At 66.6% G+C, this 57,671-nt stretch carries 50 protein-coding genes, 2 tRNA genes and 1 pseudogene (1 of these 53 running past the window's edge); 34 read left to right on the top strand and 19 right to left on the bottom strand.

The window, feature by feature from the left end; translation table 11 throughout:
- The 8 genes and pseudogenes from RMCN_RS31115 to RMCN_RS22050 all read left to right on the top strand — a co-directional run.
- Positions 1–541: pseudogene (locus RMCN_RS31115) on the top strand (prolipoprotein diacylglyceryl transferase); its annotated part reaches 213 nt to the left of the window's first position; the annotation flags it as partial.
- Between the two features lie 75 nt (positions 542–616).
- Positions 617–2,050 (top strand): HNH endonuclease signature motif containing protein, encoded by a 1,434-nt coding sequence (locus RMCN_RS22080; RefSeq protein WP_067393720.1) that lies wholly within the window; start codon positions 617–619, stop codon positions 2,048–2,050.
- Between the two features lie 195 nt (positions 2,051–2,245).
- The gene (locus RMCN_RS22075; protein WP_067393738.1) at positions 2,246–2,659 is read left to right on the top strand and encodes an NINE protein; all 414 of its coding nucleotides are present in this window, start codon (positions 2,246–2,248) and stop codon (positions 2,657–2,659) included.
- Positions 2,649–3,059, top strand: coding sequence for a DUF2752 domain-containing protein (locus tag RMCN_RS22070; RefSeq protein WP_064346208.1), 411 nt, complete (start codon positions 2,649–2,651; stop codon positions 3,057–3,059). The genes RMCN_RS22075 and RMCN_RS22070 overlap by 11 nt, the downstream gene beginning before the upstream one ends.
- 83 nt (positions 3,060–3,142) lie before the next feature.
- Positions 3,143–7,684, top strand: a complete 4,542-nt coding sequence (gene gltB / locus RMCN_RS22065) for a glutamate synthase large subunit (protein WP_067393719.1) — start codon at positions 3,143–3,145, stop codon at positions 7,682–7,684.
- On the top strand, positions 7,677–9,185 hold the full coding sequence (locus RMCN_RS22060) for a glutamate synthase subunit beta (RefSeq protein WP_067393718.1): 1,509 nt from the start codon (positions 7,677–7,679) through the stop codon (positions 9,183–9,185). The genes gltB and RMCN_RS22060 overlap by 8 nt, the downstream gene beginning before the upstream one ends.
- A 26-nt stretch (positions 9,186–9,211) precedes the next feature.
- Entirely contained in the window at positions 9,212–10,630 is a 1,419-nt protein-coding gene (gene pyk, locus RMCN_RS22055; protein WP_067393717.1) for a pyruvate kinase, read from the top strand.
- Positions 10,627–11,487: an acyl-CoA thioesterase II gene (locus RMCN_RS22050; protein WP_067393716.1), complete on the top strand. Its 861-nt coding sequence runs from the start codon at positions 10,627–10,629 to the stop codon at positions 11,485–11,487. Before pyk ends, RMCN_RS22050 begins: the two co-directional genes overlap by 4 nt.
- Here RMCN_RS22050 and RMCN_RS22045 read toward each other — a convergent pair whose 3' ends face one another.
- The 6 genes from RMCN_RS22045 to RMCN_RS22020 form a co-directional block, all read right to left on the bottom strand.
- Positions 11,488–12,033, bottom strand: coding sequence for a DUF4190 domain-containing protein (locus RMCN_RS22045; protein WP_067393713.1), 546 nt, complete (start codon positions 12,031–12,033; stop codon positions 11,488–11,490).
- Positions 12,030–13,520 (bottom strand): ATP-binding cassette domain-containing protein, encoded by a 1,491-nt coding sequence (locus tag RMCN_RS22040; protein ID WP_067393711.1) that lies wholly within the window; start codon positions 13,518–13,520, stop codon positions 12,030–12,032. The genes RMCN_RS22045 and RMCN_RS22040 overlap by 4 nt, the downstream gene beginning before the upstream one ends.
- Positions 13,513–15,063, bottom strand: coding sequence for a thiol reductant ABC exporter subunit CydD (gene cydD, locus RMCN_RS22035; protein WP_067393735.1), 1,551 nt, complete (start codon positions 15,061–15,063; stop codon positions 13,513–13,515). The genes RMCN_RS22040 and cydD overlap by 8 nt, the downstream gene beginning before the upstream one ends.
- 23 nt (positions 15,064–15,086) lie before the next feature.
- The gene (gene cydB, locus RMCN_RS22030; protein ID WP_067393709.1) at positions 15,087–16,127 is read right to left on the bottom strand and encodes a cytochrome d ubiquinol oxidase subunit II; all 1,041 of its coding nucleotides are present in this window, start codon (positions 16,125–16,127) and stop codon (positions 15,087–15,089) included.
- 29 nt (positions 16,128–16,156) lie between these two features.
- Positions 16,157–17,611 carry a cytochrome ubiquinol oxidase subunit I gene (locus RMCN_RS22025; protein ID WP_067393708.1) on the bottom strand — a complete coding sequence of 485 codons (1,455 nt, stop codon included), beginning with the start codon at positions 17,609–17,611 and terminating at the stop codon, positions 16,157–16,159.
- A gap of 62 nt (positions 17,612–17,673) precedes the next feature.
- Positions 17,674–18,276 (bottom strand): HdeD family acid-resistance protein, encoded by a 603-nt coding sequence (locus tag RMCN_RS22020; RefSeq protein WP_067393706.1) that lies wholly within the window; start codon positions 18,274–18,276, stop codon positions 17,674–17,676.
- 255 nt (positions 18,277–18,531) lie between these two features.
- Between RMCN_RS22020 and RMCN_RS22015 the strand changes: the two genes are divergently transcribed.
- The 8 genes from RMCN_RS22015 (at position 18,532) to RMCN_RS21980 (ending at position 25,730) form a co-directional block, all read left to right on the top strand.
- On the top strand, positions 18,532–19,380 hold the full coding sequence (locus RMCN_RS22015) for an ABC transporter substrate-binding protein (protein WP_082681015.1): 849 nt from the start codon (positions 18,532–18,534) through the stop codon (positions 19,378–19,380).
- A gap of 11 nt (positions 19,381–19,391) precedes the next feature.
- Entirely contained in the window at positions 19,392–20,324 is a 933-nt protein-coding gene (locus RMCN_RS22010) for an amino acid ABC transporter permease (protein WP_064416189.1), read from the top strand.
- 5 nt (positions 20,325–20,329) lie between these two features.
- Entirely contained in the window at positions 20,330–21,082 is a 753-nt protein-coding gene (locus RMCN_RS22005; protein WP_064416311.1) for an amino acid ABC transporter ATP-binding protein, read from the top strand.
- A 4-nt stretch (positions 21,083–21,086) separates the two neighbouring features.
- Positions 21,087–22,214 (top strand): MacS family sensor histidine kinase, encoded by a 1,128-nt coding sequence (gene macS, locus RMCN_RS22000; RefSeq protein WP_201028909.1) that lies wholly within the window; start codon positions 21,087–21,089, stop codon positions 22,212–22,214.
- Positions 22,187–22,840, top strand: coding sequence for a response regulator (locus RMCN_RS21995; RefSeq protein ID WP_064346222.1), 654 nt, complete (start codon positions 22,187–22,189; stop codon positions 22,838–22,840). The genes macS and RMCN_RS21995 overlap by 28 nt, the downstream gene beginning before the upstream one ends.
- A 43-nt stretch (positions 22,841–22,883) precedes the next feature.
- Positions 22,884–24,614 (top strand): DUF2339 domain-containing protein, encoded by a 1,731-nt coding sequence (locus tag RMCN_RS21990; RefSeq protein ID WP_067393729.1) that lies wholly within the window; start codon positions 22,884–22,886, stop codon positions 24,612–24,614.
- A 55-nt stretch (positions 24,615–24,669) separates the two neighbouring features.
- Entirely contained in the window at positions 24,670–25,161 is a 492-nt protein-coding gene (locus RMCN_RS21985) for a Dps family protein (RefSeq protein WP_067393704.1), read from the top strand.
- A gap of 119 nt (positions 25,162–25,280) precedes the next feature.
- Positions 25,281–25,730, top strand: a complete 450-nt coding sequence (locus RMCN_RS21980) for an SRPBCC family protein (RefSeq protein WP_064416186.1) — start codon at positions 25,281–25,283, stop codon at positions 25,728–25,730.
- On the opposite strand, the gene RMCN_RS21975 is transcribed toward RMCN_RS21980, so the two are convergent.
- Together RMCN_RS21975 and RMCN_RS21970 are read right to left on the bottom strand one after the other, a co-directional pair.
- Positions 25,705–27,006 (bottom strand): adenylate/guanylate cyclase domain-containing protein, encoded by a 1,302-nt coding sequence (locus tag RMCN_RS21975; protein WP_084377658.1) that lies wholly within the window; start codon positions 27,004–27,006, stop codon positions 25,705–25,707. The genes RMCN_RS21980 and RMCN_RS21975 overlap by 26 nt on opposite strands.
- 47 nt (positions 27,007–27,053) lie before the next feature.
- A tRNA-Leu gene (locus RMCN_RS21970) sits at positions 27,054–27,130 on the bottom strand.
- Positions 27,131–27,222: 92 nt separating this feature from the next.
- On the opposite strand from RMCN_RS21970, the gene RMCN_RS21965 reads away from it, so the two are divergent.
- The 6 genes from RMCN_RS21965 to RMCN_RS21940 all read left to right on the top strand — a co-directional run bounded on the left by RMCN_RS21965 (position 27,223) and on the right by RMCN_RS21940 (position 33,112).
- Positions 27,223–27,855: a two-component system response regulator PdtaR gene (locus tag RMCN_RS21965; protein WP_067393701.1), complete on the top strand. Its 633-nt coding sequence runs from the start codon at positions 27,223–27,225 to the stop codon at positions 27,853–27,855.
- A gap of 187 nt (positions 27,856–28,042) precedes the next feature.
- Positions 28,043–29,257, top strand: a complete 1,215-nt coding sequence (locus RMCN_RS21960) for a branched-chain amino acid ABC transporter substrate-binding protein (protein ID WP_067393698.1) — start codon at positions 28,043–28,045, stop codon at positions 29,255–29,257.
- An 82-nt stretch (positions 29,258–29,339) separates the two neighbouring features.
- Positions 29,340–30,386 (top strand): branched-chain amino acid ABC transporter permease, encoded by a 1,047-nt coding sequence (locus tag RMCN_RS21955; RefSeq protein ID WP_064416183.1) that lies wholly within the window; start codon positions 29,340–29,342, stop codon positions 30,384–30,386.
- Positions 30,383–31,552, top strand: coding sequence for a branched-chain amino acid ABC transporter permease (locus RMCN_RS21950; protein ID WP_067393696.1), 1,170 nt, complete (start codon positions 30,383–30,385; stop codon positions 31,550–31,552). The genes RMCN_RS21955 and RMCN_RS21950 overlap by 4 nt, the downstream gene beginning before the upstream one ends.
- A complete protein-coding gene (locus tag RMCN_RS21945) occupies positions 31,549–32,376 on the top strand; it encodes an ABC transporter ATP-binding protein (RefSeq protein ID WP_064416181.1) in 828 nt (275 codons plus the stop codon). The genes RMCN_RS21950 and RMCN_RS21945 overlap by 4 nt, the downstream gene beginning before the upstream one ends.
- A complete protein-coding gene (locus tag RMCN_RS21940) occupies positions 32,360–33,112 on the top strand; it encodes an ABC transporter ATP-binding protein (RefSeq protein WP_067393693.1) in 753 nt (250 codons plus the stop codon). Before RMCN_RS21945 ends, RMCN_RS21940 begins: the two co-directional genes overlap by 17 nt.
- A gap of 13 nt (positions 33,113–33,125) precedes the next feature.
- Here RMCN_RS21940 and RMCN_RS21935 read toward each other — a convergent pair whose 3' ends face one another.
- Genes RMCN_RS21935 through RMCN_RS21920 form a run of 4 tightly spaced genes read right to left on the bottom strand, consistent with a single transcriptional unit; the run spans position 33,126 to position 35,644 of the window.
- Positions 33,126–33,350: a DUF167 domain-containing protein gene (locus RMCN_RS21935; RefSeq protein WP_064416307.1), complete on the bottom strand. Its 225-nt coding sequence runs from the start codon at positions 33,348–33,350 to the stop codon at positions 33,126–33,128.
- Positions 33,347–34,021 (bottom strand): YwaF family protein, encoded by a 675-nt coding sequence (locus RMCN_RS21930; RefSeq protein WP_064416306.1) that lies wholly within the window; start codon positions 34,019–34,021, stop codon positions 33,347–33,349. The genes RMCN_RS21935 and RMCN_RS21930 overlap by 4 nt, the downstream gene beginning before the upstream one ends.
- Entirely contained in the window at positions 34,011–35,225 is a 1,215-nt protein-coding gene (locus RMCN_RS21925; RefSeq protein ID WP_201028907.1) for a lipid-transfer protein, read from the bottom strand. Before RMCN_RS21925 ends, RMCN_RS21930 begins: the two co-directional genes overlap by 11 nt.
- On the bottom strand, positions 35,207–35,644 hold the full coding sequence (locus RMCN_RS21920; RefSeq protein WP_067393691.1) for a Zn-ribbon domain-containing OB-fold protein: 438 nt from the start codon (positions 35,642–35,644) through the stop codon (positions 35,207–35,209). Before RMCN_RS21920 ends, RMCN_RS21925 begins: the two co-directional genes overlap by 19 nt.
- A gap of 195 nt (positions 35,645–35,839) precedes the next feature.
- Here RMCN_RS21920 and polA point away from each other — a divergent pair, with 195 nt between their 5' ends.
- Entirely contained in the window at positions 35,840–38,569 is a 2,730-nt protein-coding gene (polA, locus tag RMCN_RS21915) for a DNA polymerase I (protein WP_067393689.1), read from the top strand.
- Here polA and RMCN_RS21910 read toward each other — a convergent pair.
- Complete coding sequence (locus tag RMCN_RS21910) at positions 38,566–39,729, bottom strand: PrsW family intramembrane metalloprotease (protein WP_067393686.1); 1,164 nt, start codon at positions 39,727–39,729, stop codon at positions 38,566–38,568. The two genes, polA and RMCN_RS21910, sit on opposite strands and share 4 nt — an antisense overlap.
- A gap of 168 nt (positions 39,730–39,897) precedes the next feature.
- Between RMCN_RS21910 and rpsA the strand changes: the two genes are divergently transcribed.
- Both rpsA and coaE read left to right on the top strand, forming a co-directional pair.
- Entirely contained in the window at positions 39,898–41,340 is a 1,443-nt protein-coding gene (rpsA, locus tag RMCN_RS21905; protein WP_064346235.1) for a 30S ribosomal protein S1, read from the top strand.
- Between the two features lie 73 nt (positions 41,341–41,413).
- Positions 41,414–42,625: a dephospho-CoA kinase gene (coaE, locus tag RMCN_RS21900; RefSeq protein ID WP_067393683.1), complete on the top strand. Its 1,212-nt coding sequence runs from the start codon at positions 41,414–41,416 to the stop codon at positions 42,623–42,625.
- Positions 42,626–42,650: 25 nt separating this feature from the next.
- Here the strand turns inward: coaE and RMCN_RS21895 are convergent, their stop codons facing one another.
- Positions 42,651–43,160, bottom strand: a complete 510-nt coding sequence (locus RMCN_RS21895; protein WP_067393680.1) for an Rv2576c family protein — start codon at positions 43,158–43,160, stop codon at positions 42,651–42,653.
- 136 nt (positions 43,161–43,296) lie between these two features.
- Complete coding sequence (locus RMCN_RS21890; RefSeq protein ID WP_084377654.1) at positions 43,297–43,803, bottom strand: ribonuclease FAU-1 family protein; 507 nt, start codon at positions 43,801–43,803, stop codon at positions 43,297–43,299.
- 62 nt (positions 43,804–43,865) lie between these two features.
- Between RMCN_RS21890 and uvrB the strand changes: the two genes are divergently transcribed.
- The 7 genes from uvrB to RMCN_RS21850 all read left to right on the top strand — a co-directional run bounded on the left by uvrB (position 43,866) and on the right by RMCN_RS21850 (position 51,616).
- Positions 43,866–46,016, top strand: coding sequence for an excinuclease ABC subunit UvrB (gene uvrB / locus RMCN_RS21885; RefSeq protein WP_067393674.1), 2,151 nt, complete (start codon positions 43,866–43,868; stop codon positions 46,014–46,016).
- 62 nt (positions 46,017–46,078) lie between these two features.
- Positions 46,079–46,876 carry an HPF/RaiA family ribosome-associated protein gene (locus RMCN_RS21880; RefSeq protein ID WP_067393673.1) on the top strand — a complete coding sequence of 266 codons (798 nt, stop codon included), beginning with the start codon at positions 46,079–46,081 and terminating at the stop codon, positions 46,874–46,876.
- A 47-nt stretch (positions 46,877–46,923) separates the two neighbouring features.
- Positions 46,924–48,336, top strand: coding sequence for an MFS transporter (locus tag RMCN_RS21875; RefSeq protein ID WP_067393724.1), 1,413 nt, complete (start codon positions 46,924–46,926; stop codon positions 48,334–48,336).
- A 60-nt stretch (positions 48,337–48,396) separates the two neighbouring features.
- A tRNA-Cys gene (locus tag RMCN_RS21870) sits at positions 48,397–48,467 on the top strand.
- 225 nt (positions 48,468–48,692) lie between these two features.
- On the top strand, positions 48,693–48,965 hold the full coding sequence (locus RMCN_RS21865) for a hypothetical protein (RefSeq protein WP_067393671.1): 273 nt from the start codon (positions 48,693–48,695) through the stop codon (positions 48,963–48,965).
- A gap of 175 nt (positions 48,966–49,140) precedes the next feature.
- Positions 49,141–49,641, top strand: coding sequence for a sensor histidine kinase (locus RMCN_RS21855; protein WP_409366065.1), 501 nt, complete (start codon positions 49,141–49,143; stop codon positions 49,639–49,641).
- Positions 49,642–50,191: 550 nt separating this feature from the next.
- Complete coding sequence (locus RMCN_RS21850) at positions 50,192–51,616, top strand: multicopper oxidase family protein (RefSeq protein ID WP_067393669.1); 1,425 nt, start codon at positions 50,192–50,194, stop codon at positions 51,614–51,616.
- A 430-nt stretch (positions 51,617–52,046) separates the two neighbouring features.
- Here the strand turns inward: RMCN_RS21850 and RMCN_RS21845 are convergent, their stop codons facing one another.
- The 4 genes from RMCN_RS21845 to RMCN_RS21830 form a co-directional block, all read right to left on the bottom strand.
- Positions 52,047–52,340: a hypothetical protein gene (locus tag RMCN_RS21845; RefSeq protein WP_067393667.1), complete on the bottom strand. Its 294-nt coding sequence runs from the start codon at positions 52,338–52,340 to the stop codon at positions 52,047–52,049.
- A 459-nt stretch (positions 52,341–52,799) separates the two neighbouring features.
- Entirely contained in the window at positions 52,800–53,495 is a 696-nt protein-coding gene (locus RMCN_RS21840) for a hypothetical protein (protein ID WP_084377652.1), read from the bottom strand.
- A 46-nt stretch (positions 53,496–53,541) separates the two neighbouring features.
- On the bottom strand, positions 53,542–54,189 hold the full coding sequence (locus tag RMCN_RS21835) for an MspA family porin (RefSeq protein ID WP_067393666.1): 648 nt from the start codon (positions 54,187–54,189) through the stop codon (positions 53,542–53,544).
- A 464-nt stretch (positions 54,190–54,653) separates the two neighbouring features.
- Positions 54,654–55,133, bottom strand: coding sequence for an MspA family porin (locus RMCN_RS21830; protein WP_324609722.1), 480 nt, complete (start codon positions 55,131–55,133; stop codon positions 54,654–54,656).
- A gap of 384 nt (positions 55,134–55,517) precedes the next feature.
- Here RMCN_RS21830 and istA point away from each other — a divergent pair, with 384 nt between their 5' ends.
- Entirely contained in the window at positions 55,518–56,759 is a 1,242-nt protein-coding gene (gene istA, locus RMCN_RS21825) for an IS21 family transposase (protein ID WP_067393662.1), read from the top strand.
- Positions 56,759–57,565 carry an IS21-like element helper ATPase IstB gene (istB, locus tag RMCN_RS21820; protein WP_067393661.1) on the top strand — a complete coding sequence of 269 codons (807 nt, stop codon included), beginning with the start codon at positions 56,759–56,761 and terminating at the stop codon, positions 57,563–57,565. The genes istA and istB overlap by 1 nt, the downstream gene beginning before the upstream one ends.
- Positions 57,566–57,671: the final 106 nt, after the last annotated feature.

The raw sequence follows: 57,671 nt of genomic DNA, 5'->3' as shown, positions 1-57,671 counted from the left end.
GGCAGCAGCCGAGGAGTTGGCCGACGAGGCCGAGGCTCAAGCCGACGAAGCCGGTGAGCCACCCGCCGAAGGTGAGGCGGTAGCCGAAGAGCTGGCGCGAGCGGCCGAGGCGCAAGCCGAGGAGTCGATCGACCAGGCATCGGCAGGTGCCGAGGCAGAGGGCGATGGCACGGCGGAAGGCCAGGAGGAGACTGACTCCGGTGAGCCTGCCGAGGTCGGTGGTGTGGGCACGGTCGAGAGCGAGGAGGCCAGCGACGCACTCGCCGACGCCGCTGAGGCGCACGAGTCCGCCGTCGAGGGTGAGGCGACTGCCGCGGAGCTAGCCGACGAAGCGGAGGCCGAAGCCACGGAGCCGACCGACGCGCAAGCGACGGAAGATGCCGCGACAGCCCAGGAATCGCCCGAAGAAGCCGACACTGCCGAGGTCAGCGGTGTGGGTGCCGTCGAGGGTGAAGCCGCATCCGAAGAGCCCGCAGACAATGCCGAGAACTCGGACGGCGGGCGAGTGCGCAAGTGGCTGCGCCGCCGCCGGAGGGGCTAGACAATTTTCCGGGTTTCCCCCAGCTCATCGCTCGAATGTGTCGTCGTGTCATAGGGTCCGAGTAGTATCGAACACATGTTCGAAGATGCTTCCAGCGGCGATCTCCTCACCCTCATGGGTGAAGAGGCTCGCGAGGAGGCTGCGGCGATGGGGCGCAGGCTGGCACTCGTGGCCGAACTCTATGCGCGGCGGGAGAGGGAACATGAGGAAGCGAGGATGTTCTTCACCGACGTTGCGGTCGTCGTAGCGGCAGAGATATCGCCGGTGCAGAACATCAGTCATGCCAGGGCACTCGGTCAAGTCCATGCCGCGAAGGCTCTGCGCGAGCGGCTCCCCCGGGTGGCTGAGATCTTTCGGCGGGGGTGGATCGACTACCGGGTAGTGGCCACCATCATGTCGCGTACTCAGAACGTGGAACCAGACATCATGCCCGCGCTCGACGAGGCTCTGGCTGCCAAGGCCGAGAAGTGGATGAAGCTCTCGGGTCCCAAACTGATTGACCGCGTGGACATGTTCGTGACGCGCTTCGACCCAGAGGCTGTGCGGGTGCCGCGCCGATCCGAGAACAATCGCCACGTCGAGATCGAGCCGGGGGACGCCGGAATGGTCTGGCTTACAGGCAATCTGCGCGCCGAGGACGGTGCGGCGCTGAACGCCAGGCTCGACGCTTTGGCCGCCACCGTGTGTGACAACGACCCTCGAACCAAGGATCAGCGCCGCGCTGACGCCTGTGGTCCGCTTTCTCGCATGGAGGCCACACTGCCCTGCGAATGCGGGCTTGACGACTGCCCGGCGGCCGCCGAGCGCGCGGCCGTTGAGACGGCGGTCATCCACTTGCTGGCCGAACAAGGCACTCTCGATGGAACCAGTGACAAACCCGGTTATCTGAAAGGGTTCGGAGTGCTGCCCGCTGAGTCGGTTCGCAGGGTGGCCAAGACCGCGCAATCGAAGCCGTTGGCCGTGCCCACCCCGGAAGCCAAGGGCGGCAATAGCTACCGGCCCAACGTCGCGCTGCGGGAGTTCCTCCAGTGGCGGGACCTGACGTGCCGATGGCCGGGCTGCGACAAGCCGGTGCAACACTGCGACGTTGACCACACCACGCCTTGGCCCCAGGGACCGACGCATCCGTCGAATACCAAGCACTACTGCCGGACTCACCATCTGCTCAAGACGTTCTTCCGTGGGCCACGTGGCTGGACCGAGCGACAACTTCCCGACGGCACAATCGAGTTGATCGCGCCCACGGGTCACCTGTGGCGCACCGAACCTCATGGCGCAAGCATGTTTCCAGCGCTCGGACAGTCGACGGGCGAGCTCGACGTTCCCGCGGATATCTCCGACGACACCGCCAATCGAACCTTGATGATGCCCCGGCGCAAACAGACGCGCGAGGACGACCTTCGCGACCGGATCAAGGCCGAACGCCGTGAGCGCGCCGAATTGATCGCCGAAGAAGAGCGGCAGCGGCAAGCCTGGCTGGCCGCCAACTACCAGCCCCCGCCGTTCTGACACGCCCGGCCGTGAAGAGCCGCGGAACCGTTCCGTCGAAGCTCCAGCGAATCTCCCTGAGCGCCAATCCGTTGACCGATGTCGCCACGACCGCGGGTTGGGCACGCACCCGCGCATGCCTGGGCTACACCCTGGGGCCGATGCGCCACAGAATTCTTACTGACTGGCCCACCCGTGTCTGGCATGCTGGGAGCCATGACGGAGCCGCAGTTCGGTGGTAGTGAGCATGGCAGCACGCCCCCTCAGGAGCCGAATTACCAGCCGCAATACCCGCCCCCGCCCGGCAGCGAGTACGGGCCGCCTCCCGGGGGCTACCCGTCGGCATACGGCGATCCATTGGCCCCCTACGGCCGTCACCCCATCACGGGCGAGCCGTATTCCGACAAGTCCAAACTCATCGCCGGTCTGCTGCAGCTGCTCGGCCTCTTCGGTCTGGTCGGTATCGGCCGCATCTATCTCGGCTACACCGGGTTGGGCGTCGCGCAGTTAGTCGTCGGCCTGGTCACGTGCGGTATCGGCGCCATCATTTGGGGCATCATCGACGCCGTCATGCTGCTCACCGACAAAGTCCGCGATCCACAGGGGCGCCCTCTGCGCGATGGCACCTAGCGCCGGCACGAGCCGCAGACAGCTATACGGCGCGCTCGGCACCGGCGCCGTACTGGCCGGCGCCCTGACGTACGTCGGCATCGCCGACCCGCATCGCCCGGGATTTGTCTTCCCCGCCTGTCCGTTCAAGGCGATCACCGGTTTGGACTGCCCCGCCTGCGGTGGTCTGCGCATGACGCACGACCTACTGCACGGCGACCTTGCCGCAGCGGTCGTCGACAACGTCTACCTGCTCGTCGGCCTTCCCCTCTTGCTGACGTGGCTTCTGATCCGATGGCGTCAGAGCAAACCGCTGATGAACACTCCGCTGATCGTCGTGATTGTCGTCTCGGCCCTGACCTGGACAGTGGCGCGCAATCTGCCCGGATTCCCGCTGGTCCCCACGGTTCTCGACGGGTGAGGCGATAGCCGCGCTGTTACAATCGGCTGCGGGCCGGTGCAGTCCCGGACATGAATTCTTCCGGACTGCGAAGGTGCCCCTCGATGCTGTTTTCGGCATTCCCCGAGCCCCAAGGTCTCTACGACCCCGCCAATGAAGCGGATTCCTGCGGTGTCGCCATGGTTGTCGACATCCAGGGCCGACGCTCGCACTCCATCGTCGCCGACGGATTGACCGCCCTCGAACATCTCGACCACCGCGGTGCCGCCGGCGCCGAGACCAACAGCGGCGACGGCGCCGGCATCCTCATCCAGTTGCCGGTCGAACTGCTGCGCGAAGCGGTCGACTTCGACCTCCCGGCAACCGCACTCGACGGCAGCAACACCTTCGCCGCAGGCATCTGCTTCATGCCTCAGGAGCCCACGGCCCGCGCAGCCGCCCGCGAAACCGTCGAAGCCATCGCCGACGACGAAGGGCTCAAGGTTCTCGGCTGGCGACCCTTGCCGATCGACCCTCTCGGTGCGAACCTCGGCGCCACCGCGATGAGTTGCATGCCTCACATGGAGCAACTGTTCGTCACCTCGACCAGTGAGGTCGGCGGCATCGACCTCGACCGGCGCGTCTATCCGCTCCGCAAGCGGGCCGAGCGCGAAGGCGTCTACTTCCCATCGCTGTCCAGCCGCACCATGGCGTACAAGGGCATGCTGACCACAAAGCAGTTGCCACAGTACTTTTCGGATCTGCGCGACGAGCGTTGCCGCAGTGCCATCGCGATCGTGCACAGCCGGTTCTCGACGAACACGTTCCCGTCATGGCCCTTGGCGCACCCATTCCGCTACGTAGCCCACAACGGGGAGATCAACACCGTCCGCGGCAACCGCAACCGCATGCGCGCGCGGGAGGCGATGCTGGCCAGCGCCAACATTCCCGGCGACCTGACCCGTCTGTTCCCGATCTGCACGCCGGACGCTTCGGACTCTGCCTCCTTCGACGAGGTGCTCGAACTGCTACACCTCGGCGGCCGCAGCCTGCACCACGCCGTGCTGATGATGATTCCCGAGGCCTGGGAGAACAGCACCACCATGGACGACGCCGAGCGTGCCTTCTGGCAGTTCCACGCGTCCATGATGGAGCCGTGGGACGGCCCCGCCTGCGTGACCTTCACCGACGGGACACTCGTCGGGGCGGTGTTGGACCGCAACGGATTACGTCCCGGCCGGTGGTGGCGCACCATCGACGACCGCGTCATCCTCGCCAGCGAGAGCGGCGTGCTCGACGTGCCGTCGGCGCAGATCGTCGCCAAGGGCCGCCTGCAACCGGGCAAGATGTTCCTGGTCGACACCGGCGCCGGACGCATCGTCACCGACGACGAGATCAAGGCGGACCTGTCGGCAAAAGAGCCCTACGGCGAGTGGTTGCACGCCGGACTGCTCGACATCGCCACCCTGCCCGACCGCACCCGCGTGCAGCCCAATCACGCCAACGTCGTCAAGCGCCAGATCGCCTTCGGTTACACCGAAGAGGATCTGCGCGTACTGCTCACACCGATGGCCGCCTCCGGGACAGAACCGCTCGGGTCCATGGGCACCGACACTCCGACCGCGGTCCTCTCACAACGATCACGGCTTCTCTACGACTACTTCGTCGAACTCTTCGCACAGGTCACCAACCCGCCCCTGGATGCCATCCGCGAGGAGATCGTCACATCTATGGCCCGCATCATGGGGCCCGAACAGAACCTGCTCGAACCGTCCGCGGCTTCATGTCGCCAGATCGTCCTGCGCTGGCCGGTTCTCGACAACGACGAACTCAACAAGATCGTTCACATCAACGACGACGGTGAACATCCGGGACTACGGACCACCGTGCTCAAGGCCCTCTACGACGTCGAACGCGGCGGTGAAGGGCTCGCCGAGGCTCTCGAGGACCTTCGCGCGAAGGCCTGTGAGGCGATCGCCAAAGGTGCACGGACGCTGGTCATCTCCGATCGCGACTCTGACCACACCCGTGCGCCGATTCCCTCGCTGCTGGCCGTCTCGGCCGTGCACCACCACCTCGTGCGCACCAAGGAACGCACCACGGTTGCGCTGGTCGTCGAGAGTGGCGACGCCCGCGAGGTGCACCACATCGCGATGCTCATCGGCTTCGGCGCCGCCGCGGTCAACCCGTACCTAGCCTTCGAGTCGATCGAGGACCTGGTTCGCGAAGGCGAACTCACCGGCATCGAACCCGCCGCCGCAGTGCGCAACTACTGCAAGGCCCTCGGCAAGGGCGTCATGAAGGTGATGAGCAAGATGGGCATCTCCACGGTCGCCTCGTATACGGCCGCGCAGGCCTTCGAGGCGGTCGGCATCGACAAAGACGTCCTCGACGAGTACTTCACCGACACTCCCAGCCAACTCGGTGGTGTCGGCCTCGACGTCATCGCCGAAGAGGTCAAACAGCGCCACCGCCGGGCCTACCCGGAAAATCCGACCGAGCGCGTGCACCGACGCCTCGAGGTCGGCGGCGACTACGCGTTCCGTCGGGAAGGCGAATTACATCTGTTCACACCCGAAGTCGTCTTCCTGCTGCAACATTCGACCCGCACCGCGCGCCACGACATCTTCCAGCAGTACTCCGACGAAGTGGACCGCCTCAGCCGCGAAGGCGGAACGCTGCGCGGGCTGTTCGAGTTCAAGAAGGTCAGACCGCCGGTACCGCTCGACGAGGTGGAACCCGTCGAGGAAATCCTCAAGCGATTCAACACCGGCGCCATGAGCTACGGCTCCATCTCGGCCGAGGCCCACGAGACGATGGCGATCGCGATGAACAATCTCGGCGGTCGTTCGAACTCGGGTGAGGGTGGCGAGGACACCGATCGGCTCTACGACCCCCAGCGTCGCAGCGCGGTCAAGCAGGTCGCCTCCGGCCGTTTCGGCGTCACCAGTGACTACCTGGTGAACGCGACGGACATCCAGATCAAGATGGCCCAAGGGGCGAAACCCGGTGAGGGCGGTCAACTCCCGGGTTTCAAGGTGTATCCCAACATCGCCAAGACACGACACTCCACGCCCGGGGTCGGCCTCATCTCACCGCCACCACATCACGACATCTACTCCATCGAGGATCTCGCGCAGCTGATCCACGACCTCAAGAACGCCAACGACCAGGCGCGCATCCACGTCAAGCTCGTCAGCAGCGTCGGCGTGGGAACCGTCGCCGCAGGCGTGTCCAAGGCCCACGCCGACGTCGTGCTCATCTCGGGCTACGACGGCGGCACCGGAGCCGCACCCCTGACCAGCCTCAAACACGCCGGCGTGCCGTGGGAGATCGGACTGGCCGAGACCCAGCAGACGTTGATGCTCAATGGGTTACGCGACCGGATCACCGTGCAGTGCGACGGTGGCATGCGCACCGCACGTGATGTCGTCGTCGCCGCGCTGCTCGGCGCCGAGGAGTACGGTTTCGCGACCGCCCCGCTGATCGTGTCGGGCTGCATCATGATGCGGGTCTGCCACCTCGACACCTGCCCGGTCGGCGTCGCCACGCAGAACCCGGAACTGCGCGCCCGGTTCACCGGCAAGCCCGAGTTCGTGGAGAACTTCTTTCGCTTCATCGCCGACGACATCCGTAAGTACCTGGCGGAGCTCGGATTCCGGACTCTCGACGAGGCGATCGGACACGCCGAGCTGCTCGACACCGACAAGGGCGTCGAGCATTGGAAGACCCGCGGCCTGGACCTCTCACCGATCTTCGCCGTGCCGAACGACGCGCACACGGGGCAACCCGCGCCCCGCCGCAAGGTCCGCGAGCAGTACCACGCGCTGGACCAGGCGCTCGACCAGACGCTGATCCAGCTCGCCGAGGGCGCACTCGAGGACGCCCATACCGTGCGGCTCGAACTGCCCATCCGCAACGTCAACCGAACCGTCGGCACACTGCTGGGCGCCGAAGTGACCCGTCGCTACGGTGCGCAGGGCCTGCCCGACGGCACCATCCACATCACCCTTTCCGGCTCGGCCGGCCAATCGCTCGGTGCGTTCCTGCCGCCCGGTATCACCCTGGAGCTCGTCGGGGACGCCAACGACTACGTCGGAAAGGGCTTGTCCGGCGGCCGGATCGTCGTGCGACCGCCCGATGACGTGCTGTTCCTGGCTGAGGACAACGTGATCGCCGGAAACACGCTGCTGTTCGGCGCGACGTCGGGGGAGGTGTACCTGCGCGGCCGCGCCGGCGAACGTTTCGCCGCCCGGAACTCGGGTGCGCTGACGGTCGTCGAGGGTGTCGGCGACCACGCGTGTGAGTACATGACCGGTGGCCGGGTCGTCGTCCTCGGCAAGACCGGCCGAAACATGGCCGCGGGCATGTCCGGCGGCATCGCCTTCGTCCTCGGCCTGGATCCCAGACGGGTCAACACCGAAATGGTGGAGTTGCAGCGCCTCGACCCGGAAGATCTCGCCTGGCTGCGCGACGTGATCTCGCGGCACGCCCAGTACACCGGAAGCAGCCTGGCGACCTCGCTGCTGTCGGACTGGCCCAGGCGCAGCACACAGTTCACCAAAATCATGCCCCGCGACTACCAGCGCGTCCTGCAGGCCACTCTCACCGCCAAGCGCGAAGGGCGCGACGTCGACACTGCGATCATGGAGGCCAGCCGTGGCTGATCCCACCGGATTCCTCAAAGTTCCGAAGGTCGAGGCGGCCAAACGTCCCGTCGACGAACGCGTCGGGGACTGGCGCGAAGTCTACGAGCAGCAGGACCCGAACCGGCGCGCCGCGGAGGTGTCCGAGCAGGCCCGGCGATGCATGGACTGCGGAATTCCGTTCTGCCACTCGGGAAGTGCGGGCTGCCCTCTGGGCAACCTGATTCCGGAATGGAACGATCTGGTGCGCCGCGGCAGATGGGACGCGGCCAGCGACCGCCTGCACGCCACCAACAACTTCCCGGAGTTCACCGGCCGGTTGTGCCCGGCGCCGTGCGAGGCGGCGTGCGTGCTGTCGATCTCCGAGGAGCAGACCGGCGGCAGCGTCACGATCAAGCGCATCGAGCAGACCATCGCCGACCACGCGTGGCTCAACGGCCAGGTGGAACCGCAACCGGCGGCCATCGCCTCCGGTAAGCGTGTCGCGATCGTCGGCTCGGGCCCGGCGGGACTGGCTGCGGCACAACAGCTCACCCGCGCCGGCCACGAAGTGACCGTCTACGAGCGCGACGACCGCATCGGCGGGTTGATGCGCTACGGCATCCCCGAATACAAACTCGAGAAGGCGACGCTCGATCAGCGGCTGGCTCAGATGCGCGCGGAGGGAACGCGATTCGTCACCGAGACCGAAGTCGGCGTCGACGTCTCCGTCGAGCAGCTCCGGGCGCAGTACGACGCCGTCGTGCTCGCCGTCGGTGCATTGCGTGCGCGCGACTACGAAGTCGAGGGGCGCCACCTCGAGGGCGTCCACCTGGCGATGGAGCACCTCGTTCCCGCGAACAAGGAATGCGAGGGCGACGGACCCAGCACAATCAGCGCGAAAGGCAAGCACGTCGTGATCATCGGAGGCGGTGACACCGGCGCCGACTGCCTGGGCACCGCGCACCGACAGGGCGCGCTGTCGGTCACGCAACTCGACTACAACCCCGAACCGCCCGAAACCCGCGACGAATCGCGCACACCGTGGCCGACCTGGCCCATCGTGCTGCGCACCCGCCTCTCACCGGCGCACGCCGAGGGCGGTCACCGGCGCTATGAGGTTGCGGTCCAGCGATTCGTCGGCGACGGCAGCGGTCGCCTCCGCGCGCTGGAGATCGCCGAGGTCACGGTCGAGCGTGACGCTCAGGGCCGTCGCGTCATCACTCCGGTCGGCGAACCGATCGAAATTCCCTGTGAACTCGCCTTGCTGGCCATCGGTTTCGAGGGCGTGGAGCGCATGCCGCTCCTCGACGAACTGGGCCTGACGCTCAACGGGCGCGGCGCGCTGCCCTGCGGATCGGACTGGGAGACCGCGTCGCCCGGCGTGTTCGTCTGCGGCGACGCCCATCGCGGCGCCTCGCTGATCGTGTGGGCGATCGCGGAGGGCCGCAGCGCCGCGCATGCGGTCGACACGTTCCTGATGGGGGAGTCGGATCTGCCCGCCCCGGTGACCCCGGGCGCGCTTCCGCTGGCCGTCGTCTGAATCGATAACGACTATGCTCGAGTGTCGTGAATAGACGCGGAAAGATCGTCTGCACCCTCGGTCCGGCCACCGCGACCGATGACGCCGTCCGTGCGCTGGTCGTTGCGGGAATGGACGTCGCGCGGCTCAATTTCAGCCACGGCGACTATCCCGATCACGAAGCCAACTACAAGCGGGTCCGGTCCGCGTCGGACGCCACCGGCCGGGCCGTCGGCATTCTCGCCGACCTGCAGGGCCCCAAGATCCGCCTCGGCCGATTCAAGGACGGCCCCACCTTCTGGGCCGCCGGGGAGACCGTGCGCATCACCGTCGACGACGTCGAGGGAACGTCGGATCGCGTGTCGACCACCTACAAGCGCCTGGCCGAGGACGCCACCCCCGGCGACCGGGTCCTCGTCGACGACGGAAACGTCGGCCTGGTTGTCGAGAGCATCGAGGGCCGCGACGTCATCTGTACCGTCACCGAGGGCGGCCCGGTCAGCAACAACAAGGGCATGTCGCTTCCCGGGATGAACGTGTCCGCGCCGGCACTGTCCGAGAAGGACATCGACGACCTCGAGTTCGCCCTGCGCCTCGGCGTGGACTTCGTCGCGCTGTCGTTCGTCCGCTCGCCGGCCGACATCGAACTCGTGCACGAGGTGATGGACCGGGTCGGCCGCCGAGTGCCCGTCATCGCCAAACTCGAGAAGCCCGAAGCCATCGACAACCTCGAGGCCGTGGTGCTGGCATTCGATGCGATCATGGTCGCCCGCGGTGACCTCGGCGTGGAGCTACCGCTCGAAGAAGTCCCGCTGGTGCAGAAGCGCGCGATCCAAATGGCAAGGGAGAACGCGAAACCGGTCATCGTCGCGACCCAGATGCTGGAGTCGATGATCGAGAACTCGCGGCCCACCCGCGCCGAGGCGTCCGACGTCGCCAACGCGATCCTCGACGGCACCGACGCAGTGATGCTCTCCGGTGAGACGTCCGTCGGCAAATACCCGCTCGAAGCGGTCAAGACAATGGCGCGCATCATCCATGCGGTCGAGGAGAACTCGGTGGCCGCACCGCCGCTCACGCATGTGCCCCGGACCAAGCGCGGCGTCATCTCCTATGCCGCCCGTGACATCGGCGAGCGCCTCGACGCCAAGGCGCTGGTCGCCTACACCCAGTCGGGTGACACGGTGCGCAGGCTCGCGCGGCTGCACACCCCGCTGCCGCTGCTGGCGTTCACCTCGCTGCCGGAGGTGCGCAGCCAGCTCGCGTTGAGTTGGGGCACCGAGACGTTCATCGTGCCGCACATCCAGACCACCGACGGAATGATCCGCCAGGTCGACAAGTCGCTGCTCGAGCTGGGTCGCTACAAGCGAGGGGACCTGGTGGTCGTCATCGCCGGCATTCCGCCGGGCACAGTCGGCTCCACCAACCTGATCCACGTGCACCGGATCGGCGAGGACGACGTGTGACGGCGGATTTCGACGAACTGCTCGCGATACTCGACCTCCGCCAGCTCGCCGACGACATCTACGTCGGCTCCCATCCCAGCAAGAACCCCGTACGCACCTTCGGCGGCCAGATGATGGCGCAGTCGTTCGTGGCGGCCGGGCGCAGCTTGAAGCACCCGACGCCGCCCAGTGCGTTGTCGGCGCACTTCATCGCGGGCGGGGACCCGGAGAAGGATCTCGAGTTCCACGTGGTGCGGCTCCGCGACGAACGCCGGTTCGCCAACCGCCGTATCGACGTCATGCAGGACGGCCAGCTGCTGACCACGGCGATGGTGTCCTTCCTGGCCGGTGGCCGCAGCCTGGAGCACGCGATCGCGCCACCGGACCTGCCCGACCCGGAGTCGGTGCCGCCGGTGGACGAACTGCTGCGCGGCTACGAGGAAGTCGTCCCGCATTTCGTCAACGCGCTGCGGCCCATCGAGTGGCGCTACACCAACGATCCGAGTTGGGTCATGCGCGACAAGGGCGAGAAGCTGCCGCACAACCGGGTGTGGATGAAGGCGCTCGGGCCGATGCCCGACGACCCGGTGCTGCACGCCGCCGCGCTCGTCTATTCCTCGGACACCACCGTGCTCGACTCGATCATCACCACGCACGGCCTGTCATGGGGGTACGACCGGATCTTCGCGGTCACCACGAATCACTCGGTGTGGTTCCACCGGCCTGTGCATTTCGACCAGTGGCTGCTGTACTCCACCGCCTCACCGGTGGCCGCCGACTCCCGTGGCCTGGGCACCGGCCACTTCTTCGATCGGTCCGGTCAGCCGGTCGCCACCGTGGTGCAGGAGGGGATCGTCAAGTACTTCCCGCCCCGCTGACTACGGCGTCGGCGTGATCGTCACGTCGAACTGATCCTCGACACGGTGCTGGAACTCCTCGGCGCACTGCTGCACCGCGTCCTGGTCGTTGCCCGCGCGCGAAATGCAGTCGATGTAGTCGCTGCCGCCCACCTCGTTGAAACCCCAAACGGCCAACCAGATGACGACGATGGCTTCGATGATGCTCAAGAAGCCGAGCACGATGCCGGCCACGGCGATACCGCCGTTGGTGGCCTCACCGCGCTTGGCCCGTCCCCAGCCGATGAAGCCGAGGATCACGGCGACGACGCCGAGCACTACGCCGCCGAAGACGGACAGCAGCGCGATGATTGCGACCACCAGGGCTGCGATGCCGATGCCGTTCTTGGGGGCGCTCGCCGGCGGTGGATAGCCGTAACCCTGCGGCGGAGGCGGGGGATAACCACCTGGATAAGCCCCGTACTGCGGCTGTGACGGCGGCGGCGACTGCGCCGGTGGCGGTGGCGGTGGCGGTGGTGACTGGGGTGGCGTTTGCGGTGGCGTCTCGGGCTTCTCCGGCTCGCTCATGCCGAGGAGGTTACTCCGCGACCAGCGAGAATGACGGTAGGACACTCAAGGTGCTCGGGCAGATGATGGGTGGCGACGACGACCGCGCGGTCGGCACCGAACAGCGCACCGGGAGTGAGCAGGTCGACCAGAATCTGGTCGGCGTCGGCGGCGTCCAGATGCTCGGTAGGTTCGTCGAGCAACACCGTTGCGGCCGTGGTCAGAAGAGCGCGCGCCAACAGCAAACGCCGACGCTGTCCGGCGGATACGGCGGCGGCCCCGCCGGACAGCACCGTGGACAGCCCCTCCGGCAACGTGTCCAGCCAGTCGCGCAGACCCACGCGCGCTATCGCGGCCCGGATCTCGTCGTCACTCGCATCACCGCGAGCCACCAACAGGTTGTCCCGCACGGTGGTGGCGAACAGGTGGGCGTCTTCTGCGACGAAGACTGCGGACGGGTCGCTCCCGGCCATCGAGAGCATCAGCGTGGTCTTGCCCGATCCGCTCGGGCCCACGATCGCGAGGCGGTCACCGGGCGTCACAGACACCTCGGGAACGGCCGGTCGCTCGCGCGGTGAATCGATCGGTTCGGTGATCTCGGCGAGCCGGCGCGCCGCGATACGCGACCTTGTCAGCTGCACCGCAGCCGCCGGCAATGCCGCGCTCGCCTCGAACGCCGACAGCGGTAACAGCATCAGGATCGCGAGCGTCGTCGGTGCGACCGAGTCGGCGATCGCGATCGCAGCGATCACGGCGCCGAACACGCTGGCGCCGATCGCCGCGGTCGATGCCGCGGCCGCCACCGCCGCGGGGGCCGCCGCCGTGTCGATGGCCCGTCCCCAGGTACGGTGTCGACTCTCGGATTCGGCGAGTACCGCGTCGAGACGTCCGCCGACACGTAGCTCCGGAGCGTGCTCGAGAGCACGCATGACCGCAACATCTCGCCCCGAATGATGTTGTGTGGCAGCGACTTCCGTCGCCTCAGCGGCGCGGGCGGCCATCGCGGGCGCGAGGACGCCCGCGATCAGCAGGCACAGCGCCAGGACGATCGCCGCCTCGAGGGAGATGAGACCGATGCCGACGACTGCGGCCAGTCCGAGCACGGCCGCCACCGCGATCGGCAGCATCGCCCGCACCACGACGTCGGAGAGGTCGTCGACCGACGCGCCGATCCGTGCCACCAGTTCACCGCTGGGCATCCGCATCGCGGTGTCGGCAGGCGCTTCGGCCAGGCTGCGGTACAGCGCCTCACGGGTATCGGCAGCGCACCGCAGCGCCGTGTCGTGTGACGCCAGCCGCTGGCAGTACCCCAGCACCCCGCGAGAGATACCGAGCGCGCGCACCGCGACGACTGCGACGGTGAGGTCCAGCACCGGCGGCATCTGCCACGCCCTCGTGATCAGCCACGCCGAAATCGCGGCCAACGCCAGCGCGCTGCCCAGCGACAGGACCCCGAGCAGGACCGCGAGCGCAAATCGACCCAGCCGGGCCCTCGGCAGTTCACGCATCGGCGAGCTCCCGCATGAAGAGCACGCGGTCACCGATCGCGCGCACCGGATCGCGGTGGCCGACCACCAGCACCGTGGCGCCGGCACGGGCCCGCGCCACGATCGCGTCGAGCACACGGGCTTCCATCGCCGCATCGAGGTGAGACGTCGGCTCGTCGAGCAGGAGCACCGGCGCCGCCGAGCCCAGCGTCCGGGCCAGCCCGAGGCGCTGGCGTTGTCCGAGCGACAGCCCCGTACCGTCGCGGCCGAGCACGGTGTCCAGCCCTTCGGGGAGCGATGCGATAACTTCGTCGAAACCCGCTGAGCGACAAGCCTCGTCGAGGTCTGCGATCGGCCCCAACAACTCGAGGTTGTCGCGGACGCTGCCCGGTACCAGCATCGGACGGTGCGGCAGCCAGGAGACCTGGCGCCACCATGACGGCAGGTCGAGGTCACCGACATCGATCCCGTCGATCGACACCTCGCCGGGATGCAGCCCGAGGATCATGTGCAACAGCGTCGACTTGCCGACACCGTTGGGACCGGTCAGCACCGTCACCCGCCCCGGCTCCACATCCTCGTCGAGCGCCCCGAGGTGAATGGTCGCCCCGGCCGCCTGAACGGTCCGGGCTGCCGCCGGTCGGCGCGGCAGCTTGTCGAGAAGCCGGAGTGCGGCCTCGGCCGCCGTCTTGCCGTCCTGGGCGGCGTGGAACTCCACGCCGACGCGGCGAAGCGGCCAGAACACCTCCGGCGCGAGCAGCAGCGCGGTGAGGCCCGCGGTCAATGTCATCTCGTCGAATACCAGCCGTAGGCCGATGCCGACCGCGACCAGCGCGACGCCCAACGTGGCCAGCAGTTCGAGAACCAAAGCGGACAGGAAGGCCATCCGCAGGGTGCCCATCGTCGAACGACGATGCGCCGCAGCCAGTTCGGTGATGCGGTCCACGGAGCCGTCGAGCCGCCCCAACCCCCGCAGCGTCGGTATGCCCGCCACCAGGTCGAGCATCCGCGACTGCAGCGTGCTCATTGCCGCCAAGGCGGCCTGCGAGCGTTCCCTGGTCAGCAGCCCGATCAACACCATGAATATCGGAATGAGCGGCAGTGCGATCAGAACGATGAGCGCCGAACGCCAGTCGACCGCGGCGATCACCAGCACCGCAGCCGGCGTGAGGATGCCGGCGAGGAACACCGCGGGAAGATAGGCCGTGAGGAAGGGTCGCAAACCGTCGAGGCCCCGGGTGATCAACGCGGCTGTCGTGTCGCGTTCGGCGGCGAGAAGCCGCGGCGGCAACGCCGTCACCGCGCGGAGCACCTGACCGGCCAGGTCGGCGATCACCTGTGTCGCGCCCGTCGAGGCCAGCCTGCTCTGGAGCCAGTGCGCGACGGTACGGATCACCCACAGCCCCAACAGAAGTGCGAGCGGGCCCGCCCAGTGGCGAAGGTGGCGCGTGGCGGGGTCGGTGATCACCCCTGCCACGACGTCGGCGAGCACGACGGCCGCACCGATCGTCGCGCCGGTGATGAGCACCCCGCACAGCACCGATGCGACCAGATAGCGACGCATCGCCGACGAGGTCCGCCACAGGTTCATGTCCGCCGCCGCGTCAGTCCCACCGGCTCGGGGATCCGCTCAGCCGAGATGCGTTGCCGGAACACCCAATACGTCCATCCCTGATACAGCAGAACCAGTGGTGCGAAGATCAGCGCCGCCCAGCTCATGATGGTCAACGTGTACGGACTGGACGCCGCGTTGTCGATCGTCAAGCTGTAGGCGGGATCGATCGTCGACGGCATCAGGTTCGGGTAGAGCACGCCGAACAGCAGAACCACGACCGCCGCGACGGTCACAGTCGTGTACGCGAACGCCCAGCCTTCGCCGATACCGCGCCACACTCGCAGCGTCGCCGCCAGGTGTGCCATAGCCGCCGCGAGAAGCACGAGCCATGTCCAGTCCTTGCCGTGCACCAGCTGCGTCCACAGCCCGAACGACGCCAGGACCGCCGTCACAGGCAGCGCCAGCCGGCCGGCGAATCGCAGCGCTTCTTCGCGCACGGCGCCTTCGGTTTTGAGTGCCACGAACACCGCGCCGTGGAACAGGAACAGTCCCGCGGTGGTCAGGCCGCCCAGCAGTGTGTAACCGTTGATGATATCGCCGATCGAGGTGCGCAACTGCTTGTCGGCGTCGACGGGAAGCCCGCGCACCAGCGCCGCGAACGCCACACCCCACAGCACGGCGGGCACCCACGATCCGACGCCGATGCCGATGTCGGCCCACCGCCGCCAGCCGGGGTCGTCGATCTTGCCGCGCCATTCGATCGCCACGACCCGCAGGATCATCGACAGCAGGATGGCCAGCAGCGGCAGGTACAGACCCGAGAACATCGTCGCGTACCAGTCGGGGAAGGCGGCGAACATGGCCCCGCCGGCGGTGATCAGCCAGACCTCGTTGCCGTCCCAGACGGGCCCGATGGTGTTGAGCACCGCGCGACGTGGCCGCTCGGGATCACCGCCTCCGGCGCGGCCGAACATCCCCATCAGCATGCCGACGCCGAAATCGAAGCCCTCCAGGACGAAGAAGCCGAGGAACAGACCGGCCATCACCACGAACCACAGTTCGGTAAGCGCCATTGCCACCACTCCTCTAGTAAGCGAACGACTCAGTAAGCGAACGACAACGGCGCCACTTCGTCGCTGCCGGGTGGTGGCGGCGCTGCGGGCTCGGAGTCGTGTTCCTGCGGCCCTTCGACCGTGTAGCGGCGGATGAGCCAAAACCAGATCACCGCGAGCGCCGCGTACACCAGCGTGAAGGCCACCAGGGAGAGGACGACCATCCCGACCGGGTGCCCGGAGACGCCGTCGGCGACGGTCAGCCGAATCGTTGGATCCCCCGTCGGATTGGGCACCACCACCCACGGTTGACGGCCCATCTCGGTGAAGATCCATCCGGCGCTGTTGGCCAGGAAGGGCGCGGGCAGCGCGGCCAGGGCGAAGCGGGACAGCCGGCGCGACTGCGGAATCCGGCGACGACGCGTCAGCCACAGCACCGCCACCGCGAAAACCGCTGGTACGGCGAGCAATCCGATCATGGCGCGGAACGACCAGTATGTGACGAACAGGTTGGGCCGGTAGTCGCCCGGTCCGAACTTCTCGACGTACTGGTCCTGAAGGTCCTTGACGCCCTCGAGCCGAACACCGTCGAATTCGCCTTTGGCCAGGAACGGCAGCACGTAGGGCACCTCGATGAGGTGGGTGACGCTGTCGCAATTGTTGTGGGTGCCGACGGTCAATATGGAGAAGTCGGGGTCGGTTGCGGTGTGGCACAGGGATTCTGCAGATGCCATCTTCATCGGCTGCTGTTCGAACATCAGCTTGCCCTGGAAGTCGCCGGTGACGACGAGTCCGAGCGTCGACGCGAGGACGACCAGGCTGCCCATGATCGCCGCCGGCCGGAACATCGTCTGCGCTTCGGAACGCCTGTCGTCTCGCGCGCGGATCATCCACCACACGCACACACCTGCGACGAACGTCCCGGCGGTGAGGAACGCCCCGAACACGGCATGTGTGAACGCGGCGATCGCGGTGTTGTTGGTGAACAGCGCGACGATGCTGGTCAACTCGGCGCGGCCGGTCTCCGGGTTGAACCGGGCGCCGACGGGATGCTGCATCCACGAGTTGGCGGCGATGATGAAGAACGCCGACAGGTTGACCGCGATGGCCACCACCCAGATGCAGGCGAGGTGCACGAGGCGGGGCAGCCGGGTCCACCCGAAGATCCACAGGCCGAGGAACGTCGATTCGAAGAAGAAGGCGGCCAGCCCCTCCATCGCCAACGGTGCGCCGAAAACGTCTCCGACGAACCGCGAGTACTCGCTCCAGTTCATGCCGAACTGGAATTCCTGAACGATGCCGGTGGCCACGCCCAGGGCGAAGTTGATCAGGAACAGCTTGCCGAAAAAGCGCGTGAGGCGGTACCAGGACGAGTTCCCGGTGATCACCCACGCGGTCTGCATGGCGGCGATCAACGGCGCCAGCCCGATGGTCAGCGGGACGAAGATGAAGTGGTAGACGGTCGTGATGCCGAACTGCCACCGCGACACATCGAGTGCGTCCATCTCACCCTCTTCCGTGGCTGTGGCTCCAGCCTACGACAGGGTGTAGTAGACGTCAGTGTGGGTTAGCTCACCGGCTCCTCGGCCGCAGGTGAGGTGGGTGTTCCGGCGTTGTCAAGGTGCTTCGAGGCCTTGCGAATCCCGAAGGCGGACACGATCTCGAAGATGCCGATCACGACCAGCGAGATGCCGGCCACGACCGTCAGAATCGCGAGCGACTCGAACGGCAGCGCGAGCATGACCACGCCGGCGATGAGGCTGATCACCCCGACGAAGATCTCCCAGGCACGACCCGGAAGCGTCGGGTCGCTGATCGCCGAGACCGCCGTCGCCACGCCGCGGAAGATGAAGCCGATGCCGATCCAGATCGCCAGCAGCAGGATCGACTCCTGCAGGCTACGGAAGCACAGCACCGCAAGGACCAGCGCCGCGGCGCCGGAAATGAACAGGAGAACCCGGCCGCCGGCTGATACGTCGAGGCTGAACGCGAAGATCACCTGAGTGATGCCGGCGACCAAGAGGTACGCCCCGAAGAAAATCGCCGCGACCACGATTGTCTTGCCCGGCCACAGCCAGATGAGGACGCCGAGAATGACGGCGAGAAGTCCGGAGACCAGGGTTGTTTTCCACAGATGCCGCATCAGGTTGGGCGGCGCGGTGCTAGTCATGGGCGCAGTGTGGCATAGCCAAACGGAAATGATCGTCGCATTTCGATATCGATTCGGACGTCAGTCGTCAGCCCCGGCGCATGCGCCGTTTGGTTCCCGTGCCCCAGCGTGGCGTCTCTACTACTGTTCCGGTACCGGTGCTGCGCACCGATCCCACGACGCAGAAAGTAGGCATCCGTGTTAAGTGAGTGTCACAACCGTCGAGGTAGATTCTGGCGTTTCGCAGCCGTATTCGCCGCGGCCGGCGCCCTGGCGATGTCGGGATGCGCAAGCGGCGGGGGAGGCGGTGCCGGTGAGGATGCCACCAGTCCGTCGCCCACGGCGCCGGCGGCGAAGGTCGAAGCGATCGCCAATACCGTTCCCGAGGACATCAAGTCGTCCGGAGAGCTGGTCGTCGGTGTCAACATCCCGTACCCGCCCAACGAGTTCAAGGATCCGAGCGGCAAGATCGTCGGCTTCGACGTCGACTTGATGAACGCGATCGCGGCCACCCTGGGATTGACACCGGACTACCGGGAATCGGACTTCGCGAAGATCATCCCGTCGATCCAAGGCGGCACCTACGACGTCGGGATGTCGTCGTTCACCGACACCAAAGAGCGTGAGCAGACTGTCGATTTCGTCACCTACTTCAACGCGGGCACGATGTGGGCGCAGCGGCCGGGATCCTCGATCGACCCGAACAACGCGTGCGGCAAGAAGGTGGCGGTGCAGGCGACCACCACCCAAGAGGCCGAGGAACTTCCGGCGAAGAGTAAGGCGTGCACCGATGCCGGCAAGCCGCCGATCGAGATCGTTCCGTTCGACGGGCAGGACGCCGCCACCAACGCGGTGGTGCTCGGTCAGGTCGACGCGATGTCGGCGGACTCCCCGGTGACCTCGTACGCGATCAAGCAGAGCAACGGCAAGCTCGAACCCGCCGGTGACATCTTCGATTCGGCGCCGTACGGATGGCCGGTGCAGAAGGGGTCGGCCCTCGCGCAGTCACTGCAGAAGGCGCTCGAGCATCTGATCGAAACCGGCACCTACCGCGAGATCGCCGTCAACTGGGGCGTTGAGAACGGGATGATCGACAAACCCGTCATCAACGGCGCGGTCTCGTAGAGGACGTTTCCATGAGCGATGTCGACACGTCATCACCTGATGCCCCTGCCGCCATCGATGCGGTGCCGCTGCGCCATCCGTGGCGGTGGGTGGCGGCGGTCGTCATCGTCATACTCGTCGCCCTGTTCCTCTACGGCGCGGCGACCAACGACTCCTACCGCTGGTCGACGTACTGGGAGTACCTGTTCAACGAACGGGTGTTGACGGTCGGGGTGCTCAACACATTGCAGCTGACCATCTACTCGATGGTTCTCGCGATCGTGCTGGGTGTGCTGCTCGCGGTGATGCGGCTGTCTCCGAACCCGGTGTTGAAAGCCGTTGCGTGGGTGTATCTGTGGATCTTCCGCGGCACCCCGGTGTATGTGCAGCTGGTGTTCTGGGGGTTGTTGCCGACGATCTACCAGAACGTTCAGCTCGGGGTGCCGTTCGGGCCCTCGCTGCTTCAGGTGGACCTGCAGTCGCTGTCGATCCCCTTCCTGCTGGCAATCCTCGGACTGGCGCTGAACGAGGCCGCGTACATGGCCGAGATCATCCGTGCGGGAATCAGTTCCGTGCCCGAGGGGCAGGCCGAGGCCTCGACGGCGCTGGGCATGTCGTGGGGGATGACCATGCGGCGCACCGTGCTTCCGCAGGCGATGCGGGTGATCATCCCACCGACCGGCAACGAGGTGATCAGCATGCTGAAGACCACGTCGCTGGTGACCGCGGTGCCTTTCACGCTTGACTTGTACGGCATCACCTCGCGCGAGATCGCCGCGCGCATCTTCGAACCCGTTCCACTCCTGCTGGTCGCCGCGACGTGGTATTTGGCCATCACCAGCGTGCTCATGGTCGGTCAGTACTACCTGGAGCGTTACTACTCGCGTGGTGCGTCGCGCAAGCTGACCACCAAACAACTCGAGGCATTGGCCAAGGCGCAGACGCTGGGGGAGGCGCACCCGTGACACCGATGGTCAAAGCCGAGGCCGTGTGCAAGAACTTCGGGGCGCTGCAGGTCCTGAAGGGCGTCACGCTCGAGATCGGACGCGGTGAGGTGCTGTGCATGGTCGGACCGTCCGGCTCGGGCAAGTCCACGTTCCTGCGGTGCATCAACCACCTCGAACAGGTCAATGCCGGGCGCCTGTATGTGGACGGGGAGCTGATCGGATACCGGCAGCGGGGCAACAAAATCCACGAGATGCCCCCGCGGGAGGCGGCCCGGCAGCGCCGCGACATCGGCATGGTCTTCCAGCACTTCAACCTGTTTCCCCACCGCACCGTGCTCGAGAACGTCATCGAGGCGCCCATTCACGTCAAACGCGTCAAGAAGGACGAGGCGGTGGCGCGCGCCCGAGACCTGCTCGACCAGGTGGGGCTGACCACCAAAGCCGACGCCTATCCCGCCCAGCTGTCCGGCGGCCAGCAGCAACGTGTCGCGATCGCCCGCGCCCTGGCGATGAGCCCCAAGCTGATGCTCTTCGACGAACCCACCTCGGCACTGGACCCCGAACTTGTCGGTGAAGTCCTCGAAGTGATGAAAACGCTTGCCGCCGAGGGTATGACAATGGTGGTGGTGACACACGAAATGGGGTTCGCCCGCGAGGTGGCCAACCAACTGGTGTTCATGGACGGCGGCGTGGTCGTGGAGAGCGGACCGCCACGCGAAGTGCTGTCCAACCCGAAGCACGAACGCACGAAGGCGTTTCTGTCCAAGGTGCTGTAGACAGATGCCGGCCAATGCCCCGGATCCGGCGACACCGCTGTGGCGGGCCGCCCAGGTCTTCCGACTGCTGAGTTGCCTGTACGCACTCGGATTTCAGGTGTCGGTGAACCCCGACCTGGACCGCCCGGGCGTGGCGTGGACGTTGTTCGCAGTGCTGCTGGGGTTCAGCGCCCTGTGCGCCGTCGCCTATCTGCAGGGGTTCGGCCGACGCCCGGCGTTCGTGCTGGCCGAGATCGGGGTGGTCCTGACGTTGATTCTGTCGACCGAGGTGGTCGCCTCCTCCCAGTGGGCCTTCGACAACCAGTCGTGGCCGACGACGCTGTGGGCCACCAATGCGACGATCTCGGCGGCGATAGTCGCGGGGCCGATCGCGGGCATGTTCACCGGCGTGCTGGTGATGGCCGCGAGCACCGTCGTCAAGGGCTTCATCAACTACGACCTCGGCCGCAACGCGACCATCGTCATCGAACTCGCCGTCGGCCTCGCGGTGGGCATGGCCGCACAGACCGCGCGACGGGCCCATTCCGAATTGGAGCAGGCGACTCGGCTGGCGGCGGCCCATCAGGAGCGCGAACGGCTGTCTCGGGAGGTGCACGACGGCGCCATCCAGGTGCTCGCGCTGGTCTCGCGCCGCGGCCGCGAAATCGGGGGAGCGACAGCCGAACTGGCCGAACTCGCGGGCGAGCAGGAACGTGCGTTGAGGCGGCTGGTCAGCTCCGGTGAGGCCGAACCACGCGTCGGGGCGATGACCGATGTCGGCGCGTTGCTGCAACAGCGCGCGTCTGACCGCGTCTCGGTCAGCCTGCCCGCCGAACCGGTGCTCCTCGACGCTGTCGTCGCCACGGAGTTGTCCGCCGCGGTCGTCAACGCGCTCGACAATGTGGTCGCCCACGCCGGGCCGGGTGCCCATGCCTACGTGCTGCTCGAAGACCTCGGCGACACGATCACGGTGAGCATCCGTGACGACGGCACCGGGATCCCCGAGGGACGGCTCGAGGAAGCGGTGCGCGAAGGCCGCATCGGTGTCGCGAAATCGATTGTCGGACGGATGAACTGGCTGGGTGGCAGCGCCAAGCTGACTTCCGGGCCGGAGAGCGGGACGGAATGGGAACTGACGCTACCCCGACGGTGATGGTGGTCGACGACCATCCCATCTGGCGCGACGCGGTGGCCCGCGACCTCGAAGAGGACGGTTTCACCGTGGTCGCCACCGCCGACGGCGTGGGCGCTGCCCGGCGCCGCGCCGCAGCGGTCCAGCCCGATGTGGTGGTGATGGACATGCGGCTCGCCGACGGTGACGGCGCGCAGGCGACCGCGGAAGTGCTCGCGGTGTCGCCGTCGTCGAAGATCCTCGTGCTCTCGGCATCCGACGAACGAGAGGACGTGCTCGAGGCGGTGAAGGCCGGGGCGACCGGTTACCTGGTGAAGAGCGCATCGAAACAGGAACTCGGCGATGCGGTGCGCGCCACCGCCGAGGGCAGGGCCGTGTTCACCCCGGGCCTGGCTGGCCTGGTGCTCGGCGAGTACCGGCGGATCGCCCAGACCCGGAGCGGGCCGGAAACCCCGAGCCTGACAGAACGGGAGACCGAGATACTTCGCTACGTCGCCAAAGGGCTGACCGCCAAACAGATCGCCGCGCGGCTGTCGCTGAGCCACCGCACCGTCGAGAACCACGTGCAGGCCACGTTCCGCAAGCTGCAGGTCGCCAACCGCGTCGAGTTGGCGCGATACGCGATCGAACACGGGCTCGACGAGTAGTCCTACTCATCCCGTGGCGCCGTCGCGCTGCGACGATGGCTGCATGACCGAACCGCAGCGTGCTGTTGTCGCCCGCCTGTCCGCTGACGTCGCCGCGATCTCCGCCTATCTGGCGCGGGTGTCGGCGGACCTCACCGAACTCGACCGGCAGCTGGCGTCGTCGCCACAATACGTGCCGCCCGCCTACACCGCGCCGCCGCAGTACCGGCCGCAACACGTTGAGCCCTTTGGGTATTCACCGCCAAAGCCCGCCCGGGACGAGGGCTGGATCGGCAAGCTGCTTGCGGTCGCCGGTGTCGCGGTGACGCTGATCGGGGTGGTGTTCCTCCTCGTGCTCGCCGCGCAGGCGGGGCTGTTGCGGCCGGAGATCCGCGTCGCGGCGGGGGCGGCACTGGCCGGGGGACTTGTGGGTGCCGGCTGGTGGCTGTACCGCAGGCCGGGCGGCCGCACCGGGGCGGTCGCCTTGACGGCGACCGGCATCGCCGCGGCCTACATGGACGTCATCGCGTTGACGACGATCTACGACTGGGTCTCTGCGCCCGCCGGACTGGTTCTCGCCGCACTGATCGGCGGCGGCGGGCTCACGTTGGCCAGGCGCTGGGACTCCGAGCAGCTGGGGCTGCTCGTGCTGGTGCCGTTATTGGTGCTGGCGCCGATCGTGGTCGGTGGTGTCACGCTGCTGCTCGTGGCCTTCATGCTTGCGCTGTCGGCGGCCTCGCTGCCCGTGCAGATCGGCAAGGACTGGCTCTGGCTGCACGCCGCCCGGATCGCGGCGGGCACGCTGCCGCTGTTGGTGGCGCTGCTCGGGGTGTACTTCGCCGACGGACGCGATCCGTGGCTGGTCGGGGCGTGTGGCATCGCGGCGCTGCTTGCGATCGCGGCCGCGCTCATCCTGCTGCCGGGTACGGCGAACAAGTCGGCGATGGCCGTGCTGACGGCCGCGGGGGTGCTGCCCGTGCTGTCGGTCGCGCTGGCCGTCGACCGCGTCGTCGCGGCGCTGATGGCGGCCGCACTGGCGGCCGGTCTGCTCGCCATCGTGCTCATCAGCGACCGGTTGCCGGGAGTCGACGGTGCGGTGCGGCGCATCTGGACGGTGCTCTCGGCGCTGTCGGCGCTGACCGCGGTGGTGGTGGCATTCGACGGCCCGATCGCGGGGCCGGTCCTGTTGGCGATGGCGCTGGTGGTCGCCACGGCAGGGCGGCAGCACGCCATGGCCAAGGCGGTCTCGATCGGCTTCGCAGCCGTCGGCGCCATCTACTACCTGAGCTGGGCGCCGCCGCACACGCTGCTGTGGGGAACGTCGACCAGCGCCGGGGTGGCCGCGTCGACGCTGATCGCCAGCATCCTGCTGATCGCGTGGTCGGTGACGATCGTGTGGGCGTTCGACCGCCGCAACTCCGCCTGGTGGGCGGCCGCCGCCGTCGTCGCGGGATACGCCGTCACCACCTTCGCCGTCACCACCGGCGTACTGATCGGTGGCACCGACAGCGGGTTCTATGCCGGTCACATGGCCGCGACCATCTGCTGGATCGGCCTGGCCGCCGCGTTGTTCGGCTACGCGGCGCGGCTGGGCCGAGCCGACCGGTCCGTTCCGATCGCCGGGGGACTGGCGCTGGTGGCCGCGGCGATGGCGAAGCTGTTCCTGTTCGACCTGGGCACCCTCGACGGCATCTTCCGGGTCGTGGTGTTCATCGTCGTCGGGCTGGTGCTGCTGGGCATGGGCGCCGGATACGCCCGTCTCCTGGAAAAACAGGACCAACAAAACAGCCTCTGACCAGGAAAATATGCTAAACTGGAATCAGTCCAAACAAGGAGGGGTTGTAGCGATCATGACCACCACAACACGTCGTTCAGAAGCAGATATCCAGGCATTCGAGGCCTCACCGGAACTCAGCGACAGCCTGCAGCGGGTTCTCGTCGATCTGGTCGAGCTGCATCTCCAGGGTAAGCAGGCGCACTGGAACATCGTCGGAACCAACTTCCGCGACCTTCATCTACAGCTCGACGAACTCGTCGATTTCGCCCGCGAGGGCAGTGACACCATCGCCGAGCGGATGCGCGCGCTTGAAGCATGGCCCGACGGACGGTCGGACACGGTCACCGCCGGCACCTCGCTGCCGCAGTTCCCCGCCTACGCGGTGAGCACGCAGGATGCGGTCGACCTGATCACGGGCCGGGTGTACGCCGCTGTCGACACGATGCGTCAGGTTCACGACGTCGTGGACGCCGAGGACCCGACCTCCGCCGACATCCTCCATCAGCTGATCGAAGGCCTCGAGAAGCTGGCCTGGTTGATCAAGTCCGAGAACCGCAAGGTCTAGAGACTGAACCACCGACGCCGCGACTGTGCGTTTCACAACGCCGGTCGCGGCGTTGTGCGTCTGCGATCGCACAGTCGCGCGGGTGAGTCGTTTTCCGCGATGCGGGTATATCTCCGGCCGTGACTGTGACACGCGATATTCACGCATCCCGTCAACAGGTTTGGGATGTCATGGCCGACGGGTGGACGTACTCGCAATGGGTGGTCGGCAACAGCCGGATGCGCGCCGTGGACCCGAACTGGCCGGCACCGGGATCCGAGATCCGTCATTCGGTGGGTGTCTGGCCGCTGCTGCTCGACGACAAGACCGTGGTCGAGAAGAGTGTGCCGCTCGAGGAGTTGGTGCTGCACGCCAAGGGTCGTCCGTTCGGTGGCGCGCGAATCATCCTGCGCCTGCACGACATCCCCGACGGCTGCCGGGTGGAGATGACGGAGTTCCCGGTGAGCGGTCCCGCGGCGGTCATGCCCAACAAGCTGACCGACATCGCCGTCTACCCCCGTAACCGGGAGACCCTGTGGCGGCTGGCCGCGCTGGCCGAGCGGCTCAAGCCGACTGAGGTCGAAAACTGAGCGGTTCGAGTTCCACCGCGTCGCGCACGGCCGCGTCGTCTCGACGTCCGACGAGGTACCACGTCGTCATGACGCCCTTGCCTTTGACCTCGACCTCGCCGCGAGGCTCGAGCACGAACGTGCTGCGTAGGCGTTCATACACGTCCTGGGGCACCTGAATGCGCCCCTCGACGTCGGTGGTCTCCATCCGGGATGCGACGTTGACCGCATCGCCCCACACGTCGTAAAAGAACTTGCGTGCCCCGACGACCCCGGCGACGACCGGTCCCGCGGCCAGACCGATTCGCAGGGGCACCTTGCGTCCGCGCGGGTCGCGCAGGTCGGCCACGGCGTCGGCCATGTCGAGCGCCAGGCAGGCCAGCGCTTCGAGGTGATCCGGGCGGGGGTGTGGCACACCGCTGACCACCATGTAGGAGTCGCCGCTGGTCTTGACCTTCTCCAAGCCGTGACGGTCGACGAGTGCGTCCAGATCGGTGTAGAGCCGATCGAGAAACCGCACCAGGTCGCAGGGATTGGTGTCGCTGGCCCGCTCGGTGTACCCGGCGATGTCGGCGAACAGTATCGATGCGTCGTCGTACCTGTCGGCGATGACCGTACGGGTGGGGTCCTTGAGCCGCTCGGCGATGGTCGCGGGCAGGATGTTGGCCAGCAGACGTTCGGAGCGCTCGTATTCGGCCTCCATCGCCAACCGCGCGCGACGGATCTCCCGTAGCGCGAACCACAGCGTGGCGACGACGAGGATCCATGCCGTGGCCACGGTGAGGATGAACGACGTCGTGCGGGCCCAGTCCGGTTGAATGCCGGTGTCTTCGGGGACGAAGAACTCCAGGGCCACCACCGTCACCGCGCCCAGCGCCGACAGCACCGATGCCAGCACGATGTGGTCGATGCCGAGGATGATCACCACGATCGCGGCCGCGACGACGAAGTAGAACTGCAGCCCCGACCCGGTGCCGAGCTGTATGCACTGGATCGCGATGGTCGCGTACGCGACGGCGAAGAACACCAGCGGCGCGACCAGCTCGCCGAATCGGCACAGCAGGGGGATGGTGGCGAACGCAACGGCGCTGACCAGGCTGAGGACCGGGATCCACCACACCTCGACGCCGACGAGCAGGCCCTGAAACCCGAAGAAGGCGCTGATGGCCGCGCTGATCATTGCGGTGACGTCGAGCACCCGGCGGCGTCGCACGGACCTTTCCGCGTGGTGCCGAACCCGGGCGGGCGTCCGGTTCTGTAGCGCCACTTCGGGCACGCAGACCGGCCGCAGCCTCATCTCCACGACTAGAGCGTAACGCCGAACGGGCTGGACCTGCCGATTTGTGGTGCCCTCGGTGAGACTCGAACTCACACTGTCACGATTTTGAGTCGTGTGCCTCTGCCAATTGGGCTACGAGGGCTCTGGTAGGTGTACGGCTCTGTTGCGCGGCTTACCACCTTAGATGATGCCCCGAACTCGCTGAACGGCACTGCTACCGCCACAATGGTTTCCATGGCAACCGCTGCTGGGGCACCACCCGACGCCGGGAAGGGCCGCCGCGTTCTCGTCGCCGAGGACGAAGCGCTCATCCGGATGGACTTGGCCGAGATGCTCCGCGAAGAGGGCTACGAGATCGTCGGTGAGGCCGGCGACGGACAGGAGGCCGTCGATCTCGCCGAGAGCCTCAAACCCGACCTCGTGATCATGGACGTCAAGATGCCCCGTCGCGACGGCATCGACGCCGCGGCCGAGATCGCCAGCAAGCGCATCGCGCCGATCGTCATCCTGACCGCGTTCAGCCAACGGGAACTGGTCGAACGCGCCAGGGATGCCGGCGCCATGGCCTACCTGGTCAAACCCTTCACCGTCACCGACCTCATCCCGGCCATCGAGGTCGCGGTGAGCCGCTTCGGGGAGATCGCCGCGCTGGAGCAGGAAGTCGCCACGCTGTCCGACCGGCTCGAGACGCGCAAGCTCGTCGAACGGGCCAAGGGTTTGCTGCAGGCCAAACAGGGGATGACCGAACCCGAAGCGTTCAAGTGGATCCAACGCGCCGCGATGGACCGGCGCACCACCATGAAACGCGTCGCTGAAGTGGTCCTCGAAACCCTCGACACGCCCAGCGATGCGTCGGAGCCGAGCTGACTTCCGCCCCGACGCCCGGTAAAAACTGCGTTTCCGGTGACGCGGTTTGATCGCGGCGACCGCGACGCGTCGTTCAACAGCGCGCACCAGCGCCGAGCGTTGGCTATGGTCTTCCCGGAACGTCGCCGCCCCCGCCCGCCGGGCTGAGGCGCCGGAGCCGACTAACACAACGACCCGGAGGTGAAGCGTGCGCGGTCGCGTGGCACGGAAAGCATTTGCTATCAGCAGCGCTGGTCTGGTTGTGCTCGGCATGGCCGGCTGCCAACAGGCCGAGCCGACCGAGGGCGGTGAGGCGCAGTCCGCTCTGAAGATCGTCGAGCAGGTGCAGATCGACGAGAGCGGGGCCGAGGTCAAGTCCGATGAGGGTGCCGCGCCCGCCGATCCCGCCGGTGACGGTAACGCGCAGTGCCCGCCGGTGTCGCTGGCCATGGCCGGAGCGCTCAACGGCCCCGACGCGGCATTGGGCATCAACATCAAGAACGGCATCCAGCTGGCGGTGGACAAGCACAACGCCGCGAACCCGGGTTGCCAGGTCCAGTTGAAGACCTTCGACACCGAAGGCGACCCGCAGAAGGCCACCCAGATCGCGCCGCAGATCATCAACGACGCGTTCACCATCGGCCTGATCGGTCCCGCCTTCTCCGGCGAGACCATGGCCACCGGCGACGTCTTCAATCAGGCCGGTCTCGTCGCCGCAACGGCCTCGGCGACCAACGTCACGCTGTCCGACAAGGGCTGGCGAACCTTCTTCCGCGGTCTGGGCAACGACGGCGTGCAGGGGCCTTCGGTGGCCAACTATCTGAAGAACACTCTCGGCCACAAGAAGGTCTGCGTGGTCGACGACAGCACGGACTACGGCCTGGGGCTGGGGCAGACCGTTCGCGAGACGCTCGGCCCGGTGGCCGACTCGTCCTGCAACATCTCGGTCAAGAAGGGCGACAAGGACTTCTCGGCGGCGGTCACCCAGATCAAGGGCGCCAACCCGGACTCGGTGTTCTTCAGCGGCTACTACGCCGAGGCGGCGCCGTTCGTACAGCAGCTGCGCGACGGCGGGTACGAAGGGACGTTCGCCAGCGCCGACGGCACCAAGGACCCCGAATTCGTGAAGCAGGCCGGCGACGCGGCCAAGGACGCCGTGCTGTCCTGCCCGTGCGGCCCGGCCACCGGCAGTTTCGCCGACGAGTACACCAAGAAGTTCAACCAGGAACCGGGCACCTACAGCAGCGAGGGCTACGACCTGGGCACCATCCTGCTGAAGGGCATCGACTCTGGCGCCATCACCCGGCCCGCGCTGCTCGACTTCGTCCGCAACTACAACGGTCGCGGCGTGGCCCGGCAGTACCAGTGGACCCCGAACGGTGAGCTGACCACCAGCTTGATCTGGATCTACAAAGTTCAATAGCCGCTGAGGCGAACGCGTCCGAGACCGCAAGGCTCGGACGCGTTTTCGCTAAAGGCCCGTTCCCGCGAGGAGCCGCCACCGGATGACCGGGATCCCACCCGAGTGCGTCGACCAGTACACCTGCTTGGCCGCGAACATCAGCTTCAACCTGGACGGGTTGCGAGACGGCTTCTGGCAGTTGACGATCGACGGCCTGTCGTGGGGCGCGATCTATGCGTTGGTGGCCGTCGGCTACACGTTGGTCTACGGCGTGCTCAAGCTGATCAACTTCGCGCATTCGGAAGTGTTCATGTTCGGCATGTTCGGGGCGTACTTCTGCCTCGACATGATCCTGGGTTTCACGCCCAGCGGTAACACCTACGACAAAGGCATCGCGCTGACGGTGCTGTATCTCGGTATCGCCATGCTGTTCGCGATGGCGGTGTCCGGCGCCACAGCCGTCGGCCTGGAGGCGGTGGCCTACCGGCCGCTGCGGCGACGGAAAGCCGACCGGCTGTCGTTTCTCATCACCGCGATCGGCATGTCGTTCGTGCTGCAGGAGTTCGTGCACTTCATCCTGCCGAAGATCATCGACGGGTACGGAGGATCCAACGCGCAACAACCGATCCGGCTCGTCGCGCCCGAAACCCAGTTCACGGTGTTCGGTTCCGCGGTCTCCAACATCACGCTGATCATCGTCGGTGCGGCGTTGGTCCTCGCCTTGATGACCGACCTGACCATCAACCGAACCAGGTTCGGGCGCGGGATTCGGGCGGTGGCCCAGGACCCGGACACCGCGACCCTGATGGGCGTCTCCCGCGAACGCATCATCATGACGACGTTTCTGATCGGAGGCCTGCTGGCCGGGGCCGCCGCGCTGCTGTACACGCTGAAGGTGCCGCAGGGCATCATCTACTCTGGCGGCTTCCTGCTGGGCATCAAGGCGTTCTCGGCCGCGGTCCTCGGCGGCATCGGCAACCTGCGCGGCGCCCTGCTGGGTGGGCTCCTGCTGGGCATCATGGAGAACTACGGGCAGGCCGTGTTCGGAACCCAGTGGCGTGACGTCGTGGCCTTCGTGCTGCTGGTCCTGGTTCTGTTCTTCCGACCGACGGGGATACTCGGGGAAAGCCTCGGGAAGGCGCGCGCATGAGGGCCAGCGAGAAGGTCTTGGCACCCGGCGACGCACTGCGTCGTTGGTGGGACGGGCTTTCCCGCGTACAGAAGTGGGGCTTCGGGCTGGTCGCGTTCGGCCTGCTCGCGCTGCTGCCGCTGTTCCCCCCGCCCTTCCTGGACACGCCGAACATCAGCTTCGGCGGCACCATGGCACAGTTCGCGATGGTGGCGATCATCGCGATCGGCCTCAACGTCGTCGTCGGCCAGGCAGGCCTGCTAGACCTCGGCTACGTCGGTTTCTACGCCGTCGGTGCGTATACCGTTGCGCTGCTGACCAGTCCGAACAGTCCATGGAACAAGATGGGCGCCACGGGATGGTTCAACGAGGATTGGGCGTGGCTGGCCTGTGTGCCGCTGGCGATGGCCATCACCGCACTGACGGGTCTCATCCTGGGTACGCCGACGCTGAGGTTGCGCGGTGACTATCTGGCGATCGTCACGCTGGGTTTCGGCGAGATCATCCGGCTCATGGCCGACAACCTCTCCGAGGTGACCAATGGGCCCCGCGGCCTCAACGAGGTCGCCTATCCGCGGGTGGGTGCCAGCGAACGCGTACCCGACGGCGTCTTCTCCAGCGGTAACTCCGCGGGCGACGCCAACTACGGGACGTGGTGGTTCTGGCTGGGCATCGTGCTGATGATCGGCATCCTGGTCCTGGTCGGCAACCTCGAACGCAGCCGCGTCGGACGTGCCTGGATCGCGGTCCGCGAGGACGAGGACGCCGCGGAAGTGATGGGCGTCAACACGTTCCGGTTCAAACTGTGGGCCTTTGTCATCGGGGCGGCGATCGGCGGGCTGTCGGGCGCGCTGTACGCCGGCCAGGTGCAGTTCGTGGCGCCGCCGACGTTCAACATCATCAACTCGATGCTGTTCCTGTGCGCGGTGGTGCTCGGCGGGCAGGGCAACAAGCTCGGCGTGGTGGTCGGTGCGTTCATCATCGTCTATTTGCCGAACCGGTTGCTGGGTGTGGAGTTCCTCGGCATCAACCTCGGCGACCTGAAGTACCTGTTCTTCGGGCTGGCCTTGGTGATGTTGATGATCTTCCGGCCGCAGGGCCTGTTCCCGGCACGAGCGCAGTTGCTGGCCTACGGCAAGGCCGCGCGCGACCTGCTGCGTTCGCCGGAGAAGGAGTCGGCGCGATGACCATCGAAGAGCTGGCGGGCGTCCACCGCGAGATCCAGGCCGCTGAGGGTGAAATCCTCTTGCGGACAACCGATCTCACAATGAAGTTCGGCGGGTTGACAGCCCTGGACTCGGTGTCGTTCGACATCCGCCGCGGTGAGATCCTCGGCATGATCGGGCCGAACGGCGCGGGCAAGACCACGTGCTTCAACGCGATCACCGGGGTGTACCGCCCCACGTCGGGCACGGTCACGTTCGACGGTGCGCCGCTGGGCCGGATCAAACGTCACCAGATCACCCGGCGCGGTATTGCCCGCACCTTCCAGAACATCCGGTTGTGGGGGGAGATGACGGCTTTGGAGAACGTCATGGTCGGCACCGACGCCCGGCACTTCACCTCGGTGCCGGGCGCGCTGGTCCGCTCTCCGCGTCACCGCCGCGAGGAGCGCTCGGCCATCGAAAGATCGGCGGCGCTACTGCATTTCGTCGGGATCGGGCACCGTGGCGAGGAGAAGGCCAAGAATCTGCCCTACGGCGACCAGCGCCGCTTGGAGATCGCGCGCGCACTGGCCACCGAACCGAAGCTGTTGTGCCTGGACGAACCGGCCGCCGGGTTCAACCCGCGCGAGAAGGCTTCCCTGATCGAGTTGATCCAGAAGATCCGCGACGACGGCTACACGGTGCTGTTGATCGAACACGATATGAGGCTGGTGATGGGGGTGACCGACCGCATCGTGGTGCTGGAGTTCGGGCGCAAGATCGCCGACGGCCTGCCTTCCGAGATCCGTGAGGACCCGAAGGTCATCGCAGCCTATCTGGGGGTGTCCGATGACGCTGTCGAGTGATCAGGCATCTGAACGACCCGTCATCCTCGAGTTGCGCGACATCGTCGTGCAATACGGAAGAATCCGTGCACTGCACGGTATCTCGTTGAAGGTTCACGAGGGTGAGCTCGTCACGCTGCTCGGTTCCAACGGCGCCGGTAAGACGACCACCATGCGCGCCATCTCGGGGCTGCTGCCCCTGACGGCGGGCTCGATCTGGTTCGAAGGTCGCGACATCAGCAAGGTCAAGGCCCACCAACGCGTGATCGAGGGACTGGTGCAGGCGCCCGAGGGGCGCGGCGTCTTCCCGGGGATGACGGTCGTGGAGAACCTCGAAATGGGTTGCTACGGCCGCAGGTTCCCTTCCCGCTCCGAGCACAAGCAGCGGCTGGACTGGATCCTGGAGACGTTTCCGCGCCTGGCCGAGCGGCGTAGCCAGGTCGGCGGCACGCTGTCGGGTGGTGAGCAGCAGATGCTCGCGATCGGCCGTGCTTTGATGGCCAGGCCGCGGGTGCTGCTGCTCGACGAGCCGTCGATGGGCCTGGCACCGATGGTGATCTCACAGATCTTCAAGATCATCGCCGAGATCAACGCCCAGGGCACCACCGTGCTGCTGGTGGAACAGAATGCGCAGCAGGCACTGAGCCGCTCGGACCGGGCCTACATCCTGGAGACCGGTGAGGTCACGCGCACCGGGAACGCCCGAGAGCTGTTGAGCGACGACAGCATTCGCGCCGCCTACCTCGGCGTCGCCTGACCTGACTTTGCGCTCAACGCTCGATTGTGAAGCGCTTGATCCGCGACGTTGTGCCGGAGACCAGTGTGACCCTGCTTGGCGCGACCCCGAAATGTTCGGCAAGCAGCTTGGTGACGGCCTTGGTGGCCTTACCGTCGACGGCGCGCTCACGCACGTACACCGTCAGCTCGCCGGCGTCGTCGACCTCCACCAGCGGACCCTTCGCGCTGCCGGGCTTGACCCGGACGACGACGATCATCGCCGCACCCAGGGCCATGTCATCAACGCCCACACGGCGAACACCAGCGCGGCGGTCACCACGACGTACACCGGCCACGGCCCCAGGATGTCCAACGCCGACGCGGTATCCGGTTTGTAGTTCGTGAAGCCGTAGTTGGTGTCGGCGATCCTGTTGAACACGACGGTCACCACCGCCCACACGCTGGTGACCGCCACCGCCAGGCGGTAGTCGCGCCAATCGGGCCGCATACCGCGGCCCCACGTCAGATAGATCGCCGCCCACACCACGAGCAGGTGGATCGCGTAGAAGGCCAGGAAGCGGTAGTGCGGAAAGTCGGGGCCCCGCAACACCGGTGAGATCAGCGCCTGCACGCTCAGCACCAGACCCCAGTAGTAGGTGAGTGCATACGCCCACTGCCGTCGGGACCACAGTGCGTAGGCCGCGACGACGGTCGCCAGGTCGGTGAGCTGAAGCGGCACCGAACCGGCCAGCGTCGGCGGCACCAGGTTGTAAACCAGGATCGCGGCGTAGATCAGCGCCGTCAGCCCGCCGAGCGCACGGCCCCACCGCTGTGCCTGGGCATCCGTCTGTCTGCGGCCCGTCCACACCAGCACGACGGCGCCGGCCACGAACACGGCGATGGCGCCCCAGTACGAGGGGCCGTACGGTTCGAACTGCCTAGCGAGCAACAATCACGGACGAGCCGTGCCCGAACAGGCCCTGGTTGGCGGTGACGCCGACCTTGGCACCCTCGACCTGGCGGCCGGTCGCCTGTCCCTTCAGCTGCCAGGTCAGCTCGCACACCTGCGCGATGGCCTGCGCCGGAATGGCTTCGCCGAAACACGCCAGGCCGCCGGACGCGTTCACCGGGATCTTCCCGCCGATCGCCGTGGCACCGCTGCGCAGCAGTTGCTCGGCCTCCCCCTTGGGGCACAGACCCAGATGCTCGTACCAGTCGAGTTCCAGCGCGGTGGACAGGTCGTACACCTCGGCCAGGCTCAGGTCCTCCGGGCCGATACCGGCCTCGGCGTAGGCGGCGTCGAGGATCTGGTCCTTGAACACTCGCTCGGGCGCATTCACCACTGCCGTGGAATCGGTTGCGATGTCCGGCAATTCGGGCAGATGCTGCGGGTACTGCGGTGTCACCGTGCTGATCGCGCGCACCGACGGCACCCCGTCGACCGAGCCCAGATGCTTCTCGGCAAACGACTTGCTCGCCACCACCAACGCGGCCGCGCCGTCCGACGTCGCGCAGATATCAAGCAGCCGAAGGGGATCGGAGACCACCGGGCTGGCGAGCACGTCGTCGATCGTGGCTTCCTTGCGGTAGCGCGCGTTCGGGTTGTCCAACCCGTGCTTGGCGTTCTTCACCTTCACCGCGGCGAAATCCTCCAGCGTGGCCCCGTAGAGGTCCATGCGGCGGCGAGCCAGCAGGGCGAAGTAGACGGTGTTGGTGGCACCGATCAGGTGGAAGCGTTGCCAGTCGGGGTCGTTCTTCCGCTCGCCGCCGACCGGGGCGAAGAAGCCCTTCGGGGTGGTGTCGGCGCCGATCACGAGCGCCACATCGCAGAATCCGGCGAGGATGTGAGCGCGGGCGCTCTGCAGTGCCTGCGAGCCGCTGGCGCACGCGGCGTAACTCGAGGACACGGGCACACCGTTCCAGCCCAGCTTCTGCGCGAACGTCGAGCCGGCCACGAATCCTGGATAACCATTGCGGATCGTGTCGGCCCCCGCGACGAGCTGGATCTGACGCCAATCCAGACCCGCCTCGGCCAGCGCCGCCCGCGCGGCCACGACGCCGTACTCGGTGAAGTCGCGGCCCCACTTCCCCCACGGGTGCATGCCGGCGCCGAGGATGTACAGCGGTTCGGGACTCATGAGGCGGGCCTCCATGCGTAGACGACACGTTCGACGCCGTCGTCGTCGACGAACAACGGCATCGTGGTCAGTTCCATCTCCATCCCGACCTTCAGGTCGGCGGCCAGGGTGCCCTCGACGACCTTGCCGAGCACGATCAGGCCCTCGTCGGCGAGCTGCACCGCGGCAACGGCGAAGGGCTCGAAGGGATCCGGCGCGGGATACGGCGGCGGGGGAGCGTAACGGTTCTCGGTGTAGCTCCACAGGGTTCCGCGCCGCGACAGCGGAACCTGCGCCAGTTCGTCACCGTCGCATGCCGGGTTGGGGCAGTTGTTGGCGCGGGGCGGGAAAACGTAGGTGCCGCACTGGTGGCATTTGCCGCCGATCAGATAGGGCTCTCCGGACCCGGCGGTGGCGAACCAACCGTCGATCGCGGGCTGAGTGGAAGCTGACACCCGCTCAGAGTACCGAGTGGTGCGGCAGAACTGAAACGTGTTCCAGTTCAGTGGGAGGAACGGTCTGCCACGTCGTGAGTGTGCGAAATGATTCGACGCAGCGGCGAGTCGGGGATGAAATCGCACATTCGCGAGCCCGGGTTGGTCGCTGCGGCGGTGGTCTCGATGTCGGGCCGGATGCATAGAGTTAGGGCCGTGAGCCCTGCCACCACCGCCACCGGCAAGAAGACGGCGTCCCAGCCGACCGACCAGAAGCCGACATTGATGTTGCTCGACGGCAATTCGTTGGCATACCGGGCGTTCTACGCACTGCCCGCCGAGAACTTCAAGACACAGGGCGGGCTGACCACCAACGCGGTGTACGGGTTCACCGCCATGCTGATCAACCTGCTGCGCGACGAGCAACCCAGCCACATCGCCGCCGCGTTCGACGTGTCGCGCCAGACGTTTCGCGTGGACAAATACCCCGAGTACAAGGCGGGCCGCTCGTCGACGCCCGATGAGTTCCGCGGGCAGATCGACATCACCAAGGAGGTGCTCGGCGCGCTGGGCATCACCGTGCTCGCCGAACCGGGCTTCGAGGCCGACGACATCATCGCCACGCTGGCCACGCAGGCCGAGCAGGGCGGCTACCGGGTCCTTGTGGTCACCGGCGACCGCGACTCGCTGCAGTTGGTCAGCGATGACGTCACGGTGCTGTATCCCCGCAAGGGCGTCAGCGAGCTGACCCGGTTCACGCCGGAGGCGGTGCTGGACAAGTACGGCCTGACCCCGCAGCAGTACCCCGACTTCGCGGCCCTGCGCGGCGACCCCAGCGACAACCTGCCCGGCATCCCCGGTGTCGGCGAGAAGACGGCGACCAAGTGGATCGCCGAGTTCGGCTCGCTGCAGGCGTTGGTCGACAACGTCGACACCGTCAAGGGCAAGGTCGGGGACGCGTTGCGGGCCAACCTGTCCAGCGTCGTGCTCAACCGGGAACTGACCGATCTCGTCAAGGACGTGCCGCTGCCGCAAACCCCCGACACCCTGCGCATGCAGCCGTGGGACCGCGACCAGATCCACCGGCTGTTCGACGACCTGGAGTTCCGCGTCCTGCGGGATCGGTTGTTCGACACGCTGGCCTCGGCGGATCCCGAGGTCGACCAGGGCTTCGACGTGCGCGGGCGGGCCCTGGAACCGGGAGAGCTCGCGGCATGGCTGGCCGAGCACAGCTCGGGCAAGCGGTTCGGGCTGGCCGTCGTCGGCACACATCTGGCCTTCGACGCGGACGCGACGGCGTTGGGCATCGTCGCCGCCGACGGCGACGGGCGCTACATCGACACCGCCACATTGACCGAGGACGACGAGGCCGCACTGGCCTCATGGCTCGCCGACCCCGGCCCGCCGAAGGCGCTTCACGAGGCGAAGCTGGCGATGCACGACCTCGAGGGCCGCGGGTGGAAGCTCGCGGGCGTCACCTCGGACACCGCGCTCGCCGCATACCTGGTGCGGCCCGGACAGCGCAGCTTCACGCTCGACGACCTCTCGCTGCGCTATCTGAAGCGCGAACTGCGGGCCGAAAACCCTGAGCAGCAACAACTTTCGCTGCTTGACGATACGGACGGCGTCGATGACCAGGCCGTGCAGACCGTGATACTGCGGGCCAGCGCGGTGATGGACCTCGCCGACGCGCTCGACGAGGAACTCGCCCGCATCGACTCGCTGGCGCTGCTGAGCAACATGGAGTTGCCGGTTCAGCGGGTGCTCGCCGAGATGGAGACCGCGGGCATCGCGGTGGACCTCGAGGGACTCGGCCGGCTGCAGAGCGAGTTCGCCGACCACATCCGCGATGCGGCCGAGGCGGCGTACGCGGTGATCGGTAAGCAGATCAACCTCGGCTCGCCCAAGCAGCTGCAGGTGGTGCTGTTCGACGAGCTGGAGATGCCCAAGACCAAGCGCACCAAGACCGGCTACACGACGGACGCCGACGCCTTGCAGTCGCTGTTCGACAAGACCGGCCATCCGTTCCTGCAGCATCTGCTGGCCCACCGCGACGCCACGCGGCTGAAGGTCACCGTCGACGGGCTGCTCAATTCCGTCGCGTCGGATGGCCGCATTCACACCACGTTCAACCAGACGATCGCGGCGACCGGACGGTTGTCGTCGACCGAGCCGAACCTGCAGAACATCCCGATCCGCACCGACGCCGGCCGCCGGATCCGCGATGCCTTCGTGGTGGGCAAGGGTTATGCGGAGCTGATGACCGCGGACTACAGCCAGATCGAGATGCGCATCATGGCGCACCTGTCCAAGGACGAGGGTCTGATCGAGGCATTCCGCACCGGAGAGGACCTGCACTCCTTCGTGGCATCACGGGCGTTCTCGGTGCCGATCGACGAGGTCAATGCCGAACTGCGGCGCCGCGTCAAGGCGATGTCGTACGGGCTGGCTTACGGGCTGAGCGCCTACGGGCTGGCCGCTCAGCTCAAGATCTCCACCGAAGAAGCCAAGGTGCAGATGGAGCAGTACTTCGACCGGTTCGGCGGGGTGCGCGACTACCTGCGCAACGTGGTGGACCAGGCGCGCAAGGACGGTTACACGTCGACCGTGTTCGGCAGGCGGCGCTATCTACCGGAGTTGGACAGCAGCAACCGCAACGTCCGCGAGGCCGCCGAGCGCGCCGCGCTCAACGCGCCGATTCAGGGCAGCGCGGCCGACATCATCAAGGTCGCGATGATCAACGTCGACACGGCGCTCAAGGACGCCGGCCTGAAGTCGCGGATGCTGCTCCAGGTGCACGACGAGTTGCTCTTCGAGGTCGCCGAGGGCGAACGGGAGACGGTCGAGGCCCTGGTCCGCGAGCAGATGGGCAACGCCTATCCGCTGGACGTGCCGCTCGAGGTGTCGGTCGGCTATGGCCGCAGCTGGGACGCCGCGGCGCACTAGCCGGCTCGGTAGCCGGCCAACGACTGCAGTACCGGGCCGGCGGCCGCCCGGGCGGCGTAGAGGGCGTAGGTCTCCTCGACCAGCATCGCCTGCACCCGCGGATCGCCGAACCCGCGGTCGATACGGTCGCGTACGAACGCCAACTCGACGACCTGGCCGGCGAACCTCTTGACCGCGTTTCGGGCCGGACGCCCTCCCTGGCGGGCAGCCTGGGCGAGCACCAGTTTGCGGTGCCGTAGCGAGCCCAGCCAGGCGGCCTCGACAGGCGTGACCAGACCGGCGTGCACCATGCCGGGCAGCTTGCTCGCGACGATCGCCTGCTCGCGTCGGCGACTCTGCAGGCCCAGGACGATCGCCAGCGCGAACAGCGGCATCATCCAGTACAGGTAGATCCCGAAATACCAGCCGACGCCCAGCAGCGACGACCCGTTCCATAGCGCGTGGGTGAAGACCGCCGCCAGGTACCCCAGAAGAAGAACGCCGGCCTTGGCGGACGAGTCGCGGCGGTGCAGGGCGAAATAGACGCCGATGCCGAAGAACGTGGTGAACAGCGAATGCGCGAACGGAGCCATGACCAGCCGTAATGCCGCCGTCAGCAGCGAGTCGCCGAGTGATTCACCGCTGGCGATGTACAGGATGTCCTCCAGCCAGGCGAATCCGGCGCCGACCAGCCCGGCGTAGACCAGGCAGTCGGTCAGGGAGTTCAGCTCCCGGCGGCGCCGGCCGGTCATCATGACCAGCAGGAACGCGCCCTTGGCCGCCTCCTCGATGACCGGCGCGATGACCACCACCGAAACCGGGCTGACCCCGTCGGAGTCACCCGTGACGATCAACGACTCGAGGTAGAGCCCGAGGATCACCGACAACACGACCGCGACCGAGGCGCCCCACAGGAAGGCGAAGGCCAGCAACCGCGGCGGTTCGGGCTCGAAGCGGTCCAGCCACACATACGCCAGGACCACGCCCACCATGGCCAGGCTCGACAGCACCAGCCCGATGCCGGCCCCGATCGGATTGAGGGCGGTCAGCCCGATGATGATCAGCCCGACCACGGTGGCGAGCAGGATGAGCACCGCCAGCGGCGCCCCGACTTTGCGAACCTTGCGTTGGAACGGCGGTGCAACCAGCCAGGGGTGATGCGGGGCGCCGGGATGTGACACCAGAGCAGACTAGCGGCCGGTGGGGACCGAGTTTGTCCAGCATGTGCCCAGTCGAGTAACCTCTACGGGTACCTGTCTGTGGTTTTCGTCATCTTCTGCGGCGGGTAACACCAATAACTCGAATGTCCTAAGTCCCTACGATCAAACCTGTCCGGAGCAACCCACCACATGCCAAGTCCCTCCGTCACCTCGCCGCAAGTAGCCGTCAACGACATCGGCTCGAGCGAGGACTTTCTCGCCGCCATCGACAAGACCATCAAGTACTTCAACGATGGCGACATCGTCGAGGGAACCATCGTCAAGGTTGACCGTGACGAAGTCCTGCTCGACATCGGTTACAAGACCGAAGGCGTTATCCCTTCCCGTGAGCTCTCCATCAAGCACGACGTCGACCCCAACGAGGTCGTTTCCGTGGGCGATGAGGTCGAAGCCCTCGTTCTCACCAAGGAGGACAAGGAAGGCCGCCTGATCCTGTCCAAGAAGCGCGCCCAGTACGAGCGCGCCTGGGGCACCATCGAGGAGCTCAAGGAGAAGGACGAGGCCGTCAAGGGCACCGTCATCGAGGTCGTCAAGGGCGGCCTGATCCTCGACATCGGTCTGCGCGGCTTCCTGCCGGCGTCGCTGGTCGAGATGCGTCGTGTCCGCGATCTGCAGCCGTACATCGGCAAGGAGATCGAGGCCAAGATCATCGAGCTCGACAAGAACCGCAACAACGTCGTGTTGAGCCGCCGCGCGTGGCTGGAGCAGACCCAGTCCGAGGTGCGCAGCGAGTTCCTCAACCAGCTGCAGAAGGGCGCGATCCGCAAGGGCGTCGTCAGCAGCATCGTCAACTTCGGTGCGTTCGTCGATCTCGGCGGCGTCGACGGCCTGGTGCACGTCTCCGAGCTGTCCTGGAAGCACATCGACCATCCGTCCGAGGTGGTTCAGGTGGGCGACGAGGTCACCGTCGAGGTGCTCGACGTCGACATGGACCGCGAGCGGGTTTCGTTGTCGCTCAAGGCAACTCAGGAAGACCCGTGGCGCCACTTCGCCCGCACCCACGCGATCGGTCAGATCGTGCCGGGCAAGGTCACCAAGCTGGTGCCCTTTGGTGCGTTCGTCCGCGTCGAAGAGGGCATCGAGGGTCTGGTGCACATCTCCGAGCTCTCCGAGCGCCATGTCGAGGTCCCGGATCAGGTGGTCCAGGTCGGCGACGACGCGATGGTCAAGGTCATCGACATCGACCTGGAGCGTCGCCGCATCTCCCTGAGCCTCAAGCAGGCCAACGAGGACTACACCGAGGAGTTCGACCCCAGCAAGTACGGCATGGCCGACAGCTACGACGAGCAGGGCAACTACATCTTCCCGGAGGGCTTCGACTCCGAGACCAACGAGTGGCTCGAGGGTTTCGAGAAGCAGCGTGAGGAGTGGGAGTCCCGCTACGCCGAGGCCGAGCGCCGGCACAAGATGCACACCGCGCAGATGGAGAAGTTCGCCGCGGCCGAGGCCGAGGCGGCCAGCCGTCCGGCGGCCAACGGCGCTTCACGTGGCGAGGAGCAGTCGGCGGGCGGCTCGCTGGCCAGCGACGCGCAACTCGCGGCGCTGCGTGAGAAGCTCGCAGGCAACGCCTAACTCTCAACGACCGAAGGCCCCGGCTCACCGAGCCGGGGCCTTCGTCGTCGAGAGGCCCTGACAGACTGGTGCCGTGCTGCGCATTGGCCTGTCCGGCGGTATCGGCGCCGGAAAATCGACTGTATCTTCGACGTTCAGTGATCTGGGGGGCATCGTCGTCGACGGCGACGTGATAGCCCGGGAGGTCGTCGAACCGGGGACCGAGGGGTTGGCCAAGCTGGTCGACGCGTTCGGCCGCGAGATCCTGCACGATGACGGGGCGTTGAACCGCCCCGCGCTGGCCGCGATCGCGTTCAGCGACGAGGAGAAGCGTCAAACGCTCAACGGCATCGTGCACCCGCTGGTGGCCCACCGCCGGTCCGAGCTCATCGCGGCCGCGGCCGACGACGCCGTGATCATCGAGGACATCCCGCTGCTCGTCGAATCCGGTATGGCGCCGATGTTTCCGTTGGTGGTGATCGTTCACGCCGATGAGGAGCTGCGGGTGAAGCGGCTGATCGAGTACCGGGGCTTCACCGAAGAGGACGCCAGGGCCCGGATCGCCGCGCAAGCCACCGAGGAACAGCGCCGCGCGGTCGCCGACGTCTGGCTCGACAACTCGGGCACGGCGGGCGAACTGGTCGAGAAAGCCCGCGCGCTGTGGCACGAGCGCATCCTGGCGTTCGCACACAACCTGCACGAGAATCGGCCCGCGCCCTCGAAGCCGGTCCTGGTGCCCTTCGACCCGGCATGGCCCGATCAGGCGCGGCGTATCGTGGCGCGGCTCAACACCGCATGCGGGCACCGCGCCGTCCGCGTCGACCACATCGGCTCCACGGCGGTGCCGGGGATGGACGCCAAGGACGTGATCGACGTTCAGGTGACGGTCGCGTCGCTCGCGGATGCCGACGAACTCGACGAGGCGCTGACCGCTGCGGGATATGTGCGCGGGCCGGTCACCGCGGATGTCGCCAAGCCCGATGCGCGCAGCACGGTCGCCGAGTTCGACCACTCCAACGACGAGGCGTTGTGGCACAAGCGTATTCACAGCTCGGCCGATCCCGGGCGACCGACCAACGTTCACATTCGTGTCGACGGATGGCCGGGTCAGCAGTTCGCATTGCTGTTCGTGGACTGGATGCGCGCGAACCCCGGCGTCCAGGCCGATTACCTCTCGTTGAAGCGGCGGGTCGCCGGGGAGGGACACGTGTCCACGGGTGCCTATGCCGACGCGAAGGAGCCCTGGTTCCTCGACGCCTATCGGCGCGCGTGGGAGTGGGCCGACGCCACCGGATGGCGGCCGTAGTCCCCAGCGGGATGCCCGCCGGCGCCTAGGCCGGCGGTGGGGTGCCGGCGTCGGGCGGCGGGGTGCCGGCCCCGTCGATCGGGAGGTTCAGCGGGGCTCCGCATTGCAGCACCCCGTACATCGGGTCGTCCTTGGGCCGGAGCAGTCGCGGCGCGATGAACTGGTCGGCCTTGGCGACGACCTGGTCGTCGACGAGGATCTCGCAGTGCAGGTTGGAGCCGTAGGGCCATTCGATGGAGATCTCCATCCCGGCCAGTTGGGGATCGGCCAGCACAGCGTTGACCTCGAACGTCTGACCGGGTAGGAGCGTGGGCTGCGCGCTGTTGACGTTCTGGTCGTCCATCTTGTACGCGACGACCGCGCCGCGGGAGGTACCGTCCGCGCGCGCTCGGTAGATGACGTTGTGCAGAACCTCGGGCGCAGGCTGCGCCTCGGTCTCGGCGCTCGGTTGGGCCGCGGCGCCACCCGGGAACAGGACCGAGCCCACGAGCATCGCCGCGGCCGTCGCGCCTGCGGTGCGGGCTGTGGGGGACATGCGACGAGAGAATACCGGCCTTACCTGGGCAGACAAATTCGTAGCGGTAACCATCGGAATCAAGATCGATAACTGCAGGTCGTTCGTTACCCGTCGGCCGGTTGGCAGTCGAGTCGGGCGCCGCAGCGGGGCACGTCTAGTCGTCGCGCCAGGTGAGTGGCATACCACTTTCGGCCAGCCACCGGTTGAGGTCGTAGTCGTGGCGGGCCAGCCCGTCGATGGCGGCCACCGCGGTCTGGACGGCCTGCTCACCGGTCTCGGGCGCCAGCAGGTTGTGCCGTATGGCGGTGAACAGTTCGTCGACGTCGTGCAGTTCGACGCCGCGGCCGGTTCGGACCACCAGGTCGAGGTAGTGGTCTTCGGCGTGCCAGACCTCGGGGCCCGGCGTGTAGTGGCCAACGTCCAGGTAGTAATCCTGGTCCCGCTCGTGACCTGCGTTGAAGTGGAACACCGTCGCGCGCAGTCCCAGAGAGGGCAGCAGCCAGGACTCCAGATAGTGGAATTGCGGCCGGCCCGGGGTGGGGCGGGCCATGTACAGGCCCCACGGTTGGACGGTGTAGACGTCGACCGCCCGCACGATGCCCTTCGGATCGGTGTTGGTGCGGGCGACGAGGTCGAATGTCTCGTGTTTGGGAGGGTGGATGAGGACAGGATAGGGCGCAGCGGGAATGAACTTGTCAGAGCACGCGCTTACCCTGGGTGATTATGGCTTTCGCGACTGAACACCCCGTGCTCGCGCACTCGGAGTACCGCCCCGTCGATGCGATCGTGCGCAAAGGCGGACGCTTCGAGGTGGTCAGCCCGTACGCACCGGCGGGCGACCAGCCGGCGGCCATCGACGAGCTGGAGCGCCGTATCCGGGCGGGGGAGCACGACGTGGTGCTGCTGGGTGCCACCGGCACCGGTAAGTCGGCAACGACGGCGTGGCTCATCGAGCGGGTACAGCGGCCCACACTGGTGATGGAGCCGAACAAGACGCTCGCCGCGCAGATGGCAAACGAACTGCGGGAGATGTTGCCGCACAACGCGGTCGAGTACTTCGTCTCGTATTACGACTATTACCAGCCCGAGGCGTACATCGCCCAGACCGACACCTACATCGAGAAGGACAGCTCGATCAACGACGACGTCGAGCGGCTGCGGCACTCGGCCACCTCGAGCCTGCTGTCCCGTCGCGACGTGGTCGTGGTCGCCTCGGTGTCCTGCATCTACGGCCTGGGCACACCGCAGTCATACCTGGACCGGTCGGTCGAGCTGCAGGTGGGCCAGGAGGTGCCGCGGGACGGGCTGCTGCGACTGCTCGTCGACGTGCAGTACACCCGCAACGACATGGCGTTCACCCGCGGCTCCTTCCGCGTGCGCGGCGACACCGTCGAGATCATTCCGTCCTACGAGGAGCTGGCAGTCCGCATCGAGTTCTTCGGCGACGAGATCGAGGAGCTGTACTACCTGCACCCGTTGACCGGCGACGTCGTCCGCAAGGTCGATTCGCTGCGGATCTTCCCGGCCACCCACTATGTCGCAGGCCCGGAGCGCATGGCACACGCAATATCGACCATCGAACAGGAGCTCGAGGAGCGGCTGGCCGAACTGGAGGGGCAGGGCAAGCTGTTGGAGGCGCAGCGGCTGCGGATGCGCACCAACTACGACGTCGAGATGATGCGTCAGGTCGGCTTCTGCTCGGGCATCGAGAACTACTCGCGTCACATCGACGCCAGGCCCGCCGGCTCGGCGCCCGCCACGCTGCTCGACTACTTCCCCGAGGACTTCCTGCTCGTCATCGACGAATCCCACGTGACCGTGCCGCAGATCGGCGGCATGTACGAGGGCGACATGTCGCGTAAGCGCAACCTCGTCGACTTCGGTTTCCGGCTACCCTCGGCCGTCGACAATCGCCCGCTCACCTGGGAGGAGTTCGCCGACCGCATCGGGCAGACGGTGTACCTGTCGGCGACGCCAGGACCGTACGAGCTCAGCCAGTCCGGGGGTGAGTTCGTCGAACAGGTCATCCGCCCAACGGGTTTGGTGGATCCCAAGGTCGTCGTGAAGCCGACGAAGGGGCAGATCGACGATCTGATCGGCGAGATCCGCACGCGCACCGAGCGCGACGAGCGGGTGCTCGTGACCACGCTGACCAAGAAGATGGCCGAGGACCTCACCGACTACCTGCTCGAGATGGGGATCCGGGTTCGCTACCTGCACTCCGAGGTGGACACGCTGCGCCGGGTCGAACTGCTGCGTCAACTGCGCCTGGGCGACTACGACGTACTGGTCGGCATCAACCTGCTCCGCGAGGGTCTCGACCTGCCGGAGGTGTCACTGGTGGCCATCCTCGACGCGGACAAGGAAGGGTTCCTCCGGTCCACCCGCAGCCTGATCCAGACCATCGGCCGCGCCGCCCGCAACGTGTCGGGCGAGGTCCACATGTACGCCGACAACATCACCGAATCGATGCGGGAAGCCATCGACGAAACCGAGCGCCGTCGTGCCAAGCAGATCGCTTACAACGAGGCGCACGGTATCGATCCAAAGCCGTTGCGCAAGAAGATCGCCGACATTCTCGACCAGGTGTACCGCGAAGCCGATGATGTCGAGGTGGGCGGTTCCGGGCGCAACGCGTCGCGGGGACGCCGGGCACAAGGCGAGCCCGGGCGGGCGGTCAGCGCCGGCATCATCGAGGGGCGCGACACCTCGAACATGCCGCGAGCCGAGTTGGCCGACCTGATCAGGGACCTGACCGAACAGATGATGGCCGCGGCACGTGATCTGCAGTTCGAACTGGCCGCGCGCATCCGCGACGAGATCCACGACCTCAAGAAGGAACTGCGTGGGATGGACGCCGCGGGCCTGAAGTGATCGGCGCGTCGCAGGGACTTTCGTCCCTAGCGCCTACGGCTCGGCTCACGTAGAACGAAAGTATGAGTGACAGAATCGATATCGCGCCCACAGTCCACGTCGACGTCACCACACGCGGTGATCTTCCGGGTGCCGCCGAATACGCGCGGACCAAGATCGCCGACCTGTCCCGGTTCGTCCACCGCCCGCTGGCACACGCCCACGTCAAACTGACCCGCCACGGGGATCCGGATACCGAGCGTCCGGTACTGGCCCAGGGCAACCTCGACCTGAATGGCCGGCTGGTGCGGGCGGAGGCTGAGGGCGAGACCGCGCGTGACGCGATCGACCGGCTCGAGGAGCGCCTCCGACGTCGGCTCCGGCGAGCCGCCGACCACTGGGAGGCGCGACGCGACGGCCGGACCATCCGGGTTCCCGACGAAGCCGACGCCGAACCGACGCAACGGCCGACCCGCCTGAACGTGGCGCCCGACGAACGCCAAATCGTGCGGCGCAAGTCCTTCACGCTCGCGCCGTGCACTGTTGACGAGGCGGCGCTGGAGATGGCGTTGCTCGACTACGACTTCCACCTGTTCACCGAGGAGCGCACCGGGATGGCGAGTGTGCTCTACAAGGACGGCCCGACCGGTCACCGGCTGGCACAGGTGCAGCCGGCCTCGGAGGAGGAGCTGGCGCCGTTCGAATTGCCGCTGACCATCAGTCCGCAGCCGGCGCCGTGCCTCACCGTTGAGCAGGCCGCCGAGCGGATGGGTCTGCTGGGGCTGCCGTTCATGTTCTTCATCGACGCGGCACAAGGTCGTGCAGCCGTGCTCTACCACCGTTACGACGGCCACTACGGGCTCATCACCCCGGCCGGTTGAGGTCGCCGCTTGACCTGAACGAAGGTTGAGCTCGTAGCGTGTCCGGCGTGACCGACACCGCGCCGACGACCAGTACCGGGCGCTGGCGCGACCTGTTGGGACCGAAGTACCTCGGCGCCAGCACCGTCCTGGCCGGCGGGGTCGCGCTGTACGCCACCAACGAGTTCCTCACCATCAGCCTGATGCCCAGCGCGGTGGCCGATATCGGCGGTTACCGGCTGTACGCATGGGTGACCACGGTGTACCTGGTCGCTTCGGTGATCGCCGCGACCACCGTGCACTCGACGTTGATGCGTATCGGGCCGCGGGTGTCGTATCTGGCGGCGCTGTCCGTATTCGGCCTGGGCAGCGTCGCCTGTGCGGCGGCGCCCACGATGGAAGCCCTGCTTGTCGGCCGCACGGTGCAGGGGCTGGCGGGCGGGCTGCTGGCCGGGTTGGGCTATGCGGTGATCAATACGGCGTTGCCTCAGTGGTTGTGGACCAAGGCGTCGGCCCTCGTTTCGGCGATGTGGGGTGTTGGGACGTTGCTCGGTCCTGCCGCCGGGGGTCTGTTCTCCCAATATGCCTCGTGGCGTTGGGCGTTCGGCGCGCTGGCAATCCTGACTGCAGCCATCGCGGTGCTGGTCCCGCTGGCGTTGCCCAGGCGCACTCACGCCGACGTCGATGCGCCGCGAACGCCGATACCCATGTGGTCGCTGCTGTTGTTGGGTGTCGCGGCGTTGGCCGTCAGCGCAGCCGGTATCCCGCGCGGGGTGTGGCCCACGGCCGTGCTGCTCGGCTTCGGAGGCGTTTTGGTGGCGGTGTTCCTGTTCGTCGACCGTCGGCTACCCGCTGGGGTGTTGCCGCCCAGCACTTTTGGGCGCGGACCGCTGAAGTGGATCTACCTGACCCTCGCTGTGTTGATGGCTGCGACGATGGCGGACATGTACGTTCCGCTGTTCGGGCAGCGGCTGGCCGATCTCACACCGGTCGCGGCGGGATTTCTCGGTGCGGGTCTGGCGCTCGGTTGGACGGTCGGGGAGATCGGTAGCGCCTCGATGAGCAACCTGCGATCGATCAAGCGCACGGTCGCTGTCGCGCCCGCGCTCATGGCTATTGGCCTCGCGCTGGCGGCGGTGACCATGCGGGACGACGCACCGTTCGCCGTGGTGGCGGTCTGGGCGGTCGCGCTGATCGTGACGGGCGCCGGGGTGGGGATCGCCTGGCCGCATCTGTCGGCGTGGGCGATGAGCCGGGTGGACGACCCGTCGGAGGGGCCGACCGCGGCTGCTGCAATCAACACCGTCCAGTTGATCGCCGGCGCTTTCGGCGCGGGGTTGGCCGGAGTGCTGGTGAACATGACCGACAGCGGCGACGTCACGCCGGCGCGGTGGCTGCTGGCGGCGTTCGCTGCGTTGGCCGCGGTGGGGCTGGTCGGCTCGACGCGGAGCGGACGACACCCTTCTGGCGAACCGCGGTAACGATCACGGCGATTTCAACGCTGGGCGGTGACTGATCGCGCTGGGACACTCACTGTCAATGCGGGTGTGGCTGAGTGGCTAGGCACCGGCCTGCAAAGCCGTTTACACGGGTTCGAATCCCGTCACTCGCTCGCATGGGCCGTTGCTCTTTGCAGCGCGTGATGAGGCATTTCCGAAGAGCAAATTAACGCATTCCAACCGAGCTGCGCGACAGCACTTTTCAGCGCACCGTCCCCGCATCGGGGCTGCCCTTTGCTGCTTCGAAGCGAGCCACGCCGGTCGTCGACGTCAGGGCCGCGAGTATAAGATCGACGCGGGTCGGAACCGATAATTGTTGCAATAGTGAGGGATTGGTCGTGAGCGTAAAGAAGGTCGGAGTGCAAGCGGGGCTCGTCGGCGCGCTGGCGTTCACCGCACTGGGCGTCGGAGCGGGTGTCGCCAACGCCGAGGTGCCCAGCGCACCGGGCATGACGTGGAAGCTCGACAAGTGGGATGACCGGCACGACTGGGACGACCGTCGTGGTCCGCGCTGGAACGGTCCGGCCTACTGGAACGGCCCGCATTACGGCGGTCCGTGCGCCTGGGTGCCTCCCGCCGTCTCGATGTGGGTGCCGCCGGCCGCCTGCTAGCGGTGTGAGCGCAGGCCGTCGGCGAACCGCAGATCGGACACCAGCGCCTCGAACGCCTTCTCCCGATCCTCTGGTGGCCCGCGCAGCACCGATGACGGATGCACGGTCACGGCGACTTCGGGAGCAACATCGAGCTCGTCGACAACCGGAAGTTCCAGCGCCTCGCGTACGCGAGTTGATCGATGCCGCTGCGACGGCCGCGCAAGAACGCTATCGAACCAAACATGTCGATCTAGTCGTCACATCACCCAAGACACTGCCCCGGCTGTGGGGGGACCCGCAACGGTTATCTCAGATCCTAGGCAACCTGGTCGACAACGCACTGCGCCACACGCCGCCAGGAGGACGTGTCGAAGTCCGCGCGGCGGTGGACGGCGCTGAGTTCACGCTTTCGGTCGTCGACAATGGTGAAGGTATATCCGCCGAACATCTACCCCATGTGTTCGAACGGTTCTATCGAGCCGATCTCGCCCGCGACCGAGGCTACGGCGGAGGCGGAATCGGACTAGCCATCGTCAAGGCGCTGGTCGAAGCCCACAACGGACGCGTCGCCGCGGCCAGCGACGGCATCGGCAAAGGCGCCGCGTTCACCGTCACCGTGCCGCTGGCTCCATCGGGTGCCGAGCGCAACCCTGAAACCGTGGTATCCGCCGGCGAAAGAGCCAGTTCCACTTAGTCTCAGGCAACGGGCTCAGCGGGGATGGTGCAACAGAGGGCCACGTCACGGTCCGTGCAGTACACCTTCCCGGACGTCGGTCGCACCCTAGGCCAGCAATCCGATGGCCAGTTGTCGAGGCGAAACCTCGAGCATGTGCGGTGGGCTCAACGGGACCGCGTCGCGTCCGGCGGTTTCGTACCAGCAGACGTCCAGCGGGGCCGATTCGCCAGGCCGAGATCGATGCGTCGGCTTTCTTCGCGGCCGAGATGGACCGGCCACACCACTACACTGGAAACGTGAATCCACGTTTCCAGTGCCTGTTTCGGGCCGCTACCTGTCGCCGATGCTGGCGACTGGCATGTCGGGGTCGCTGTCGAGCGCTGGCGCAGCCGCACTTCGATATCGGCTATCCGTAGCGAAAACCGCTTGTTGTTTGCGCAGGACGGCGATTTCGGCCAGGTAGTCTCCGTGCATCGCCATCGCGATCGTCGCGCAGAATCCTGCCCGACCTGCTGGGCCGAGCTGCTTGCTCCACGGCTCAAGGCTGGCTCGGTGGCATACTGATCACATGATCGATCGGCGAGGGTTCCTGACGCTGTCCGCCGCCGCCGGCCTGGCGGTTGCCTGCTCGCCACGGTCGGAATCGACCAGAGCGGCCGACGCGGTCGATGTCACTCTCGAGCCGACCGCCACCGAGATCGACCTAGGCGGCGTCACCGTGGGCACCTGGGCATACGGCAATGAGGTCCCGGGCAAGGAGATCCGCATTCGCAAGGGCGAGACGCTACGTGCCCGGGTGACAAACCAGTTGCCGGGCGACACCACGATTCACTGGCATGGCGTGGCGCTCCGCAACGACATGGACGGTGTGCCGGTGCTCACTCAGTCGCCGATCCCGTCCGGGGAGCGTTTCACCTACGAGTTCGCCGTGCCCGATGCTGGAACTTACATGTACCACTCCCATGTCGGCACCCAACTGGATCGAGGGCTCTACGGTCCGTTGATCATCGAGGACCCCGATGAGCGCACCGATTACGACCACGAGCTGATAATCATGCTCGACGACTGGATCGACGGCACAGGCACCGACCCGGATCGGGTACTGGCAGACCTGAAGAAGACCGGCATGGCAGACATGGGCGAAATGGCCGAAGTTGGTACTGATGCCGGCGTCACGGCGACCAGACCGCTCGGAGACGACGGCGGGGACGTCATGTATCCCTACTATCTCATCAACGGCAGGGTCGCGGCAGATCCGAAGGTGCTGGATTATCGTGCTGGGCAGCGCATTCGGCTGCGGGTGATGAACGTGGCGTCCGACACCGCGTTTCGGGTAGCGGTGCCCGACCATGTTCTGACCGTCACCCATACCGATGGTTTTCCGGTGGTCCCGGCGCAAGCCGAGTCGGTGATCTTGGGTATGGGAGAGCGGGTGGACGCCACGATCACGCTCGGCGCCTCGGTTCCGGTGGTCGCCGCCGCTGAGCAGAAAGCTGGCTACGCACAATTGAATATGCGAGTCGATGGCGCACCGAGCGGTGTCAACGTCGCCCAGTTCGTCGCCGCCTTGCGGAGCGGTATCCCCTTGGACACCTCACAGTTGATGGCCGCACCGGAAGTTCAACTACCGCAACGCGATCCGGACGACATCATCGACATGCGGCTAGCCGGCCCGGTGAACCGCTACGACTGGCCGATCAACGGCAAGCTGTACGATCCGCCGAACGACGGTTACCCTATCCGGGGCGGCCAGCGGGTGCGCATACGCTATGTCAACGAGTCCAAGATGTTTCATCCGATGCATCTGCACGGCCACACGTTTCAGGTCGTTCGGCCCACCGGGCGCACGGCGCGCAAAGACACAGTATTGGTGCCGCCGCTGCAAACCGTCGAAGTCGACTTCGACACCGACAACCCCGGTCGGTGGCTCATCCACTGCCACAACACGTATCACCTGGAGGCGGGCATGGCTGCCTTCGTCTATTACACCTAGCCTAGATATTTCTGATTTGTGTGTGATGACGGGTGTGCAATGCACGCAGCCAGACCCTAAGAGCTGGCTCCATTTTGATGAGGAATCGCAAAAGACCGCCGCGTCGTGATTCTTCCCCGTTGCGGCCTGACTTCCCTGACACACTAGTCAGATTCAAGGCCTGCGTGTGCGGCGGCAACATCACCGCCAGTGCTCTTGGACACAGCGGATCTCCTGGAGGACATCGAGGCGGCTGCGTGGATGACGGTGGGCTGACTCGCCATACCGAGTCTCGCCGATTCCGCTGTGAACATCACGCCGGGCGAGGCCGTGGTCGCGTCGGCGCTGCGCGGGTTGGAACTGTCCGACCCGCCCGACCGAATCCAGGCTAGTTCAGAGCCCCCTTCGAGCCGAAGACCGAACTGCTACAGACGTTCTGGCTGTCCGCGGGTCAGTCGCAGAACAGCGAGACCTGGATCGTTTTGCTGACAGTGATCGGAATCAGCCGGGATCTGTTGCCGGTTCCAAACCTCACCAAACGAGTGATCGCAGTCGGGTTGCGGACGCTCGTTACGGTACATTCGCCGGGCGCGGCGCTCCCAACCCGATCGATGTTGACTGTATAGCCGTCGGCAGTCAGCTGTCTGATGGTCTCCAGGTCGGAGTCGGCCGACGCGACGCCCGCCGGTGCAGCGACAACACCAGATACGGCGATGGACGCGATGGCGAGAAGGCTCTTACGCATGCCCCGCCCCCCATTCTGGATCGACTTATGCGAATACGTCTATGTTACACCCCTGTCTGGTGCACGGCCGCTGCGCGCGACCGGGTCAGCGACGCCGACATCGCTGAGGAGCAATGGGCATCGCGCTGTTCGACGCGCATCGCCAGGACCTGCAGTTCGGTTACCGGTACTTTGCCTGGGGAAGCACCAACCACTGGTGAGCCGATAGCCGGCCTACCGCGTTGTGGCGCCTCTGCTTTACTCGCCGGTTGTGGAGCATGCGCGAACGTCGGGGAGTGAAATCTGACGTGGTGTGCCGCCGATGCTCTGGCCTTGGGCGACCGGCGCGCTCGCCGAGATCGCGACCGAGACACTGAACGCGATCACCCTCCGCACCAGGACTGGCGCAACGGCCGAAGTGCTAGACCGGCTGATCGAAGCGACCGTCGACGCGGTCCGCGTACCACGGACCGGCGGAGGTTAACCGGCCGGCGGCGGCCCCGGTGGACTTACCGGCGGCGGCCCGGGTGAAACGATCGGCGGTTGATCCGGCAAGACCTGTCCCAGCCCGGCCGGAATCGCAGTACCGGGCGGGGGCGCGGTACCAGGCAGCGGCTCACCGAGCTGATCCAGTGGCATCTGGCCGAGAAGCCCGCCTTTCAGACGGTCGTCGCTATACATCGCACGCAGGCGCCTGAGGTAGTCCAAGCCGGAGATGTCCGCATTCTCGTCGCCCGGCGCCACCCCGAACATCGTTCCCTGGCCGGGCGCTGCGGGATCGACGTTCTGCGGGAGCAGGTAGGCGTTGTTGAACGCGTTGAGGTTCGGCGGCGTGCCTGGGGGGCCGCCCGGTGGCGAGGGAATTGGGTTCTGGCCCAGCATCAAGTCGTTGCCGACGGTCGGGTCGGGCATCTCGGGTAGGCCAAGAGGGCCGGCGGCAGGAGCCCCAATTTGCGCCAATCCCGAAAGCCCACTAGGCCCTAAAGGCGCGCCGATGATCGGTATCGTCGGCCCTTGCGGCGGCGGGACCGGAATCGCCGGATCAGCGGGCGGCGCGGGAGGGTCCGCAGCGGCGGGCGCCGCGTGGGCGACCGCCGCACCGACGGCGAGCGCACCGGCCACCACAATGCTCGCGATCACGTCCTTGGCGACCGCCCCGCGATCTCGGCTACTCATGGCTGGCGTCTCCTTCGGCTCGGATACCCACGCTCCACCTCTGATGTCAGACGGTCTTGGTGACGCCGTAGTAAGCGACGATGTCGTTGGTGTCCGCGGTCGAACTCGTCAATACCGCGAATGACCGCAGGAACGACTGACCGACGCAGCCGTCGATCTTGATGTGAACATCCTTGACGGTGACCCGGGCATCCTGGGCCTTGAACTTCTTCTTGGTCACCGAAACGGTGGTCACCTCGCCCGGCTTGGGCTGGACTTCAAACGTACCGCTGATCGGGAGCGAGGCGCCGGTAGGTACGAGACCCGCGAGCGTCGACCCCGACGTGCCAATGCCGATCTGGCCAGCCAGCCTGACCCTCTCCAGTTCGATGCCGCAGCCGATCTGATAGCCGACCTCCAGCTTTCCGCCGTCCAACGTGGTGTCACCCGAGCCCGTGATCGACCCGGTAAACGTGGCGCCCACGAGGTATTCGCGCGACGACAGCGCGGTAGTCAGCGGCGCCACCGGCAGCTGGGTCTCGTTCAGCGCAGCCACCGTCAACTGCCAGCCGTCCGGGGTCGTGACGATTCCCGGCTGCTCCGACGGGACGGCGCCGGTGTCCGGCGGGGGACCGGCGTTTGCGACGGGTACCGGCGGCGGGTTGGGATCCGGCTCCGCCGCGGCGAGCGGAGCTGTCCCGGTCGAGACCAGCATGCAAACAGCGGCCAGAGTGGCTAAACGATAAAACTTTGTGCGGGGGCGCCTCTCGTCGTCGTAATCCAAAGCAACTGTTCCGCCGAATGATCGATGGACCAGGTATCTAAACGGTGAACGGATGAACAACACTTGCCACCCGAAACTATCGAGTGCGCGTCTCTCAAGCTGGTAAGCCATTTCTGAAATGGATTCGCCGGATAACGGCACACGTGAACCATTGGCGCGGCTTGATCGCGCCGCGGCCAGCCGGCGACGCACCGTGACCCGCGGGACCGCTTCGGTCACTGCGCGATTGATCACGTCGGCGGACAGTTCAGGGCGTGACCACGGTGACGGATACGCCGGTGTCGGCGGGAGGCGAACCGGCGCCTCGATCCCTGAACCCACGAGGTCTCGCTGCATGAGCGGCTTTCGCGGCGGCACCAAATCGACGCCGGCACAGCCGCGCTTGCGAAACCGCATCACACGGCCTTGGTGACACCGAGATAGGTGATGACGTCCTCGGTGTTCTCGGTCGAGCTGGTCAACGTCGCGTACGACCGGATGAACGACTGACCGGCACATTGGTCGACGCCAATGCGGAAACCGGTGATCGTGACCCGCGTTTCTTTCCCCTCGAACTCTTTCTCGTCGACCGCAACCGTGGACACGGTGCCGGGACGGAGGTCTATTCTTCCCCGGTATGTGAGGTTCGGAGCGAAGGACGGATCGTTGTCAGCAAACGGTATGCGGATCGAAGGGGTAATACCGGCCCCGACAAGAGTTTCGATAGTATTTTGCGTAATGCCGCAGCCGATCTGATAGCCTGCCTCCAGTTTTCCGCCGTTCAGCTCGGTTTTACCCGAGCCCGTGATCGCCCCGGCGAACGTGCCGCCCACGAGGTATTCGCGCGACGCCAGCGAGGTAGTCAGCGGCGCCACCGGCAGCTGGGTCTCGGCCACCGCGGACACCGTCAAATGCCAACCGTCCGGGGTATCCAAGACCCCCGGTGCCGCGGGCGGGACGGCGCCGTTGTTCGGCGGGGGTGGAGGTGCGGCGTTTCCCGCCGGCTCCACCGCGGGATCCGGGGGCGGTTCGGCCGACGCGAGTGGCGCAACCCCAACCGGGATCAGCATGCAGACGGCGGTCAAGGTGGCAAAACGATTCGGCATGGTCGCGGTGACGCCTCTCGTGGTCCGAATTCAAGGGAACTGTCGCGTCGTATGATTGAGTGGCCGAGTGTCCAATGTCGGCGGCACGTGAAATCTGACCCCGGCGCGGCAACTGAAAATTGACCCCCTGGTCCGGTGGCCTGGCTCTAGTCGAGCCAGGAGGACCAGAAGGGAATGTTGTCTGTGGAGGATTGGGCGGAGATTCGTCGTCTGCACCGGGCCGAGGGCCTGCCGATCAAGGTGATCGCGCGGACGTTGAACATCTCGAAGAACACCGTGAAGTCGGCGCTGGCTGATGATGGGCCGCCGAAGTACGAACGGCGGCCGCGGGGTTCGGTCGTCGATGCGGTCGAACCGCGGATTCGGGAACTGCTGCAGGTCTATCCGAGGATGCCGGCCACGGTGATCGCCGAGCGGATCGGGTGGGACCGTTCGATCCGAGTGTTGTCGGCGCGGGTGGCCGAGTTGCGGCCGGTGTATCTGCCGCCGGACCCGGCCTCGCGCACGGCCTACGCCGCTGGGGAGATCGCCCAGTGCGATTTGTGGTTTCCCGACGTCGAGATCCCGGTCGGCTTCGGCCAGACCCGCACCGCGACCCGGCTGCCGGTACTGACGATGATCAGCGCCTACTCCCGCTGGCTGCTGGCCATGCTGCTACCCAGTCGTCGTGCCGAGGATTTGTTCGCCGGGTGGTGGGAGCTGATCAGCCGGCTCGGCGCGGTGCCGCGAGCCTTGGTCTGGGACGGTGAAGGCGCGATCGGACGCTGGCGCGGCGGACGGGTGGAACTGACCAAGGAGTGCCAGGCTTTTCGCGGTGTGCTGGCCAGCAAGGTCATCGTCTGCCGGCCAGCCGACCCGGAAGCCAAGGGCCTCATCGAACGCTCCCACGACTATCTGGAGCGCTCGTTCCTGCCGGGACGGACGTTCGTCTCGCCGGCGGATTTCAACACCCAGCTGGCCGACTGGCTGGCCCTGGCCAACACCCGCCCTCGCCGCGCACTGGCCTGCGCTCCGACCGATCGGATCTGCGCGGATCGGGCGGCGATGCTCGCGCTGCCGCCCGTGGCGCCAGCCACGGGCTGGTGTTCGTCGTTGCGGTTGCCGCGGGATCACTACATCCGCCTGGACGGCAACGACTACTCGGTGCATCCCGCCGCGGTCGGCCGGCGGGTGCTGGTGCGCGCCGATCTCGACCGGGTGCAGGCGTTCTGCGACGGGCAGCCCGTCGCTACCCACGACCGGATCTGGGCCACGCATCAGACCATCTCCGATCCGATACACGTTGAAGCGGCGAAGGTTTTGCGGCGCAGACGAATCCAGATCCCGTCACCACCGTTGGAGTCCGAAGTGGCGGTGCGGGACCTGTCGTCCTACGACGCGGCGTTCGGAGTGGATATCGATGGCGGTGCCGCCTGATGGCCGCTACCAAGACCACCGCTACCGCCGGCCGCGACGTGACCGCCGAGCTGGCTTATCTGACCCGTGCATTGAAGGCGCCGACGCTGCGGGATTCGATCGCCCGACTGGCCGAACGCGCGCGGGCGGAGAACTGGACCCATGAGGAGTATCTTGCGGCCTGTCTGCAGCGCGAGGTCTCGGCGCGAGAGTCCCACGGCGGGGAGGGCCGCATCCGCGCAGCCCGCTTCCCTGCCCGCAAGTCGTTGGAGGAGTTCGACTTCGACCACGCCCGCGGACTCAAACGCGACACCATCGCCCACCTCGGGACGCTGGATTTCGTCACCGCCCGCGACAACGTCGTCTTCCTCGGCCCACCCGGAACCGGCAAGACCCACCTGGCCATCGGACTGGCCATGCGAGCGTGCCAGGCCGGCCACCGCGTCCAGTTCGCCACTGCCGCCGAATGGGTCGCACGACTGGCCGAAGCCCACCAAGCCGGACGCATCCACGCCGAACTGACCCGACTGGGCCGCTACCCGCTCATCGTCATCGACGAAGTCGGCTACATCCCATTCGAACCCGAAGCCGCCAACCTGTTCTTCCAACTGGTCTCCGCCCGCTACGAACGCGCCAGCCTGATCGTCACCTCCAACAAAGCCTTCGGCCGCTGGGGCGAAGTGTTCGGCGACGACGTCGTGGCCGCCGCCATGATCGACCGCCTCGTCCACCACGCCGAAGTCATCACCCTGAAAGGAGACAGCTACCGACTCAAAGACCGCGACCTCGGCCGCACACCTACCACGGCCACCAACACTGAGGAATAATCACCAACCAACCGAGAAATTGTCAATACCTGTGGATCGGGGTGTTTCAGGCGACCTCCGTTCCGGTGCTCTCGTCACCGTTTGAAGGCGGTGTTGGTGGGGTGAT

The sequence above is a fragment of the Mycolicibacterium novocastrense genome (genome assembly GCF_001570485.1).
GTDB lineage: Bacteria > Actinomycetota > Actinomycetes > Mycobacteriales > Mycobacteriaceae > Mycobacterium > Mycobacterium novocastrense.
The sequence above is the reverse complement of the archived record's forward strand: the minus strand, read 5'-3'. Positions and strand labels throughout refer to the sequence as shown.

Excerpts from the sequence above, each read along its gene's own strand:
- RMCN_RS22080 (WP_067393720.1), top strand. The coding sequence starts at position 617 with ATGTTCGAAGATGCTTCCAGCGGCGATCTCCTCACCCTCATGGGTGAA.
- RMCN_RS22075 (WP_067393738.1), top strand. The coding sequence starts at position 2,246 with ATGACGGAGCCGCAGTTCGGTGGTAGTGAGCATGGCAGCACGCCCCCT.
- RMCN_RS22070 (WP_064346208.1), top strand. The coding sequence starts at position 2,649 with ATGGCACCTAGCGCCGGCACGAGCCGCAGACAGCTATACGGCGCGCTC.
- gltB (WP_067393719.1), top strand. The coding sequence starts at position 3,143 with ATGCTGTTTTCGGCATTCCCCGAGCCCCAAGGTCTCTACGACCCCGCC.
- RMCN_RS22045 (WP_067393713.1), bottom strand. The coding sequence starts at position 12,033 with ATGAGCGAGCCGGAGAAGCCCGAGACGCCACCGCAAACGCCACCCCAG.
- RMCN_RS22040 (WP_067393711.1), bottom strand. The coding sequence starts at position 13,520 with ATGCGTGAACTGCCGAGGGCCCGGCTGGGTCGATTTGCGCTCGCGGTC.
- cydD (WP_067393735.1), bottom strand. The coding sequence starts at position 15,063 with ATGCGTCGCTATCTGGTCGCATCGGTGCTGTGCGGGGTGCTCATCACC.
- cydB (WP_067393709.1), bottom strand. The coding sequence starts at position 16,127 with ATGGCGCTTACCGAACTGTGGTTCGTGGTGATGGCCGGTCTGTTCCTC.
- RMCN_RS22025 (WP_067393708.1), bottom strand. The coding sequence starts at position 17,611 with ATGGACGCACTCGATGTGTCGCGGTGGCAGTTCGGCATCACGACCGTC.
- RMCN_RS22020 (WP_067393706.1), bottom strand. The coding sequence starts at position 18,276 with ATGACTAGCACCGCGCCGCCCAACCTGATGCGGCATCTGTGGAAAACA.
- RMCN_RS22015 (WP_082681015.1), top strand. The coding sequence starts at position 18,532 with ATGTCGGGATGCGCAAGCGGCGGGGGAGGCGGTGCCGGTGAGGATGCC.
- RMCN_RS22010 (WP_064416189.1), top strand. The coding sequence starts at position 19,392 with ATGAGCGATGTCGACACGTCATCACCTGATGCCCCTGCCGCCATCGAT.
- RMCN_RS22005 (WP_064416311.1), top strand. The coding sequence starts at position 20,330 with ATGGTCAAAGCCGAGGCCGTGTGCAAGAACTTCGGGGCGCTGCAGGTC.
- macS (WP_201028909.1), top strand. The coding sequence starts at position 21,087 with ATGCCGGCCAATGCCCCGGATCCGGCGACACCGCTGTGGCGGGCCGCC.
- RMCN_RS21995 (WP_064346222.1), top strand. The coding sequence starts at position 22,187 with ATGGGAACTGACGCTACCCCGACGGTGATGGTGGTCGACGACCATCCC.
- RMCN_RS21990 (WP_067393729.1), top strand. The coding sequence starts at position 22,884 with ATGACCGAACCGCAGCGTGCTGTTGTCGCCCGCCTGTCCGCTGACGTC.
- RMCN_RS21985 (WP_067393704.1), top strand. The coding sequence starts at position 24,670 with ATGACCACCACAACACGTCGTTCAGAAGCAGATATCCAGGCATTCGAG.
- RMCN_RS21975 (WP_084377658.1), bottom strand. The coding sequence starts at position 27,006 with ATGAGGCTGCGGCCGGTCTGCGTGCCCGAAGTGGCGCTACAGAACCGG.
- RMCN_RS21965 (WP_067393701.1), top strand. The coding sequence starts at position 27,223 with ATGGCAACCGCTGCTGGGGCACCACCCGACGCCGGGAAGGGCCGCCGC.
- RMCN_RS21955 (WP_064416183.1), top strand. The coding sequence starts at position 29,340 with ATGACCGGGATCCCACCCGAGTGCGTCGACCAGTACACCTGCTTGGCC.
- RMCN_RS21950 (WP_067393696.1), top strand. The coding sequence starts at position 30,383 with ATGAGGGCCAGCGAGAAGGTCTTGGCACCCGGCGACGCACTGCGTCGT.
- RMCN_RS21945 (WP_064416181.1), top strand. The coding sequence starts at position 31,549 with ATGACCATCGAAGAGCTGGCGGGCGTCCACCGCGAGATCCAGGCCGCT.
- RMCN_RS21940 (WP_067393693.1), top strand. The coding sequence starts at position 32,360 with ATGACGCTGTCGAGTGATCAGGCATCTGAACGACCCGTCATCCTCGAG.
- RMCN_RS21935 (WP_064416307.1), bottom strand. The coding sequence starts at position 33,350 with ATGATCGTCGTCGTCCGGGTCAAGCCCGGCAGCGCGAAGGGTCCGCTG.
- RMCN_RS21925 (WP_201028907.1), bottom strand. The coding sequence starts at position 35,225 with ATGGAGGCCCGCCTCATGAGTCCCGAACCGCTGTACATCCTCGGCGCC.
- rpsA (WP_064346235.1), top strand. The coding sequence starts at position 39,898 with ATGCCAAGTCCCTCCGTCACCTCGCCGCAAGTAGCCGTCAACGACATC.
- RMCN_RS21895 (WP_067393680.1), bottom strand. The coding sequence starts at position 43,160 with ATGTCCCCCACAGCCCGCACCGCAGGCGCGACGGCCGCGGCGATGCTC.
- uvrB (WP_067393674.1), top strand. The coding sequence starts at position 43,866 with ATGGCTTTCGCGACTGAACACCCCGTGCTCGCGCACTCGGAGTACCGC.
- RMCN_RS21880 (WP_067393673.1), top strand. The coding sequence starts at position 46,079 with ATGAGTGACAGAATCGATATCGCGCCCACAGTCCACGTCGACGTCACC.
- RMCN_RS21850 (WP_067393669.1), top strand. The coding sequence starts at position 50,192 with ATGATCGATCGGCGAGGGTTCCTGACGCTGTCCGCCGCCGCCGGCCTG.
- RMCN_RS21845 (WP_067393667.1), bottom strand. The coding sequence starts at position 52,340 with ATGCGTAAGAGCCTTCTCGCCATCGCGTCCATCGCCGTATCTGGTGTT.
- RMCN_RS21840 (WP_084377652.1), bottom strand. The coding sequence starts at position 53,495 with ATGAGTAGCCGAGATCGCGGGGCGGTCGCCAAGGACGTGATCGCGAGC.
- RMCN_RS21835 (WP_067393666.1), bottom strand. The coding sequence starts at position 54,189 with ATGCTGGTCTCGACCGGGACAGCTCCGCTCGCCGCGGCGGAGCCGGAT.
- istA (WP_067393662.1), top strand. The coding sequence starts at position 55,518 with ATGTTGTCTGTGGAGGATTGGGCGGAGATTCGTCGTCTGCACCGGGCC.
- istB (WP_067393661.1), top strand. The coding sequence starts at position 56,759 with ATGGCCGCTACCAAGACCACCGCTACCGCCGGCCGCGACGTGACCGCC.